Below are 57671 nucleotides of genomic sequence, written 5' to 3'. Positions count from 1 at the left end.
CCAGTATTAGATTTATATAGTTGAACATTGATTAGGTTTAACGGTTTGTAAACTTTACGTACGGAATAAGTAATAGGCATTATGATCCTCCATCTGATAACATATTATTGCATAATATTACATGATTTACCTCGATTATTTAATGGGTAAAATGGATCATTGTATTGTTTTTTGAAATCTAACAAAACAATACAAACCACATAAAATAGTCATAAAGTTTTATTTAAATCACGATAACATTCTTAAAAAGATGTTATAATGCCTATATTTTAGCGTAAAAAGAACATATCTCATTTTACTCATTTAACGCCCTAAAATACAATTAAATCGACTATTTAAAGAAATAGGTCTTTATGGACTTTTTCTTTGTACAAGAATCATGACAGTTCGTAGTTTATTTAAGTTTTAAGACAGATTATTTACTGAAATTAAGTCAATATTATCTGTTATTAAAACTGCTGAACAGATTACGCATTAGTTACCAGCTACAAAAGAACTGTTTCCAATCGCAAATAAACCAACTATACGTTATTGAAGAAGCCCTTGAATATGATATTAAAGACATTATTATAGCCTCTGGTAAAGAAAAATGTACAATTGAGAATTACTTTGTTATATACTGATAGTCGGAAATAACTTATTATCAAAAGGAAAGTTTGATATTTTAGAAAAACCAAATTAATTTTCTAACGTAGATGTTCCTATATTCTTCAAGAAAAGCCAAAAGGTTTGGTGCACACTTAAGTTCATCGATAATGAACCATTTGCTATGTTATTAGGTGACGGTATTGTCAAAGCAGAAAAGCCATGTCTTAGTCAGTTTACAAAGGCATTAAAATTTGAATTAATTCTGTTACAAAGATACTTATTAATTGCATTAATTTTCTCCATAAAGGTCCTCTCTATCCCTAATCTTAGACATTAGTAGCATTCCTTTATATACTTTCATAATCAGCGCTTAAATTTGAAATACAGAGCCTGAAAATTAATTATGGTACAATACTTCTAACCAAAACCTATCTTCTATTTATTGAAGAGAATGGCTCCCTTTTTACACATATTCACCGATAAAATACATGTCGTTTTTTTGATCCATTAACAAGTGATAACAATACGCAAACTCCGGTTTTCGGATAAACATGATTTGCGATTTGATATCCTGATTATGATCAATTACTCTATTTTCCATCTGGATATGCTGACTATCAAAATACTCCTGTATGTGCATATATTCTTGAAAGTCCGAGTCATTAGTGTAAACACGTAAAACCGTATACATTTCATACGAGGTATCTTTCTGCCTGTGCTTTGTAAGTTTTTTCAAGGAGAATACTGAACTCTCACTCTTAAATTTCAGAGCAAACATTACAACAATCCACCCCGAAACAAACATAAGAGGATAAAAGAATCCACTATGAGTTAAATTAAACAGCTGACACGATACAATCAACACAACGAATGCCGTAATAGGTAGCCAATAATCGCTCCAAACGCCTTTGACATTCCTAATTACAATGGCTTTTATGCTTTCCACTTGTTCTTTTTCCATGCTCTCATCCTCTCTTTTTATTAAGCTACACGTCGCACATTTCCATTAAATCGGTCTTTCCAATACTTTGTATTTAAATCTCCCACTGACACACCTTGTGAACTGCTGTCATTAAGAAACTTACCATCTCCCAGGTATATTCCAACGTGTCCATTTATCTTATACGTATCAAAGAAAATGACGTCTCCGCGCTTCATTTCACTTGCCTTCACGACTTTACCAAGTTTGACTAAGGTATCGGTTGTCGTAGCACTGACCGGCCCTAAATCAACACCGGCTGAACTATAGGCCCACCTCACATATGAGCTACAATCAAATTTACGTGCGTTGATATCCCCTTGATTTCGTCCACCGCCCCATACATAAGGGCTTTTTCCGACAATAGATGACCCTACTTTAATCGCTTTTTCAATAGCCTCTGAACCTTTTGCAGAACCACCTTTAATGGAAACAGCTTCAACAGAACCACTTGTGTACTCTTTCATAAATCCCATGACTCGCGAAACGTACCAACTGGCATGATTGTATGCAAACACAGCCTTTTGATAGTTTCCGGAAGCTCCACCATTTGCGGCCAGATAATTTGCTGTTGAATACATGGCATCCGTCACATTATAAGGATCAGCTTTTCCGTCCCCATCGCCATCAACCCCGAAACCACCGTATTTTGATATAGCAGCTGGACTCATTAGAGTTTCTTTGGGAATAGAGGCGTCACCGAGCCTAGTTCCTCCTGGAAAAGACCATCCCACCCATGTTTTTACCATGAATTGCGTATGGCCAATGGCCCCAACTGAAGAGGTATTTAAGTCCTGTCCAAAGTTCGTTTCGACACGATGAATCGCAGCAATGAGTGTCCAGGGGATATTGTATTTCTCACCTGCTGCTTTATAAATAGGAATATACTCTTTCGGTATCTGACCTTCCCCGACCTTGGATATTTGAATATCTCCGAAATCTACAGCTGTACCGTCCAATTCTGCTACGTCTTCCTGATCTGGTAAAAGGATACCAAACACACTTACCATAGCCATCGCACTTACGACGACACCTAATGCTAGTAAAGCTGCCATAATAGCTAGTAAAATTTTAGACCTTCGTTTGGTAGAATGATTTAATTTATGGATGGGCTTAATTCGGTACGTTGACACGAACACCCACCACCTTATATCCGGCCTCTTGCTTTTCAAGTGTGACTAAATACCAATCTTCCTCTTGTTCAGAGTTTCCGTCTACGTCGTACACTTCCCCTTGCATAATGACATTCCATTGAATCACATCGGTATTATCATTTGAGACCTCTGTCGTTTCAAGGTTTTTGGGGACAACCTTATCATAAGTAAGCGTACCTCGCTCTTTTTGTTCTTTATAATTTTCATACATGTCCTCTGACATATAAGGCTTAGCTTTTTCAATATGTTCTGAAGGGTTTTTAGCATTAAAACTAGCAAAAGCTTTGACAAACTCTTTTGCGATTTCTTTCGTACTCTGTAAGTCTTCGTTTGTATTTCGTTGTGTCTGATCATAGGGATTTTTATTGCCTTCTGTAGACTCTTCTTTCTCTTGTTGAACAGATTCAGAAGAAGGATCCTGCTTCTCCCCTTGCGAAGAAGCAGGCTTTTCTTTTGAAAAAAAAGAACTAATCATAATGCCCAAAAAGACAACGACACTTAGAAATACAAGCATTTTCTTTTGTTGAACACTCATGAAAAGCCCTCCCTTTTAATCTTGTTGAGACTGTCGTCTCATTTGTTCAATCTCTTTAGAACGGTCTATATGACTTCCATTTGATTCATTCGCAACAGAAGCTTCTTCTTTCCCTTGCTGAATCTCTTGTCGTGCCTGTTGTTGCCTCATTTGTTTATGAAGTTGCTGATTGGTTTTGTCTGTTTGTGGTGGTTTAGGTTGTGCTTTTAACGGTGCATGCTCTTGGTTGAATTGTTTCGTTGAGACGTCTCCACTAGCTGGAACTAAACGGCGAGAACTTTGAATGGGTGCTTGCTGATTTCCTGAACGAGCTTCTTGGCGTCTCATTTGCTCTACAACTTTACTTGATTGAGAAGAACTTGATGTTTGCTGCGGCTGTGCTTTTAATGGTGAGTTTTCTTGTGTTTCTTGTTGTCTTATTTTTTTCATGACTTGTTCATTTTGTTTCCCCGAAGTAGGTCCATGTTCTTTTATACTCTCTTGTTGAGGTCCTTTAGGCTGTGCCTTTAATGGTGCATGCTCTTGTTTTTTCTGTTGCCTATCAATCTGATTAGACACAGCTTGATTATAATTTGATGCCTGATCCTTTTTGTGAGGATTAGGAATTACACCATTTTCAGACGATAAATTATTTTTCCGTTCTTTATCTTGTCGTTTTTTAAACGGCATTACATTTCGTTTTGGTGTATCTTCAATTACGTTCCCATTGCTATCGATAGGCTTATTTCTTCGTAAAGTAGGTTTATTACTTTGTCGTTCCATTGCTTTTTCCATCTGTTCTCTAGCTCTAACGTCTGTTGTTCCCCTTTGGACAGATCTCGAACGTGAATGTACATTGTCCCCTGTATAAAATGGCTCTACGTGTGCATATTGACGTTGTGCATCTCGAAATTTAATGGCATCCACTTTTTGTCTCCAAGCTTGTTGGATTTGTTGCTTCTTTTCTGAATAAATCTTATATCCAAAAAGCTGTTTTTGAAGAGCAAATATGGCTGCAACCACAATTAGAACGGCTACAATGGTTTGAGCATAGGCCCAATTATTCTCACTCGCGACTTTATAAGTGATGTTAACAAAACTAAATAATAAAATGAGTAAAACCGTCAGTCCGATACACATGGCCAAGAACCCTACTAACTTACCAACAAATTGTTTAGCGAACCGTTGAAACGTTGGAAAGATGCTAAGAAATAAAACAAATACCCCTGTAATGGCTGTTAGTAAGAAACCTACTCCATATATCTGAATGAATGTGGCTAAATAGCCTACCATTGCTAATATGACAAGTGCCGGAACCCAAATTAAGAGAGATAGAACAATCCGTTTATTTGTATGTTCTGGAGCAAAAAGAGAGTTTTCAGCATTCTTCTTAACTATTTTTTTTCGCTCGTCACTTCCTGGCTTTTTATTTAATAATTTTTTGACTGCTTCTTTCCCCTCATTTATTTGTGCTGGTGAAGCATTATCACCTTTTCCCCCACCAATAACACCGTAATTTGTTGTACCAAACTCTAGTAACAAGTACGGTTTTACAATCAATAAATCGTGCATTAAGTTCCGTATTCTTGATACACCATACCTTACGGATGATGTGTCCTTATAGCTTTGTGTAGCTTGATCTCGTTGTCTATCTTCGATCATTTCTTCTCTTATGGCTTCCTCATTCCCATCACCTAATGAGTAAGTAGAAGAAGTTAAAACAGCACCTGATATATAGTTACGAGCTTGATTTAACTGACCTAGTAGCTGATCACTATTTTGTACATAAACAGTGAAAACCGCAGATAAGAGCGCTGCCATAAAGAGCCCTGAAACGGTAGCGCGATATTTCTTTTGAGCAAAAGAATAGACCAGCCATCCAGCCACCATAATCATCATAAAGCCCATAAATTGACCGATTCCATATGTTCCACCCGTTTCTGAAATAAATCCAGTAATGTATGAAAGCATGCTGTCGATGATGTCAAAAGTGAACGCTTGCTCCATTAAGAAAATCCCAAAATTGACAACTACTAAGTATCCGTACCAAATGCCACTTAAGATTTGTTGTTGAAAGGCTGCGATGTTGTTATAAACTTTTTCATCTACTTTAAAAATATTAATAGAATCAAACCAACCTTTATCGTCATCATCCTTTACATACACATCAATGTCGTAGTTTTCCAGAGGTACTTCATTGTATCGAAGTAAAGGTGCATTTGTTTGTGGTAAATCACTTTTGGGCATTAATTCATCCATGACATTCGGTGCAGCTGCTGAGACTGATGAGAAAGGACATAAAAAACATAATATAAACAGTGCCATCATTATTTTTATATGAAGACTGTTTTTCACTTCTTGTTCCTCCTTTTTTCTCAATATTGCTCAATTAAGTCTGGAGTAAAGTCTTCTTTCATTTGCTTATCTATACCTATTGAATAGTATCTTTTATGTTTTGCTATCTCCCCATTTACTGTTACATCTTGTTTAGTTGCTCCACTGTAGTATTCATTTGCAAAATACTGATTTTGTTTTTTAGTAATACCTACTGTTATGTTTTTTGTTTCTTCAGTACGGAAATCTTTATATTTGAATTTATAGATATATTTTTCATCTGGATTAAGGACATACTCCACTACTCCATAATGCTTAATTTTTTGATTTTGATATTGTTTATAATCGTCATTAATATCTGCTTTAGCTTCTTCCAAACTGTCATAACTTTTGTGCTCTCCCATTTGGTCTTCCATTTCATAAACTTTATCTTCTGCGCCTTGCTCTACGTATGTGGCGTACTGTAAAGCTGTTTTACAAGGCTCAATTTGTTCGCATGTTTTTGGTTTTGGCTCTGTAGTAGCTTCATCATTCCCACAACTTGCAAGCATACCAACGATCGCAATAGTCGAAATAAAGGCAAGTACCTTTTTCATATTTAGTCTCCCTCTCTCTAAACCTCTTAAAAGGATTAACCTTCTATACTTGGTTTGCAAGTTCTCTCACGTCTACCGATGTGTCAAAGGCATCAAATAAATGTTCTTGCAAAATACGAACTTGCATGACACCCGTTCGTTGATGCAAGTCACGATATAGGCAATAACCCGACTGCATTTTAGGCATCATATCTTCTAACCCAGCACTATCTTCTAGTTTCATAAACTCTTGAATCGTTTCGATTTCCTCTGGTATATCGGTACGGAAACAGTAGGCCGTACCAATTTGGCCACGCATACTACTTGGAATATCCATTAGATTTTGGGTCATTAGATAAATGGGTGAAAACAAAGAACGGCCTTCACGGAATAAACGATCAATTAAACGTTCTCCGGCTGGGTTTTGGAAGAAGTTCCATGCTTCATCAATCGCCACAACCGTTAATTCATTCTGGAACATCCGTAAGAACTTCATCATGTAGGCCGTTAGACTAAACAAAATGGCGACGGATACAATGTTTGCTTCTGTGTATTCTTCTGCAGATGTGCTCTTTTTGGGTAGCTGTAAATTATCAACTTGCAGCACATTAAATTGGTTCGCATAATTCAAGACGTTTTCATCATTCATACGCTCCCCGAAAATCAAACGAGCCAGGGACACATCTTCAAATTCTTCTAAAATGGAAGCTAACTCTAATGCCATTGGACGATGATCTTCTGGTAACGTGTCATGTTCTTGTACTAAGTTTCGCAACTCGTCTTTGACAAATCGGATAGATGGATCTGCCAATTGACCAACACGCTTAACGGCTTTGGTGACAATTGAGCTTTTGACGCTATCATTTCGAATATTGATATTTAACAAGTAATAAATAATCTCTCTTGAAACCTCCACGGCTTCGGCCCGATTATCAAATAAAAGAAATGGGTCTAACTTTCCGGCATCTTCATCCTTGGTAGAAAAGGAGATAAAGTTGAGCTCGCTTCCCAATTCCGTTAATTTTTCATCCCATTTACAGATGTCCTTCCGTTCGGATTTTGGATCCAACAGCAAGACCTTGCCCCCACTCAATGCGGTCTCATAAATATCTCGATTAGCAGCCATGGATTTACCAGAACCCGTTTTTCCTGTATATACCGTGACAAGCGACTGCGTAAGGGCTGCACCTGATGCAGCAAGACCAGGTAAGACATAAACAGCCGTGCCACTTAAGGTTCTTCCTGCATAATAGCCGTATTCATCGCCCAGTTCTTGTCGGTTTCCAAAGAAGCTAGCCGTCACAGCATTAATGTCTACGTCTTGGATAAACTCCGTTACATAGCGTCTGGAACCTGGTAAACATTCAAGCAAACTGCGTAATTGAAGGCCATATGTGTTTTGCAAGGTAATGCCCATTCCGGCATATTCATCAATAAGATCATTCACTCGTTGCATTAATTCATCTTTATCAGAGGAACTGACCGAGAAGATCGCACTCATTAAGTAGCCACCCTCTCGTTCCTTTTCTACATTGGAGATAATACTTTCAGCATGTGAGATCCCTTGATACACATTTGATCCTGCATCTTCTCCAAAGGTATTTAAATGGTTGGCTTGATCTTCTAAATTGGATTTCTTGCGACGTAACTTGCGCAATCGTTGATCCGCATCTTGATAACTCATTTTTAAATTAACGCCTACCGCAAAAGGTAAGGACCGTAAGGCTTCTAGCCATCGAGTTTCAGGGAAATGAATTTCTTCTGGCATGCCGACCATATGCAAGAACGCCACGTGGGTCTGATGATTGTAGCCTTTCGCATCAGTTTGATGCAGCGTTAAATATCGACGTGACCGAGGGTTTTCAATCCCCGTTAATTGAAGGTTAAGTACATCTTCTTCTGTCTGGATACGAGCAATAAGCTCTCCTCTTTTATTAAAAATAGGCGTAAACCGATCTTCCCAGTTCTGCCAATTAGGTGGAAACCGCAGTCCTATGTTAAAGATCCATGGAATTAATTTCGTCATCCCTTCTGGTGTAACAGGCATAAAGGTAAAGGGTAATCCTTCAAGCAACCGTGTGACCTCTCGATTAGCACGATAAATTCTTCGTAAGCGATCTTCGGTTAAATGAACATGACTATCTCCACGGATCTTGGCAAATTTCGAAGACACCCAATCTTTTAAGGCTTGATACATTTCCTTGTACGTCATATCCTCTGCCTCGTCATCTAGTGTGCTCTTACCTAGCTCAACACCAATATAAAAGTCATAGCGACGCTCTTCTGCGCCTAATTCATCACTTGTCTTAAGATAATTAAAAACAGATTGGATATGAGAGCTTGCTACGACTCGCAAGTTGCCACGAATCATCGATGCATATTTTTCTTGAACATCATCAATGGATTGACGTGTTGGCACAACGATACATTGAATTTCTCGCTTAATTTCTTTAAATAAGCGCTTCAACTCTGAGAAGTGAGCCATCAACTGGGCTTCTGAATCAAAACTCGTATGGAATCCACTAAATTTAAACCAGCCTTGATCTCGTGCATCCCTTGTTATGACTGTGTTTTGCCAAACAGCTATAATGTCGTTTTGGATATCCATTTCCATCACCACTCCTTACATCATTTTCGGTAAATAGGAATCTTGCGCTTATACGTGATTTTTTTTGCTTGCTCCACTTCTTCAAATCGAAAGAGCTCCTTTGGCTCCATGAACGTTTTGAACTTCACTTGCCAATAACGAATAATATTCATGTTTTCTTTCGTCTGAGAGCCAACGAGATAACCAAAGAACATGGGCGCCGCCATACACACAACAATGACTCGTGCAATTTTATTAGGGATCAGAGGGGTTAAAGGAACAACGAGAAGAAGACTGAGAAGAAAGAATATAAATATCACAATGATTTGAGTAACCGTAACAGAAAAGGGAAGCGAAATGCTTTCCCTTCCCCCAGCTAGTCCTCTTACGATATTTGGAATGGCAAAAATCTTGTTTGTACAATATCCCGTAACACGTCTCATGTATAGACCTCCTTAAGTTGAAAGACCAAAGAATTTTAAAAGGGAATCACCTAACGAAACGATGTTACTTGGACCATAGATGAAAACACCAATCACCCCGCCGAAGACCACAACCATAAGGGCACCACGATATTTTTTCATGACCAACGAACCGATAATGGCAAATAGCACCACCCAGATAAACACGGTTTGTAAAACCCCCATTACGTTTGTGTCCCCTTGACTACTAACACCTTGCAAATTAATGTCGCCTAGCATAAATGTGTGTAAGAAGCTTGTAAGCATACTGAATCCCTCCAATGGTTTACTTATTGAATGTCATATGAGACAGGTTTCATGTGTAAAATTTCAAACTTATCTTGACCATCGTTTTGAACATCAAATTCGTAGCTATGGTTGCTTTGAATGCCTGTATCTGGCTGTTCAAACTTGACTGAACATCTGACAATATACCTTCCTTTGGAAGACGGATCTTCATAAACCGATACGTTATTCAGAGATTTATAGTTCATTAATCCATTCAACGACTGCGCTTTTTTCGAGTCTTTAAAGAAGAACTTGGTTTCATCACTTCGATCTTTTGCTGTATAGGTTTTGAAGAACGATTCTAGAAAGCTTTGAACCTCATGATTGACAACTGAATCCATATTTTTGTTTTGTTCATTCTCAGAAACCGTGACGCGTTGATTTTCTTTTGGCATATACGGTTGTGGCAGATCAATGACACTATAACCGTTTTTGCCTTCGTAGACTCTCAATAGATAGTAAACGGTAGCCGGCTTCTCTTCTTTCGTTTTCTCTACTTTCTCTTTTCCATCTTTATCTTTCGATTTCTTCTCCACTTCTTTTGTTGCTGTGACCTGAACTTTTATGGATACATCTGAGATGTGGGCATCTTTTTGTTTAATAGAAACGACGTCACTACTTTCATAACGCTGGCTTCCAGGGAGATTGGCATAATCAATTCCAGCGTCTTTATCTAGACCGGTTGCTAAAAAGCTCTGCAAAGCCTCTTCCCTTGCTTTCTGTTTATCCTCACCTGGCTCAATGCTTGTGTACTGACGCATAAATTGGGTAGTAAAGTATTCGACAGCTTTAATATTTTGATTATTTTGACTTTTTTCTTCACTCGTACCTTGTTGTTGAGCTGATACTTTGTCTTCTAGATCACTAATAGCCAAGTTGTGGCGAAAGGCACTAAAGACTCCTAAAGCTATAATCACTAGACTTAGAACCATGACAGCTCTTCCTATAATGGCTGCTGTTGAGCGTTTCATCGTTGCTCGCTTAATCATCCGTTGTTCTTGTTGCTTTTCTTTTTCATCCCTCTTTAGTAAGTTCGGCATATACTTCTTGGATGAACCGACTTTTTCTTTTCCATTTTCTTTTGGCGCCTGTGAAGGGTCAGTAGAAGCAGGCTTCTTTTTCTTCTGCCATTTCTTCATCGTCATTCCTCCTTACTTTTTACCAAAGAACAAGAAGGCTACAATCGCTATGATGATGAGTGTACCTGTCACGCCATAACTTGCTACACTTTGGTTATAGAAAACCGAAAACTGTTCTTTCCCTGTCTCCCAAAGTACGTTCGCTTCTGGGAATGTCCGTAGGATGAAACTTCCTACGAGACAAATTCCAGCGATGTATAGAAGGGTTTTAAATAAACTACGAACCACTAGACGTCCCCTCCTTACAACCCTCTTTTTACCTCTATTGATTCACTGAATATATAGTGATAAATATCTCCAAAGGCATCTTTTTGTACATCTTCAATGTTTGCTGTCAAAACAGGGATTTTGATATGTGACCGTTCTTGACTTGGAATGCTTAAGATATCACGCATGGTCTTTTTCGTGTTTGTTTGATTTCCAGCGACAAACAAGACTCGCCAATCTAAAACAGGTTCTTCAAAGCCCACATAAAGATCATACTTTTCGAGCGTTTCTTTTCCACGTTTCAAAAAGTCGTTATACCTTTGGATCTTTTGAATGGTATTTTGTCGTTTGGCTACACTACGTTCTAGTTCAATAAACAAGCCAATATTTTGCTCGCTATCTGCTTCTCCAACAACCAATACGCCGTCCGGTTTGATTACCTCTGACTTGCTCTTTCCATATTGGAAGGTCCCTCTTGCTTCTGGAATCCATTCCTTAACAGCTAGACCTACTTCTTCTGCCTGCTTCCTGTAGGATAAAACCAAACGGTTTAACATCAATTGATGCTGATACCAGGCAGGTACGTCTGTTGACCATTTTTTCTGCCATTTCGAGAACCCTTGCAATTCCTGTACGTTCTCAACACCAAATGCATCGAGTGTATATAGATTGCCTGGCTTTTCATAGCCTGGCATGGGAACGGTAAAGCTCTTAAGATACTTTGATTCCTCTAGCAATCGCAAACGCTGCATCACATATTTTCGGTCTGCGTAATTCGTTAAAATGTGATCCACAATAAAATTTGAATCAATGTAGATAAAGTCATGTAGCTTAATAAGTAAATCGGTGTCTTGTTCATTCAGTGTGATATATTTTTTCATGTTGTTTCCCCTCTCTCCTTTGTCTATAAGAGAAACGTTACGTTCGTGAGCCATTAACCTATTTTTCTATCTCTGTTTATAGTAAAACGCTTACTCCACTCTTTTCCTGCCATCTCTACTCATTCTTTTCTGAAGGTTTTTTCTTTCGTAGTGACACAATAGGCTGTGGCTCCATTGGTAAATCTTCTATCTTTGTCTTGGAAAGCTCCACAGCAGGTTCCAACGATGTAGAATCCATTTCTGGAATTTGTTCTTTCTCCTCTGAAACAGGCTCGACAGCTGCCGCCGTTTCCTTCGTGCCTTGGGTTTCTTCTTTCATGGTAGAGTTCCCCCACGAAAGGGTAAGCATAGGTTTGAAAGGCCTATGGACTATTGGTTGTTCCTGTTCTGGCTGTTTTCTCTGTTTCTTTGAAAGGGTAATCGTCGCAAAAGAACTTTTTTCATGTTTATTCTCTTGCTTCACACTTTCTTTTTGACTTGTTTCAACTTCACCAGCAGATGCTGCAGCAATGCTCTTTGATGGCTCAATAGTTGAATCCGTTTTCTTTTCTAAGGAAATCGGCGCCTCTGGCTGCGCTTGTAACGGGGCCTTTGGTTTCTTAGGCTGTAATTTCTTCACTTGTTTTGGTTCATAGGTTTCACCTTGTAAATAAGCCCGAATCATGACGTCAACTTCAGATTGATGATGGCCATTTTTAGATGACAACTCTTTTACTTTGGCCTTTGTCCACGCATCTGCCTTCGCTTCTTCCGTTGCATGTTTGTATCGTGCTTTTTTTCCATTCGGCATATATCGATCTAATGGAGGTAACTTGGCCACACATTGCACAATTTCATCCACACCATTTACATTATCCTGTGTACGAATGACGGTTACTAAGTCAGGCAAGTTTCGAAAATACGATTCTGAAAAAAGAGGTTGATCTTTTTTGGTGCCTTGAACACTGAACATTTTACTGGCTGCAGCTGCACCTTCAGCCCCTTGTCGGCAAACAAAGAAATTTCCCTGAACTTCTGTTAGGGCATTTTTGAGTTCTTGGTCTAGTTGATGCATAGACTGTGTACCAATTCCCAGCGACAATCCTTTTTGACGTTGTTCCGCAATGATACGAGGCAGAATCGTCATTTTCTCTAGTCTGGCAGCTTCATCAAACACGAACTGATGCATTAAAGGATTAGGCGTTCTGGTATCAGCCACTCGGTAATACAAGTAGGTGAGAAACCCACCAATTAATCCTGTTTCTTCTTCACTTAATCCACTAAAGTCATAAAAGATAATATGTCCTTCATCCATCCATTCGCGAATAGGAAGAGTGAATTCTTTTTGGCCAAACATCCGACGTAATAATGGATTAGCTGAAAAGGTATCTAAACGATTAAATAATGCAATGCGACTAGCATCAATTAGATCTTCTGCTTCATTCTCCCAAAAATCTAATACGTCATACGCTTCAACATTATCCTCTAGACGGTTCAAAATCCGTTTTCTGAACGTAAAATCATTCACTAATGGTTTTACACCCAAAATCGTATGTTGACCTTCTACGTCCAATACGAGCGTTTTAATACAATTCACCAAAAGACGTTCCGTTTGTTTCGCCACTTGGAAGTTTTCACCGATAATCCGCATGACAATTTGTGTGACTCGTTCAGGTGATTCACCTGGAAAACGATGAAGCAAGTTTAAAGCCGGTGGATATTCTGTATCTTTAAAAGAGATCCAATGAACTTTATCCCAGTTAATGGTGGCCCCATCATATTCAGCCTTCAACATTTGATTCAATAAAATCATGGCCGTATTTCTGGCAGGGTCACCAAACGAGAAACCAGGTGATGGTTTGTTTTCCATGCCTTGCTTAATAAATTGATGAACATAACTCATCAATACATTATTGAGTAGAGTGGATTTCCCAGAACCCGTCACACCCAGCAAGGACCAATGCTTTTGGAGAACACTCATTAAAATTCTGATCGTACGATCTTTTACAAACGGATGATATTGTACACCGAAATCAACAGACCCTTCTTCATAACTCAAAAGATGGTCTGGAAGAAGCTCTTCACCACGTTTCGAATGGGGAACCTCTTTCGCAAGCTTTTGCATAATGGTTCGTTCATCAAAGTGAGGTAAATGAAGGAGGTTCGCAAGCTCTCCCCCCGTCCATGTCATACGATACGGACTCATAGTCGGATACCATTGAACAGCCTTTTTCCACTTCTTGTACTTCAATTCATTCACATGATGCAAAACGGAATTAATCGCGTTGGCCATACTTTTTACGACAGGTACACCAGGGTAGTACTCGGAAGCCATGGACACTGTACAGTCAAAAGCTACTTCATTGCCTGAGTAACGATGTTTTAAGCCTACTAATTCCTCTTTATCAAATGCAGACTGATCTCTGAGAGGTCTATCCCCTTTTAAGTCCTTTTCAAGCTTCTGGATGGCTTTTCGGAGCTTCCACCCATCATTAGGGGTAAAGCCTACTTGTAACCATGTACCAGGCTTCATATGCGAAATGATACCGGGTAGTTGATCTGACTTATACCGTGAAAGAGGAAGTGACTTTTTCAAATTATTGCTTTTTAATTTCAAACGTCCACCCACGGCCTTTTTTTCTGGAAATTCTAAGTCATCCGCCGGAAAGAACGTTAAATTCGGATAGACACTCTGAAAATTGGACTTAATGGCTTCTAACTGATTCTTTTCGGCTCCCATATAGAAACGGTATTGGATCCCTGCAGATTCATCTACTACGTGGTGAATGAGAAATGAAAAGCGTTCCTTCCCAAGAAAGATCCTTTCCATCCACCTACGCTTTGTTCCATGGATCCGTCTCATTAATTGTCCTAACATTTCTTTCGACACGCCATCATCTGCGTGTGGCAGCATTTGAACATACTCAAACTGTCGTTGAATGCGAAAGACAGCGCATATCCACCGGATCACAAGAAATAGCAGCAGCAATGCCAGTAGTAATTGAATGCCGTGAATAAAAAGTGTGAGCCCATGCTGAATAATTTCTGGGCGGTATGACAGAAGAGATAAAAGCAGTTCTTTCTTCCAAATGCCAACGCCAGCCAAACCAAGAACAGCAATCGCTCCCCCCTGCCGTGGATGTTCAACCAGTTGATCCAGTATATCGTCAAAGATGGTCGATTGTTTTTTAGATCGTTTTTGGTTCATTTTGTTTCCCCTCCTTGCGAAGAGAGGAAGGAAAAGAGCTATGAAGTTTTCGAGGAACGAGGTTCATAGGGTGTTAGGTTCCGAGTTGTAGTGAAGTACGTTTCTAGGGTGATGTGCATCGGTTCGTATGGTTTCCAGCATGTGTAAGGCCATGTTGGGTTGACGCTAGGTGCGCCCGCCGCCGATACGAATGAATGATACAACTAAAAATAGGAGTACTAGTAGGACTTCTCCCATCGGTACATGATTACTAACGTAATCAATGTTACCTCAGGAAAAGTATCTTGAAAAAAGTAGGATGTTTAGTGCTTACTTCCATGATATTCCTTCCCTACACGTGCTTCAAGGGATTTCCAGAGAAAACAACCTAATACCTAGTAGAAGTTTTACTACATAGCCCTTTAAGGTCACATTTTTTAACAAAACTGTAATAAAACCTCCTATTTTTATTACTTTCATCCTAATGCATATTTGTCACGAAACATATGCACATTTAGTCAATTATGTATGAGCTATCCTATTGAGTCATATACCAATTCAAGCTTTAATCAGACATTGACAAAAACGAGGTTGCGATTGCCTTTTGTCCATCATTTTTATACAATGACAGTGATTATTCTGTAAGGAGAATAGTTACGTTTGTGAATCGCATCAAGAAAGGATTTTGGATCTTTTCTTGATGCTTTTTTTATGAACGTTAATCATCTGTTTTCATGAAAAGTTTGAACTGATTCAAGCTTGAAGTAAGATCAAAAACAGCATGATTTGTATAATGCTTGCGTCTTTGGCGAGCCGATTCTTCACGTTCTATCTCTCTTAATTTAGCAACCTGCAGCTCTCGATCCACTACATGCTTTTTCTCCAATATCTCTTCTAACTCCATACCTACATGAGACAACATGACGTCACTTAAACGCTCCATCTCTTCCACAAATTGAGTTAGTTGAGCAGATCGATGCTTCTTGAACAGCCCTTTCATCACCCCAAAGAGATACTTAAAGAAGACATCTTCTCCTTGGAAATCTCCTGCAATCACAGAACCCTTTTTCTGAACCGTTAAGCCAACGGCCTCCACGGATAAGCGTACATAATCCGGAGTAGACGAAATAGAACAATAAGAAATAGCAAACTCTTTAAAGGCTAACTGAACTTTCCCCCAGGCCCTAAAGATAAAACGACCATCTGTAAAACCCCTGTTAAACAACGCACTAGTAAAGGAGGAAGGAACATTCCCCGGAATAGGTGCCGTCTGTAGACTAGTAGAATACGTGGACGGTAAATTTAAGATACTATGTTCAGAAGAACGAGCAAACTCTGTACCCTGAGAAAGCGATAGAGCCGTCCCACCCACCACCGTATCTTTAATTGTATTTGAATTGAGCCCATTATTTTTAGGAGCAGTGTATGGCTCTTTTTTTGAGGCTTCAGATTGCGTTCTACGGGCTTTTACTTCGTTAATGATACATAACTCTGTTGAGGCCCCTCTTCCTTTACCAGAGACCTTTTTCAAAAGGATTTCTTGCTCTTCCAATCTAGCAATTACTTTTTTAAACGTGGCATAAGGGATTTTCTTCTCAGCATTCACACTAGACGTAATTTGCTCAGCAAGATCACGTTGTGCCCCTGATACACGTCCTCCCTGCGCACGAACAAATGCTAAGACGTCGCCTTCCCACTCTTGGATATGGCTATATATACGTTCTTCACGTGGTTTTGCTTCTTCCCAAATGACATAGCTAAATAGCATGCCCGATAACTCGCGAATTTTTTTCGCAGATGGAGCATGGAAACGGCCTTTATATGCACTCTTTACTTTTCGTTTAACCTCAATTTGGCGCATTTGAGGCATATTTTTTTGATTCCAGTTATGTAAGTATGCTTCTGCTGTTTTTTCATCGTATCCAGCTGCCTTATAAGCTAAGGCAAGCGTGTAGCAAGCCGTATCACGTTGACCTTTATTTACACCTTCTAGGATCTTTTGAACAGCAGGATGTTTTAAAAGAGATTCATAGCCTTTGCAGAATCCTTTTTTGTATGTATGTACGTCTTGTTGATCTTGTTCCTGAATCAGTTGGAACCATTCACATAGGTCATCAAACGATACGCGCTCTTGTGAATGAAAGACCGTATTTTCATCCGTTGGTAAACGGAAGAGTCGCTCTGGACCAATCGCATTTGCGTCCCCTTTTAACATCTCCGCGATGCATATTTGAATACGGCTATAATGAGCATTTAACTTGTCCGAAGCCCGTTTTGACTGGTCTAAAAACCAGTGAACATGAAACCCTTTAGAAGGCGTTTGAACGATTAAAGAAGGCATTGGAAGTCCTGCTTCTGTAATCAACTCTTGCACATCTGGAAGAGTCATCCCCTCGTTCTCACCGTTTTTTGCATCAATATCAATCGACATCGCATTGATCCAACGTAGCGTACTTAAACGACGTAGATCATTTCGATAAAACGTATTAGGCGTAAAGTATGTATAGTCTTTGCTGACATTAAATAACGAACCATAGGTACGAACAGCTTTTGTCTTCTCTTTCGTAAAGTCTTTTGATACGAATACCCACCCTAAATGGCTACTGTAACCGTTTTTTTGCTTTTGTGTTTGTTTTTTTGAATATTCCGTCAACTGGTTCCCGTAGATTTGTTGCGCAAGGTTTCTCATTACATGTGTCCCTCCATTTATTCGGAAACACAAAAAGCGTCGTTTACCGTTAAGTGGTAAACGACGCTTTTACATAGAGAGAAACTCTATAAATTTAGCGTTACCTGTTCAAATTAATCACTCATATTATCTTGATTATATTTTCTACTTGTAGTAAAATTCCAAGTAGGAAAATACATTATGTACGTTGAATACGTACATTGAGTGAAAAGCTTGAGCAGCAGTTTACCGTAGTGACGTTACGGTGAACGATTAGATAGGATTGCCGTCCGATTCTAATCGCTTGAGCTTTTTGCTTTTTTCCGTTCATTTAGTTGTACTTCTATGATACTGCTAAACTTAACCACTTTACAAGTATAAAATAAAAAAAAATAACCATTTTATTCTAAATAATCTGATAACTTATTACACAAACTATTATCTCCTATGATGATTCTTAATGACTTATTTCTTTACCATATGTTATAACACTGGCGTATTATTTATCGAGTATTATGTTACAGAAATAGACCTTTAATGCTGTAGTCTATGTTCAAAACGCGTAGAATCTTAAAAGATTCTACGCGTTTTGTCGTTTTTAAAGCACGATACTTTATTTTTAAATATATTAAGTTTTATTATACCTTAAAGAACTAGGTTATAATTAGCATAAGATTATTTTAGTTAAACTAAAGTCAAACTAAAGATCATGTAATTCCCTATGTACATAGGTTTATATCTTTTAAGTTGAACTTACGAATCTCTAGGATAACATATATAACACAACAATCATCTTTCAAGTTCAACTAATTGATTAAATTACCAAGAAAGATCAAAATTCTAATTATTTAGTTCAACTAAAGTTTAACTGGTATATCTTTTTCATCTATCAAACCCTATTCCAAAAGTGTATTATAGGCACTTTCAACCTTTTAACATATGTAGTAACATTTAAAGTAACTATCTCCGCAAAGAAACAAATGAAAAGATTTTGAATTTAAAAAGAGGATATATTATCCTGGTTACATAATAGTTCTCTATAAGTTTCAAATTGGGTTCCAACTATTAGAGTGCTGATAATCAAGTTTACATAAGTTTAATAGTTATATTGATAGGAAGAGAGGTAAAAACATGGGTACTGATGATAATCAAGTTAAAAACCAAGCTGTTGAAGAGCAAACAGAAGAACGTGAATACATTATAAAAGATATAGCAGAGATTTTAGAAGAAGAGCCACATACCATACGTAACTGGTTAAAAGAACTTGAAGGCTATATTCCTTTCACAAAAAAGAAAAATGGATATCGTATTTTTAAAAAAGATGGATTAGAAAGATTTCAATTAATTAAACAGCTAAACCGAGATCAAGATTATACACTTAAAGAGATAGCTTTATACCTTGATACTGGAGGAGAAGCATTCAAGCCAGTTCCAGAAATAAGGGCTGATTCCATATTAGCTGATGAAATGAGAAGGATGAGAGAACGTCTTGATCAATTAGAGGAACGTGATAAAAAACGGGACGAAGTACTTATCAACTTAGCAGAGCAACTAACTAAGCAAAATGCTTATATTGAACATACCTTACAAGAAAGAAATGAAAACCTCACTGCTGCTATGCGTGAGATGCTAGAGGGTAAAAAGCTCACCGCAGTAAGTCAGCATGAAGAACAACCTACTAAGAAAGGTTGGTTACAACGATTATTAGGTAAGTAAAGTTGTAAAAGTGATTATTCATAAACATACAATTGCTTTTCGGTAACCTTTACTTTTAAATTAATAAAGAATTTTTATAATTAGTAAAAAATAACACATTAGAGTAATTTCATTCCATTCTGTGCAACAAAAAACCTTGTTCTACTAAGGACAAGGGTTTTTTTCTATAAAAATATGAATACCTTGAACAAAGACCGCCCATTATCCATAGTGTATAAGGCGGTCTTAACTATATTCATGCTATATGTTTATGGTCAAAATATCGACATTATTCTAAGAAGACGTCAGATAAAAAAGGCAATGGCCAAAATCGTTGCTAAACAAGCTAAATAGATATTTCCACTCCAATCTCTCTTTACTTTTTCATCCACCAAATAGCTATTATAAGAACCTTGAATTGGTTCTATTTTAAGCTTACGTTGTTGCTGAACCTCTTCATCTAAGATCAAGTCGTATTCCTCCATTGTTTGATAATTGTACGGCAGGAAACGTCCTTGTTCGTCTCTCAATCGATTGCTGACGTCTCTTTGACTCTGTTTGTTCTTCATTGATAAAGAGCGGCTGTTTGGGTTGAATAATTGTTTCTGATATTGTTCTGCTATTTGTTGATGTTCCAAATAGTGTAAGAGCATTTGGAGACGCTCCTTTTCGTTCACTGTTATCACATTTCCTTCCTCCTTTCTCTTCAATAATAGGCTCTTGCTCCATCCATAACTGGTGGGAAGATTGTTTCCACGGAGAGGAGGGAAGAGGGACGTCACTCATTTTATACTTTTTCATTAGTTCTAAGAAAACAGGGTTGTGGGCTGCTGTAAAAAGCGCACACCTCATAATTTGATTTCGGTCTAACTCGGTGGCCTGAAAAAGATGATTTACATATGTACGATAAATAGCATGATACCGAACCGTTGGTCGATAAGTACCTACTTGATTTTTCGACGTCTTATTTCCCTTCATACGTGTGTTTTCCTTTTAATATAACCTCTAACATCTGTTTACCCTCTAGCGTTAAATAGACGACGTCTTTTCGACTTAATAACGAGATCGCTAATTCTTTTGTCATTTAATTCGCTCCATTCGTGTTAGTTTACAATGACGTCTTGCTCTGACGTCTTAATAAATGTTATGAGCCAATACTTGTCCACTATGCCTACTTAAATAATCATTTATGTATATTTTTGTAGGCAGTTTGGAAATACTGCTAATACATAAAAACTAAAATGAAGGAGCTAGTTGATTACTAATGAATTTTTTCGGTTTAGGAAAACCCTATAAAACCAAATTGGGAAAGTACCTTGAATCTAAAGGAATTAGTGTTACATGGTTAGCGAAAAAGACTGGTTTAAATAGAAACACAATAAACAAGTTAGTTAACGAAAGTAAAGATTATTCGCCAAAGTTAGTGACAATAAAGAAAGTTATGAAGGTAATAAACAGCGAAATTGATAAAAATAAGAAAATACATGATTTTTTTGATATTTGACATTTAAATACTAAGAATATGCATCATCATTTATATTAAAGTTTTTTAATTGACGCTTCATCAAAGTTTCGTTTAGGTTAATATAAAGTTTTTCAGGGTATATAAACAAATCCTTAAACTTTTATATAATCTCTTTAAAGCTTAGTAAATACATGAATTTATATATCATTGAAAATGCTTATGAGTACATAATATAAAACCTACATGCCTTTTTTATAAAATAGCTGTATAGTCGACGTCTAATCGATAAATTTCAACTTACAAAAAACACCTAATTTTAAGATTAGGTGTTTTTTGTTTAACTTTTAATTCTCACTTCTTTTTAACTTATCCATTAAACACATCAAATGGAGCTCCATTTTCTTTTTGGCGTATTTCAATGGCTAGCACCCATTTATATATATGAGTAGGTGTAAAACCTGCTTTCTCCAAACCCTTTGGAAAATAGTCTGGATGATCGCGAAGCCAATAAAGACGTTCAAGAGCTTCTGGCATGGCCCCTAAACTATACAACGATTTACTCTTCACTTTTTTTCCTTCACGATAGGTTTTTTTTATAAATAAATACGTTTTTCCTTTTGCTTTTTGTTTTGCAAGATACCCAGGCTCTGTTTTTTTCCCTTTCACAAAACCAGCTCCTTCTTGGTTTTACTACACATTTAAAATTTAAAAGTGTAGTAAAAATCCCTAATTCTTCACACGTGAAAATTTTCACTCCAACCAACATTACTAAAAACTATTCGTATTCTTCTTCAAAATCATCATTATTCATAAATCATAGTCTTCAACATTTCGTTAGGACACTTCAGAAAATGGCGTAAAACTAAGCGTTAGCAACTTTCTTTCACCTGCTTTTTGAAACATACTAAAATTAACCTTTTACTTTAATACATTATACGATAGTGGATTAAGGATTGTAAATCAGTTTAACAAAATTAATTCACTATTGTATAATGTATTTAAATTAAGGTGGAGGAATGAACATGGTAACTATAAAGCCCAGATTGCGAGAGCTACTAAAAGAAAGAGGTCTTACACAAGGACAATTGTCAGAAATGACAGGAATCCCACAGGCAAGCATTTCTCGTTTTGACAAAAACGAACAACATTTAGATTGGCATTTGTTTAGTATTGCTAAAGCTCTAGGAATATCAGTAGAGAAATTATTTGAAATAGAAGAATGACGTTTCACTTTTTCAGTTGAGTAGAAAGCTAAGAAAGTTAATTTATAATTACGCTAGGATGCTGTTTTACGTATAGACTAGTAACAATATAAGGGCAGGAAGTGTTTTTTATTCATTAGTCTAGTCTAGCTAATACTTAATATATTGTTAGATCGATTAGAAAGAAGGGAAAACTTTTGTCAAAAGGTATCAGTAAAAAAGAAATAAGGGAATTTTATAAATATAAAGCTGGAATTAATATAACTGAAGATATTAGAAAAAATTGTGCCAAATGTTGTTTTTTCAATAACATTTCAAAGTATTGTGGAGAACATAAAATTAAAGTGAAAACCAATGAAGGTTGCGATAAATTTAAAACACAAAGATTGCATAAAATATTTTCTGGAGGGTCTATTTCTCCAAAGTAATAAAACACTCTCTTTTAACATTTAATACTAGAATAATAAAGACATTTTCGTACTTTTAATTAAATGAGAATTAAGAGTATGTAAGTGTCTTTTTTTGGCTACGTTGCATGCAGTTTTAATTCTTTTAAGCTCTTCACTAAATTCCAATTTAAGTATTAAGAAAGTTAATAATATTAACACTATAAGCAAATATAAAGCATTTAAAAATATATTGATTGTTATATTTATAAAATAAAGAGATTAATTAACTACTCTTAGGCCTTCTCTACTACATATAGTTTAAAGAAAGTATCACTCACTATTCTTTTAAGGATGCTTTCATTAAAGTTGTCCCTTTACCTTTCGTACCTATATTCCTGCTTTTCACTTCTATTATCAAGCATTATATGAGAATAATTGTAATTTTTTTAGGTAAGAGGTTGAATATCCTACGTACGTACATTATAATGAAAAAGTTGTAAAAAAATATCAAAATAAGGGGAATTTGATATGCCAGTAACTCAAAGAATTGTAATAGATGCTGATCCTTCTATAAAAAAAATGTTATCTGAAATATCAGAAGAGTACGATAAAACCATGAAAGATATAGTTTGTAGCTTAATAGAAAACAAGTATAAAGAAATGTATCTAAAGAAACAAGAAGAAAAAAGTGTCCGTCTGCTTAATTTAAGTCTAGAGGATTTAAAAGCTAGACTAAATTAACAAATTAGCACAGCTACTGTTCACATTCTAGTCCTGTCGGCTTGAATAATGGGAATTTCAACGCTCTTCTTTTGAATGAACATTAAAATAATTTTATTCATTTCAAAAAAAATTCTGTTTTATCTTAGTCTTAACTAATTCATAAAATTGTTCAGGGAAGTAACTATTTTACCTATGTAGGAGTGCCATATGCAAAAAAACAGGTTTATGATGGGATGTTTATGGGGATTAGCCTTCGCTATTCCTATTTGGATACTTATTATAGTTTTAATATATCATTTTATAAAATAGTAACCTCTGAAGAATTTATTTTAGATTACTATCTTAAACTCGAATGATGATCAAAACGATTAACAATTCTAATACCTTATGAGTGAGATGGGGGAGTATATTTTTCATTTACTAATTAATCTTTTTTAAATATAAGGAAATAAATTTATTGGAGGCTATCATGAAAGAACCACTAAACTTGAAAGAAGCGTTTCAACTATTAAAGAAACGCCTCTTATTTATCATCGTTATTACAGCAATTTTCACTACCATAACTGGCATAGCTAGTTACTTTATTTTAACGCCAATATATCAATCCTCAACACAGATTCTTGTAAATCATGCAAAAAGTAAAGATGCAGTTTATAGTCCTAATGAAGTACAGACTAATATTCAATTAATTACTACTTACAATGCTATCATTAAAAGTCCAGCAATTTTAGATAAGGTCATTAAAAAGGAAAATTTAAAGATGACTTCTGGACAGTTAAATAAATTAATTTCTGTTTCAAACGAACAAGAATCACAACTTGTTAATATTACAGTACAAAATGAAAATCCACAAAAATCTAAAGATATTGCCAATGCAATTGCAACAACATTTCAGAGTGAAATTAAAACTATTATGAATATTGATAATGTAAGCATTCTAGCAAAAGCCGAATTAGGCTCGCGGATTAAACCTAACCCTGTATTAAATATGACCATTGCTTTAGTAATTGGACTAATGGCCAGTGTAGGTGTAGCATTCTTACTTGAATATTTAGATAACACACTTAAAGAAGACAGAGATATTGAAGACCAACTTGGCCTTCCTGTCCTAGGAACGATAAATATTATGAACTTAGATCAAGCCACTAAGGAAAACAAAAGCAAAATGAGAATTAACGAAACAAGAGGTGATTCAATTGGCTCGCAAAGATAAAGGTAAAATTTTACAGTTACGTAATAGGAGTTTAATTTCCTTAACGAATCCAAAATCGTCAATAGCTGAAAGATTTCGAACAATACGTACAAGTATTCAATTTTCAAACGTTGATATGGATTTAAAAGCCCTAGTGGTTACGTCTCCCCAACCTGGTGAAGGTAAATCAACGATAACTTCTAATCTTGCTGTTGTATTTGCTCAGCAAGGAAAGCGTGTTTTGTTAATAGATGCTGACTTACGTAAACCTACTGTTCATTATACATTCAATACGGAGAACCATGTTGGATTATCAAATGTTCTAAGTAGACAAGCAACATTGCAGAAAGCTGTGAAAGCATCTAGCCAAGAGAATTTATGGATTTTAACAAGTGGACCAATCCCACCCAATCCTTCAGAACTTCTTGGTTCAAAAAGCATGAATGCTTTATTAGACGAGGTAAAGAACAAATATGATTTTGTCCTCCTTGATTCACCACCAGTGTTGGCTGTGACAGACGCACAAGTATTAGGGAATTTAACTGACGGAGTGGTTCTCGTTATCAGTAGCGGAAATACAAAGATCGATTCTGCAAGAAAAGCAAAGGAACTACTTGAAAATGCAAAAGCAAAAATCCTTGGAGTTGTAAATAACAATAAAAAAGAACAAAATATTCTTTACTATTATAACGAAAAATAAAAATAATCTAAAAAAAGCTCGTTAGTGGTAATTAGCCCATTTTACATTTTTAGGAATTTTATAGATACCATGATAGTACGTTGGTCATGGTAGATGCAGTTAATACGATAAGGCTAGCATCGCATAAAGGGGTTACCAAGATAATTGCTACTCAAAAACATCGGCCAAGAATTTATTAATTGTTGTTAGATGTTTTTGAGCGGGGGGATATTCTAGCGCTTCATCTCAGAAACTACCTATATGTTAGGTTGTCTTTTAGATATATTTCAAACTATACGAAAAATCTTTTGTTTGAGATGTAATTAAAGGCGTGACACAGATTCTTGTACATTGAGAGAGAATAATTGAGTTGGAAAACACCCTAAGAAAATACCTTAACTTGTAAAAAAATAGAATACTAAGCTTCTAAAACAAAGTCAACCTATGCACAAGCAAGTACCAAATAGGATTAAGTGTGAAAATCCCCTTAAATTTCCCATACTTAATTTGCAGTTAGGAGACACCTATGAGTAATTTTAATGAATTTCCAAAAACAATAAAAAAAACAGTTCGCTATATCTATCAAGAGGCACCGTTAGACAAACTGGTAGATATTCAGAAAGTAATAAATGATGCAATTGCTAAGAGAAAAATAGATAGTACTAAATAGACATTTTCAGATGTCTATTTAGTAAGTACATATATTATTTAACAAAATATTTTTTATAACAAAATTTCATGTAAAGAAGGGGTCAAGTTGGTTTACTCAAAAAGAGTGTCACTACTCATGGGGATGGATTCACTTATTGTCTTATTTTCAATATTTAGTGGATATTATATTTTAAATCCTTATGTTAATACTTATAGTTTAGAAATGATAACAATTAGTTCTTTGACTTTACTTATAAGTCATCATGTGTTTGCATTCATTTATCGTTTGTATCATAAGGCCTGGGAGTATGCAAGTGTAGGAGAGCTTGTTACGATTGTTAAAGCCATTACATTATCTCTTGGAACCGCAGCTCTTGTTCAGTTGCTTGTGAGTGGGCATGTATATGTTCGAGTTTTATTCATCACATGGCTTTTACACATGTGTCTTATTGGGGGATCTCGATTCTCCTGGAGGATAGTCAGATATCGATTTATTAAATCAAATGTGACAAAAAAGAATGCACTTATTATTGGAGCAGGTTCAGCAGGTACGATGCTTGTTCGCCAATTATTAAAAAATAATGATAGCGAACTAAAACCAGTTGCTTTCGTAGATGACGATATGTCAAAGCAAAAACTTCAAATTTACGGTGTAACAGTACTTGGAAAAACGGAAAATATTCCTGAGATTGTAGATAGTAATGGAATTGAACATATTATTATTGCAATTCCATCACTTAATAAGCATGAAATTCAAAAGATATATCAAGAGTGTAGCAAAACTAAAGCACAAACAAAAATTATGCCTATGCTAGAGGACATAGTTACAGGTAAAGTATCTGTGAATCAATTTCGAGACGTACAGGTTGAAGATTTATTAGGACGTGACCCAGTAGAGCTAGATATTCAAAGTATATCAAAAAATATAACTGGAAAAACAATCCTTGTAACTGGTGCAGGAGGGTCTATCGGTTCAGAGATTTGCCGACAAGTAAGTAAATTTAAACCAGATAAAATATTACTACTTGGTCATGGAGAAAATTCAATTTATTCTATTGATATGGAACTAAATAACAAATATAAAGGTGAATTCGAAATTATACCTATAATTGCCGACGTACAGGATCGTAACCGAATTTTTGATGTGATGGAAAAGTATAAACCAGATGTTATTTATCATGCTGCTGCTCATAAACATGTTCCTTTAATGGAATATAATCCAACAGAAGCCGTAAAAAATAATGTGATTGGAACCAAAAACGTGGCGGAAGCGGCAGATACATTTTTGGTTAGCACTTTCGTGCTTGTTTCATCCGATAAAGCTGTTAACCCAACAAATGTTATGGGGTCTACGAAGAGAATTGCAGAGATGGTGATTCAAGAATTAGATAAACATAGCCAGACAAAGTTTGTAGCTGTCCGTTTTGGAAATGTTCTTGGTAGTCGTGGTAGTGTAATTCCGTTATTTAAGAAACAAATTCAAACTGGTGGTCCGGTTACCGTAACGCATCCTGATATGACGCGTTATTTTATGACGATTCCGGAAGCTTCAAGACTTGTAATGCAGGCAGGAACACTTGCTCACGGTGGAGAAATTTTTGTCCTTGATATGGGTGAGCCTGTTAAGATTGTTGATTTAGCGAAGAACCTAATTAAACTTTCCGGTTATACAGAAGAAGAAATTGGGATCAAGTATGCAGGAATTAGACCTGGAGAGAAAATGTATGAAGAGCTTTTAGGAAAAGATGAAGTACATGACGAGGCGATTTTCCCCAAAATTTTTGTTGGAAAATCGGTAGAAGTAGATTTTTCTCAGGTTACAACGTTAATTAGTAATTATGAAGTTTATGACACAGAGTATACCAGAAATTATGTATTAAACTTGGCTAATAATCATAAAAGAATACTTGCACAAAGTATGAATTAGTTTGTTTCTTCATTATAGAAGAGAGTAATACCATCTTTCATAAAATAAGGAGTAAAATATTGTGGATAAACTATTAATTTTAGGTGCAGGTGGTCATGGAAAAGTAGTATCTGAAATTGCCCAACTCATGAATCAGTGGGAAGAGATAGCTTTTCTAGATGACAGGGAAGATATTTCAGAAGTATTAGAAATTCCTATAGTAGGTAGACTAGCTGACTTACCTACATTAACAGACGAATTTAAATATGCATTTGTAGCTGTAGGTAACAACGCTGCTCGGCTTAAATGGACAGAAAGATTAAGTAATCATGGTTTCAAAATCCCCACTCTCATTCATCCTTCGAGTATAGTAAGCGCAAAAAGCTCTATAGAAGAAGGTACTGTAATTATGGCAGGAGCAGTTGTAAACCCAGACACAACAATTGGTAGAAGCTGTATCATTAATACAGCTTCTACCATTGACCATGACTGTACATTAAAAGATGGTGTTCATATATCTCCTGGTACTCATATCGGTGGCACTGTGAAAATTGAGAAGCAAACATGGATTTGTATTGGGGCCACTATTATAAATAATATTAATATTGGTCAAAATTCAGTCATAGCAGCTGGAGCAGTTGTTACTAAAAATGTACCAAGCAATGTTATAGTCGCAGGTGTACCAGCAACTATAAAAAGAGAATTCACAGCATTTAAATAAAATAGAACGCACCTGAAAATGAAAGGAAGTCCTTGATATGCAAAATAGAATTTTTCTTTCCTCTCCTCATATGAGTGAGGAAGGATATGAGAAAGAATATGTAAAAGAAGCTTTTGACACAAACTGGATTGCTCCTCTCGGAGAAAACGTAAACAAGTTTGAAGAAGAGTTAGCAAATAAAATAGGTTCAAAATCTGCAGCAGCTTTATCATCTGGAACAGCTGCCATTCATCTCGCTTTAAAAGCAGCTGGAGTAGAAACTGGAGATATTGTTTTTTGCCCGACACTTACTTTTTCAGCTACGGCAAATCCAATAATCTATCAAAATGCTACCCCTGTTTTTATTGATAGTAATGAAGAAACTTGGAATATGTGCCCTGAAGCACTAGAAAAGGCTTTTATAAAGTATCCTAAGGTAAAAGCTGTTATTGTTGTCCACCTTTATGGCCTATCAGCTGATATGGACAAAATTACAGAGCTTTGTAGAAAACATAACGTTCCCTTAATTGAAGATGCAGCTGAAAGTCTAGGGACTTATTATAAGGGAAAGCATACAGGTACTTTTGGAGACTATGGTATCTTCTCATTTAATGGTAATAAAATTATTACAACTTCTGGTGGAGGGATGCTTGTCTCAAACAATATAGAAAAAGTTGCCAAAGCTCGTTTTTGGGCTACACAAAGTCGTGATCTGGCAAAGCATTATCAACACAGTGAATTAGGTTTTAACTATCGTATGAGTAATGTTGTTGCAGGTATTGGTCGAGGTCAGTTAAAGGTCTTAAATCAGAGAGTAGAGAAAAAAAGAGAAATCTTCTCTTTTTATAAAGAGCACTTAGAAAATCTTGATGGACTAGAATTTATGCCTAGCAACGAATGGGATGAACCAAACTATTGGTTAAGTAGCATAACTTTAAACGGTCAAGTAAGACCCCTTGATATTATGGAGGCACTAGAAAAAGAGAATATTGAGTCAAGACCTGTATGGAAGCCTATGCATATGCAACCTTTCTTTGCAAATTATGATTGTGTTCTTAATGGAACGTCAGAGAAACTATTTAAAAACGGTGTATGCTTACCAAGTGATACGAAGATGACATCAAACGATTTGATAAGGGTTGTAAATGCTATTAAAAAGTTGTGGTATCAATAATGCAAGGGTCTAGCAATGGTATTTATAAAAAGTACATAAAAAGGCTTCTAGATATTACATTATCATTAACTGCAATTATTTTTTTAAGCTTTTTAATTTTAATCATAGCACTATTCGTTCGATTAAAATTAGGGAGCCCTGTGCTGTTTAAACAAAAGCGACCTGGTATGAATGAAAAGGTATTTCTCATGTATAAATTTCGGACAATGACAGATGAGCGTGGGCAAGATGGAAAACTACTTTCTGATGATATAAGGCTTACTAAGTTTGGAAAGTTTTTAAGATCTACCTCCCTGGATGAATTACCTGAATTATTTAATATTCTAAAAGGTGATATGTCATTAGTGGGTCCCCGACCTTTATTAGTGCAATATTTGCCTTTATATAATGAGCACCAAAAGCGCCGTCACGAAGTAAGACCAGGTTTGTCTGGATTGGCACAAGTAAATGGAAGAAATACTCTTAGTTGGAAAGATAAATTTGATTTAGATGTGAAATATGTGGAAAACGTAAATTTCATTCTGGATATTAAGGTTATATTTCTTACAATTAAAAAAGTTTTTATCCGTGAAGGTATTAATTCAGAAACTGCTGCAACAGTAGAGGCTTTTGAGGGAAATAAGGACAACTCTTAAAGAGGTTTTGTCTTATTAAGTTCGATAAGACATTTAACAGCAGTAATGCAGGAATCTACAAATTTATATTAACAATTTAGATAAAGTATCAATTACTATCAATAAAGATTAATACTTGGTTATCCCAGGAGGAAATATATGATTTATTTATATAGTATTCTACTTTTCGCAAGCGCATTTATCATAGTATGGGCCATGATTGGTTATCCATTTTCTCTGAAAATGATTAATAAGGTAGTTAAAGAGAGAAATTTAGAAAAGGACTATACTCACCAACCTACAGTTACGGTTATGGTAGTCGCTCATAATGAGGAAAAGGTTATACTAGACAAGTTGAAAAATATTATAGAATTAGATTATCCAAAAGATAAAATAGAATTCTTAATCTCATCAGACAACAGCACTGATAATACTAATAAGATAGTTCAAACCTTTATAAATGACAATAAAGAACATAAGATTCGTCTTTTTGAAGTAAAAGATCGCAAAGGAAAAACAAATGCTCAGAATGAAGCTCAGAAAACAGTAACAAGCAATTATCTAGTTATGACCGATGCTAATTCTATATTAGAAAAAAATGCAGTTAAAGAACTTATGGCTACTTTTACTTCAGATAAGATTGCTTATGTTTCTGGGCGACTTTCAATTATAAATCAGAACTCGAGCGATGTTAGCGGAGCTGAGGCAAGTTATTGGGACAGTGATTTAGCTATTCGGGAAATTGAAGGAAAAATACAGACTATAACAGCTGGTAATGGAGCTTTATATGCATGTAGAACTAATGATTATCATGATTTTAATCCCATTGAATGTCACGATAGTGCAATGCCTCCTTATTATGCTCTACAAGGAAAAAGAGCTATTGCAAACCATGATGCAATAGCCTATGAGAAGGCTGGGGAAGTAATAGAAGATGAATTTGGAAGAAAAGTAAGAATGAATAGAATTATCTTAAAACACATACTACCGGATTTAAGAATACTTAACATATTCAAGTATAAGTGGTTTTCTTATTTTTATTTTGGACATAGAACATGTAGATATTTATTATGGATCTCTCATTTAGTCCTATTAATAACTAGCGCCTTGCTCTTGGAAGAATCTAAATTTTATTTTGCACTGTTTACAGGACAAGTTTTATTTTATTTATTAGCAGTAATTAGGGTTTTCACTAAATCAGACAACAAATATTTAACTCTAATTTATTACTATTGTGTAACAGTCATGGCTCAATGGGTGGGTGTATTTAATATACTTACAGGCAAAGCAAAACCTTTCTGGGAAAAAGCAGAAAGTACGAGATAAAATATTTTAATAATAGGTAGAATATATCTAAGGTTCTAACGAGGTGCATAGTGAAAAGTATTATAAGTAACATATATATAAATTCTCCTTACATAGTAAAAAGGCTTTTTGCAAATCTAGAAGCAATAAGACGAGACAAATATAGAAAGAGCGAAGATATAGATTACTCTAATTTTCGCACTTTCAAAACAGTCAGTCAGTCATATTATAATGTAAGCCTAGTAGAAAATTTCATTCAAGAAGCAGCAAATAATGTCCCCTACTATGAATTTCTAAAAGAATATACGACTCATTCTGAGAAAGAGTTTGAAAATATTCCTTTATTAACAAAAGAAATAGTAAGAGGAAATCTTGAAAATCTCTTTTCCAAAAATGTAGTAAATATTAATCAACAGCTTTGGAAAGGTTCTTCAAGTGGATCAACTGGTATGCCATTAAAATATTACCGCGATAAACAAAGTGTAACCATAGAAAGAAAACAATATAACGATTTTTATACTTATTGTGGATGTGATATAAACGATAAGTCTGTCAGAATTTCAGGTGTTAAGGTGGCATCTTTTAATAAAAAACGCCCTCCCTACTGGGTCTATATAGATAGATACAAGCAACTACAGTGTAGTGCTTACCATATATCAAAAGAGACTTATAAAGATTACATTAGAGCTTTTAAAAAGGTTAAGCCTACTTATGCAACTGGTTTTCCTTCAGGTTGGGCAGCATTAGCTGAAGCAATGATTGAAGATGGAATAGTATATAAGGGGCTAAACGCAATTATTACTGATAGCGAAGGCCTATCGTTAGAAAAAAAAGAGAAGATTCAAAAAGCATTTGCATGTCCTGTATATCAGACTTACGGATTAGGAGAAGTAGGAATGTGTTCAGTGCAATGTGAGAACGGAAACTACCATATATTACCTTCACACTATGTAGAAGTGGTTAACGAAAATGGTAATGGAGTAGAAGATGGCAACATTGGAGAAATAGTAGTAACAGATTTTAATAGTAGTAAAGCACCCTTTATTAGATATGCCACGGGTGATATGGGGATAATGTATAGAACTCCTTGTGGCTGCAAAATCGAGACTCCTTATCTATCTAATATAGTAGGTAGAATAGAAGATTATATTCTCACAAAAGATAACAGGAAAGTAACTAGAGTTACTCAGCTTCTTAAACCTGCTATTGGTATAAACGAAAGCCAAATTATTCAGGTTTCACGTGAGGAAATTGTTATTAACGTCATTCCAAATGAGAATTTTGATAAGGAATCTATGAAATTAGTGGTGAAGAACGCTAAAGAATTTGTAGGAGATATGAACGTTTCCTGGAGAGTAGTAGATAATTTAGAAAGAATGCCTAGTGGAAAGCTGAAATTTTTAATAAGAAAATTTTAATATGCTAAGTTAGAGTATTCCTAAATTAGAAAGTTAGGTGTGTAATTTTGAATATCCAAGTACTTGTGTCAGCTATGCATCGCACGAATCATGAAATTTTAAAAGAGATGAACCTACAAACTGATGCAATAATTATTAATCAATGTGACCAAGACAAAAGTGAAACTTTAGATTTCCGCGGAAAATCTGTACATTTCTACCATTTGAATGAGAGAGGGGTAGGAAGAAGTAGAAATACTGCATTGATAAAAGCATCAGCAGATATTTGTCTTTTTGCAGATGAGGATATGATATATGTTGATGGTTATAGTGAAATGATTATTGAAGAATTCAATAACTATCCAGACGCTGACGTTCTCATTTTCAGTTTAGAAAGTCTTAACAAGGATAAACCTTTAAGCACTATTAGAAAGAGTGGTAGCGTGGGTCGAAAGCAAGCAATGAGATATGGTTGCGCAAGAATTGCTTTTAGAAGAAATAGTATTTTAAAACAAAATATATGGTTTTCTCTTTTGTTTGGTGGAGGGGCAAAATATAGTAGTGGTGAGGATACGATATTTCTTCAAGATTGTTTAAAGAGGGGCCTTAAAATATACAGTAGTACTAAAAAAATAGCCTATGTAAAGCAAGAAGAATCCACATGGTTTAGGGGGTATAATGAGAAACTTTTTTATGATAAGGGAGTACTTTTATCAACTGTTATGCCTAGATTGGCGGAAATTTATGCATTAGGCCTTTCTTATAAATACTCTAAGAATAAATCGGTGACGATGCCGTTCAAAGATATATACTCCAGCATGAAGAAAGGCATAAAAAATAAAAAACGAAATTAAATAAAAAACTTTTGTAATAGTTTAGCTTAATTAAATTTCGAATAATGAGGTAATGAGGTAAGGATAATGAGTAAAAAGATCAAAAATATTTGTATCATAACTGATGCATATCCAACACCAGACGATCCAAAAAATCCATTCATTGATCAGTTAGTTGTTGCTTTTGCTGAGAAGAACATTAACTGCACAGTAATAAACCCAGTATCAGTAACAAAGAAAATAATAAGAAAATCAGTGCTACGCCCTAAGCAATGGAGTAAAAAAACATTAAATAATAAAATTCAAATATATTCACCAAGATATGTAACTTTCTCATCAAAAAAATTTGGTTTTATTAACACAAATACTCTTAATCTAAAGTTTTTCGAGTACAGCTGTATAAAAATGTTAAAAAAATTAAATATTAAATTTGATGCTATCTATGGACATTTTATTTTCCCTTCAGGAATATCAGCCAGTACTATATCTAAGAAATTTAATATACCTGCATTCTTTGCGTATGGTGAAAATACTAATTATACTATTGATTATTTAGGAAAAAAACGTACAAGAGAGCTGTTAAAAGATATAAGTGGAGTAGTCTCTGTTTCAACTGCTAATAAAGAGATACTAGTGGAACAGAACATTGTACCGGAACAGAAGATAAAAGTGTTTCCAAATTCAATTAACAATAAGTTATTTTATAAGCGAGATAAGGATAAGATGCGAGAAAAGTATGGTCTACCTAAGGATGCTTTTATAGTTGCTTTTGTTGGCAGGTTTGTAGAGGTAAAAGGAGCTAACCGATTAGCTAAGGCCATAGAAAAAGTAGGGGCTAACAAAATAAAATCTGTATTTATAGGTTTTGGAAATGTCAGACCTAACTGTGATGGAATTTTATTTGAAGGCAAGCAGCCTCATGACAAAATTCCTGAGTTATTATCTGCAGCAGACGTTTTTGTATTGCCAACGTTAGCAGAAGGTTGCTGTAATTCAATAATTGAAGCTATGGCTTGTGGTTTACCAATAATATCATCTAATAGATCTTTTAATGATGACATATTAGATGAAACCTGTTCAATAAGAATTGACCCTACTAATATAGATGAAATTGCAAAGGCTATTGAAAAGGTATATGAAGATGATGAATTACGTGTAAGACTATCTAAAGGTTCACTAGAGAAGTCTAAATCCTTAAATATTGAAGAGAGAGCTGAAAATATTCTAGGTTTTATTAAGGGGAATTTACAGTAAGTTACTTAAATTAGAATCTATAAACGATTTTAGAAAAACACCCATTTTCTAGTTGTTATTACGATTTTTAAAAATAAAAGTAAGAGGTGGGTGAGCACATTATGTTAATAAAAATTAGCAAAATATTCTATATTTTATTAGTCTTGTACTATGGTTGGTTTCAAGTCGTATTTTTAAAAATTCCAAATGCTTTACCAATACTTGGAGCAGGGGTTATGGGATTTATAATTCTGCATGCATTTACAACTAGAACCAGACTAATTACTTCTTTTACCATAGAATTAATGTTTTGGGCTTTATTTGTATTGACATCCTATATATTTGGATTATTAATAGCAACAAGTTATGGTTTTCTTTCTAGCGCACTTTTTATATTCATTGAATTCTTACTCTTAATGTTTGGGATAATATATATATCAAAACACGATAATAATATAGATTTTTTTATCAATGTTTTTATTCTGTTCTCCTTAATTTGTGCAATCACTACAACCTTCAAAGGGGTAGAGTACGGCCAAGGTAGAATTTCAATGGGTCCTGACAATAATCCTAACTCGCTAGGGATTACAATGGCTTTGGGTGTTTGTTGTATTCTATTCAAACATAATTTTAAGAAACTAGTATTTTCTATTATCTCTTTTAGTGCTATCTTATTGCTACTTTATGTATGCCTGTTAACGGGTTCTAGGAAATCTTTTATTAGTGTAATTGCCATATTCGTTTATTGGTTTGCCTTTGTGATATTTAGAGATATCAAAAGTTTAAAATTTCCTGATAAAATAAAGGGTCTCCTCTCTATACTTTTGGTTATATTTTTAGGTTATCAATTATTAGTCCCTTTATTCGAGGGATCAGTTTTAATTCAGAGATTAACCTTGTTATTTGAAAACGGATCAGATACAAGAGAAGGGATGTACAATGAAGCATTTACATTCTTTAAACAGAGCCCTTTAGTAGGATTAGGGTTTAATAATTTTAGAGCTGTTTCTATGTTTGGAACTTATTCTCATTCAACTTATTCGGAAGCTTTAGCATGTACGGGTATTATTGGCTGTATATTATACTTTATTCCTTACCTTAAATTGCTATTTAATTATTTTGGACTAATACTAAGTAGAAGGTTGGACACAGAACTCTTAAAACAATCTAAAATCATGATGGGTTTCTTAGGCATACTATTATTCCTCGGTATAGGAGTAATACACTTCTATGAGCTAACATCAAGTATAGCGTTTGGAATGGTCATAGCTTTCTTATATACGACTAGAAAAAAATTAAACTATAAAAATGACAAGAAATTTATTACAGGGAGGCAAAAGCCTTGAGAATTATTAATATGTGTAAGCGTTACTTACATTCACCGAATAAGCTAGTGCTTGCATTTGGAAAAAAGGGCCTTTTTAACTGGATACCAGATTCTCTATACTTAAAATTACTCTATTGGAGTGAAACAAAGAAGACTTTAAGTTTAGATAATCCATCTACATACAATGAAAAGCTACAATGGTTAAAATTATATAATAGGAATCCTGATTATAGTAACTATGTGGATAAATATAATGTAAGATCTTACATTGAGAAAACCATTGGAGAAGAATATTTGATTCCTCTCATAGATGTATATGAAAGTGTTGAGGATATAGAATGGGATAAGCTTCCTGAAAAATTTGTATTAAAGTGTACACATGGATCTGGTTCCAACATTATTTGTCAATCAAAAAAAACGTTAGATAAACAAAAAGCTATAAAAAAATTAAAAAGATGGATGAAAAAAAATTGGTATTGGTTTGGAAGAGAGTGGCCATATAAAAATGTCAAACCACGTATAATTTGTGAAAAATTTATGATTGATAAGTCTGATGAAGATTTAAAAGATTATAAAATATTTTACTTCCACGGTGAACCTAAGATTATACAAGTTGATTATAATCGATTTAAAGGACACATGAGGAACTTATATGATATCAATTGGAATTATATAGATGCATCTATTGAATACCCAAATAATCCTGAGGTAATTATACAAAAACCTAAAAAGTTAGATGAGATGCTTAGGTTAGGGAAAATTCTTGCAAAAGACTATCCTCATGTAAGAATAGATTTTTATTTTATAAATGGTGATATCTACTTTGGGGAAATGACTTTTTATCATGGAGCAGGTTTGGAAAACTTTTCACCAGCAGAATTTGGAGAAAAAATGGGCAGTTGGATAGATTTGAAAAGGGAAAATAATCTTCATACCTAAAAGATCTATACATGTTATATAGTGTCGATATTAAAAATATATGATGAGAATACCAGTAATTGAGTATTCTCATTCGTAAGAGGAGATTCTTTTGGAGAAAACCGAATTAAAAGGTAAGATGATAAATGCTACAAGATGGTCTGCTTTTTCTCAAATAGCTGCAAAGGTTATAACACCTGTTACTAATATGATTCTAGCAAGAATATTATCACCAGATGCTTTTGGGGTAATAGCGATTGTTACCATGATAGTTAGTTTTACAGATATGTTTACAGATGCGGGTTTTCAAAAGTATTTAGTTCAGCGTGAATTTAAAGATAAGGAAGAAAAATTTAAATACACTAATGTAGCCTTTTGGACTAACTTAGCTCTTTCTATTATCCTTTTGGGTATAATAGCAATTTTTGATGATAGTATTGCAAAATTAGTCGGTAGTCCTGAAATGGGTTTTGTTATAACTATTTCGTGCATACAGCTACCGTTAACAGCATTCTCTAGTATTCAGATGGCCTTATATAGAAGAGACTTTGACTATAAAACCTTATTCTTTGTAAGGATGATATCTATATTCCTCCCCTTAGTAATTACTATTCCTCTAGCATTAGCAGGATTGGGTTATTGGTCTTTGGTTATTGGGATGATAAGTGGTCGTTTAGCTGATGCACTAATATTAACTGTTAAATCAACATGGAAACCTCAGTTGTTTTATAACGTAAGTATTTTAAAAAATATGTTGTCATTTAGTATATGGTCCTTATTAGAGGCTATTTCAATTTGGTTAACAATATGGATTGACACATTAATCATTGGTAGTTTTCTAAATGAATATTATGTAGGTTTATATAAGACTTCAACTACCATGGTAAATTCTCTTTTGGCATTAATTACAGGAGCTACCACTCCTATACTTTTTACAGCCTTGTCTCGTTTACAAGATAATAATAAAGAATTTAATTCTACTTTTTTCAAAATGCAAAGATTTATCGCCATACTTGTCTTTCCAATGGGAGTAGGTATATATCTTTATAGTGATTTAGCAACTCAAATACTTTTAGGTAGTAAGTGGAGCCAAGCCAGCGAAATTGTTGGAATATGGGCATTATCTAGCTCAATTACAATAATTTTTGGGCACTATTGCAGTGAGGTATATAGAGCAAAAGGAAGACCTAAGTTATCATTCTTAGCTCAACTTTTGCATCTGGTAGTTCTGGTACCAACGTGTTTAATAAGCGGAAAATATGGATTCATAATCCTAATTTACGCTCGTACTTGGATTCGGTTACAGGGGATAGTGGTCCATTTATTACTTATGAAATTTGTAGTTAAATTTCCCGTAAAAGAAATGTTTAGAAATGTGTTACCTTCCTTAATCGCTTCTTGTTCTATGGGGATTATAGGTTATTTTTTAAAAAGAAGTTTTAATACTGGAATTGCTTGGAGCATAATCTCCATTTCTACCTGTATCATTGTTTATTTTGCAATCCTTCTATTATTTAGAGGGATAAGAGTAGATCTGATTAAGATTATAGGCAAAAGATTCAAACAAAAATCCCAGAGTCCAGATTCTAAGTTTAATAGCATAAAAGGAAAATAAATTACAGTAAAGGAAGATAAAATTATGTTTAAAATAGCTGTAGCAGGTACCGGGTATGTTGGGTTAGTAGCAGGCGTATGCTTTGCCGAAATGGGCCATCAAGTAACTTGTGTAGATATTGATCAAAAAAAAGTAGAATTAATGAAGTCTGGTATTTCACCAATCTATGAAGCAAATTTACAAGACCTAATGATAAAAAACTACGAATTAGGAAATCTTAACTATACAACAGATTATCAAACTGCTTACAAGGACGCAGATGCTATTTTTATTGGCGTAGGAACTCCAGAACAACCAGACGGTTCAGCAAACCTCTCTTATATTGCAACTGTGGCACGACAAATTGCTGAATCGGTAGAAAAAGATTGCTTAGTAGTAGTAAAATCAACAGTTCCAGTCGGAACAAACGATAAAGTAGAACAATTTATCCAAGACTTCTTAATTAATGATGTTAGAGTAGAAGTTGCATCAAACCCAGAATTCTTAGCCCAAGGTTCTGCAGTGCATGATACATTGCATGCAGAAAGAATTATCATCGGAACAGAAAGCAAATGGGCTGAAGAACTTTTACAAGATATTTATAAACCATTTAACCTTCCTGTTGTCTCAGTAAACCGTAGATCTGCAGAAATGATTAAATATGCTTCAAATGACTTTCTAGCTTTGAAGATTTCTTATATGAACGATATTGCCAACCTTTGTGAGTTAGTAGGCGCAGACATTCAGGATGTTGCTAAAGGAATGAGCTTTGATAAGCGTATTGGAAGTAAGTTTTTAAACGCAGGTATTGGATTTGGTGGATCATGCTTCCCTAAAGATACAAAAGCATTAGATTACCTTGCAAAACAAAATGGTTACGAGCTAAAAACAGTACAAGCTGCTATTGATATAAATAAAGAGCAAAAGATAATGCTTTATAAAAAAGCAAGTCGCCGTCTTATTACATTTAATGGGCTAAAAGTTGCTGTACTAGGTTTAACTTTTAAACCAGGAACAGACGATTTACGCGAAGCTGCTTCTCTTGAAAATATACCTTTATTATTAGAACAAGGTGCTGATATTTATGCATTTGATCCCGTTGGAGCAAATAACTTTGCTAAAGTACATCCTGAAGGTCGCCATGGAAGAGGAAGTATTACTTACGTGTCTAATGTTGAACAGGCAATCAAAGATGCAAATGTTTGCTTTATCTTTACAGAGTGGGGTGAAGTAAAAGAAATTACGCCAAGTATGTATAAGGAACTAATGAGAACACCATTAGTTTACGATGGACGAAATATCTATAGTGTAGATGAAATGAAACAAGCACAAGTAGAGTATCATTCGATTGGAAGAAAAACAGTAGAAAGACAAAACATCAAGGAGTCGAACGAACGTGAGCTACAGTCAACTAGATCTTAATAAAACATATCTTATTACAGGAGCAGTAGGGTTTATAGGCTACTTTTTATCTAAAAAGTTACTAGAACAAGGATGCACAGTTATAGGAATTGACAATATTAATGACTACTATGATATAAGGCTTAAACATACTCGCTTAGAACAATTGGAGCCATATGAGAAGTTTACGTTCCTGAAAGTAGACATTTCTAATAAAGAAGCTCTTACAAATGTGTTTAAAGAATATACGCCAAACATTGTTGTAAACTTAGCTGCTCAAGCAGGGGTACGATACTCAATTGAAAATCCTGATGTGTATATACAAAGTAATATTATTGGATTCTATAACATTCTTGAGGCATGCAGACATTACCCAGTAGATCATCTAATCTATGCTTCTTCAAGCTCTGTTTATGGTGCTAATAAAAAAGTTCCATTTGAAGAAACAGATTTTGTTGATCATCCAGTCTCGCTTTATGCATCAACTAAGAAATCCAATGAACTAATGGCTCATACTTATAGCCATTTATATAAAATTCCAGCTACAGGTCTCCGATTCTTCACAGTATATGGTCCACTAGGACGCCCAGATATGGCTTACTTTGGATTTGCTAATAAGTATTTTGCGGATGAGTCAATTAATATATTTAATAACGGTGATTTCGAGAGAGATTTATATAGAGATTTCACATATATTGATGATATTGTAGAAGGAATTGAGCGCCTTCTTCCAAACCCTTCGGTTGGAGAAAATAATGTGCCTCATAAAGTGTTTAATATCGGAAACAACAATCCGGAAAAATTAATGGTTTTTATTGAAACTCTGGAAAAATGCTTGAGTAAGACTCTAGGTAGAGAAGTATTATTTAAGAAGATATTTGAACCTATTAAACCGGGTGATGTACCAGCCACCTATGCATCTACAGATTTGTTACAAAAGGCTGTAGGGTTTAAACCGGAGACATCGATAGAAGACGGTTTACAAAAGTTTTCTGATTGGTATGTGGATTATTACAAGATAAAATAGGATTTTTCAGGTAAACATGCTATTACTTAAGCACCACAGTTATAGTTTATTTTACAAGGCTAGTTCATTCCAATGTTAATAGAATGAGCTAGTCTTGTAATTTTATTAAAATAGGCTATTCTAGTGTGCAGAATTAATAGAAAACCATACTAGTTATGATAAGGAATATATAGGGAACTATGTTGTCGAATTAACGAATAAGAATGAAGAATTATTAGTAAAAAGTGCGAATTAAACTTTGAGGTGATATATATGAAAAAAGTAAAAAAGGCTATTATTCCAGCTGCTGGGTTGGGTACTCGTTTTTTACCAGCCACAAAAGCAATGCCAAAAGAAATGCTGCCAATCGTAGATAAACCGACTATCCAATATATTGTTGAAGAAGCGATTGAATCAGGTATTGAAGACATTATTATTGTTACTGGTAAAGGGAAACGTGCAATCGAAGATCACTTCGACTATGCTCCAGAGCTTGAGAACAATCTAGTATCAAAGGAAAAGTTTGATATTTTAGAAAAAGTACGTCAATCTTCCAATGTAGACATTCATTATATTCGTCAAAAAGAGCCAAAAGGTTTGGGTCACGCGGTCTGGTGTGCACGTAAGTTCATTGGTGATGAGCCATTTGCTGTGTTATTAGGTGATGATATTGTCCAAGCAGAAACTCCATGTCTTCGTCAGCTTATGAATCAATATGAACAAACATTATCCTCAGTTATCGGTGTACAAACCGTACCAGATAATCAAACACACAGGTACGGAATTGTTGATCCTACTTCAAATGATGGACGCCGTCACCAAGTCAATACTTTTGTTGAAAAACCAGTAGCAGGTACAGCGCCTTCGAATTTAGCGATTATGGGCCGATACGTGTTTACTCCCGAAATCTTTAAATTTTTAGAAGAACAAGAAATTGGTGCTGGTGGTGAAATTCAGTTGACAGATGCGATTCAAAAGTTAAACCAAATTCAACGTGTATTTGCTTATGATTTTGAAGGTACAAGATATGATGTAGGTGAGAAGATTGGATTTATAAAGACACAGGTTAAATTCGCAATTCAGGATCAGGAATTACGATCAGAATTGCTTTCATACTTTAAGTCATTAATTGAGTCCAATAAAGTAACAATATAAATTTTATTTGAATTTAAATTTGGAGGTTATTTCAAAAGCCTTTTACTACATTATATTGATAACCATTAGGAAAAATTTTATATTTTAGTCATACTTATACTATCCGTTAAGATATTTTACAAATGAGAATTTTAATTATTTAAAAACTTTCTGATTGATATGTGAATTATTACAAGATAAAATTGGTTATTCTCATTCATCTAATCTTTGAGATTATAAGATTTTTGGATCTTTTTTGTCAAAAACGTATTAATTCTGGATGCTTATTTGTTAGTTTTCAGAACTTTACAAAACTCTGTATAGTAAAGGAATAGGAGAGTCAATTATTCTATGATTAACGTTGGCTTTCCTATTTATGAAGAATTTTGTTGTCTCCACAATACGTACAGACAGGCAAAGGATTATCTGGACTGCATATAGTTGGATCTAGGTATTCCCTCAGGATAAAGAAAGGCTACTTTTATCTTACAACGTACGTAACCAACCTTTTTTACATTTAGAATTAGTTTACCCCTCCTATATTATTATGACTACTTAATTTCTGTTATATAAGATAGACATTGTGTAGGTGACTTAATCTTTCTCAACAGAAGGAATGGGTCGCCTATTGTTGTTTCTTCTAAATATTCCCTGCCGTTGGAAAACTACTATTTTTACTTCTTATCATCTACTATTATATCTTTTACTTCCCTTTCAAGAAATTATTAAAGAGATAATTATCAAATATAAATTTTATAACATTTTCTTCGTTAAATGCATGTATAAATGGTTTTCTTTGATGATTGTAATCAGCGACTGTAAAATACTCAATAACAGCGATTCAAAATTCCCCAATAATAACAGATAATCGTTTCAAGACAACATCATGGATGGAGTGGAGAAACGGTGCTGAAGATTGGGGAGTTTTTTATGATTAGAGAATTGTTTCAAAAAGGTTGGACGAAAACAGCTATTGCAGAAGCAACGGGTTTCGATCGCAAAACAGTCAGTAAATACCTAAAAGATAACCAGTTACCTAAGCGTAAAGGAAGTAAACAGAAAAAAGAAAGCAAATTAACCCCTTACAAACCGTATATACTTGGACGGCTTAAAGAGGGTACCACTAATTGCGTAGTCTTATTAGAAGAAATACAAGCAATGGGTTATGAAGGTCAGCTCACAATCTTAAGAGATTTTGTTCGTCCTCTTCGCCAACAACCAAAGAAACAAGCAACCTTACGGTTTGAAACGCCACCTGGAAAGCAAGCTCAAATGGACTGGGCGTATGTCGGGAAGTACTTAGTAAATGATGTGCTGCAAGATGTATATGGATTTATCATGATTTTGGGTTATTCCCGGATGAAATATGTAGAATTCACAACGAATATGAACCTAGAAACTTTAATGAAATGCCATATGAATGCTTTCTCTTATTTTAATGGGATACCAGACCAAATCCTTTACGATAACATGAAAACAGTGGTGATCAAGCACAGCCCAGTGGAAGTTCGTTTTAATCGGAAATTCGAAGATTTCTTGGCTTACTATGGAATTGTGCCAAAGGCCTGCCGTCCAAGGAGGCCTCAAACAAAAGGGAAAGTAGAAAGAACGGTAAAGTATTTAAAAGATAACTTTTTTCAAAGAAAACATGAACCAACACTGAATGCGTTAAACGAGGATATAAAAGAATGGTTAAATCAGGTGGCTAATAAAAAGGAAAATCAGACAACAAATGAAGCACCCTTTAAGAGGTTTGAGCAGGAACAGAAGTTCCTGAAGGCCTGGGGGGGAAAACCTTTATTTCCTACTTCCCATTGGGAGCATAGAGAGGTTAGTCGAGATTGTTTTATATCATACGGGGGAAAACAATACTCCGTTCCTTATCGTTATGTTGGACAGACCGTTAAAGTAAAGGAAACATTAAATCATCATATAGAAATATACGATGAACATGAATGTATAGCAAAACATCCTATTCTTACTGGAAACGCAACGACACATATCCGGATGGAACATTATCAAGGTTTACAGAAGACAGAGATGGGTCAGAAAGAGAAACACATTGAAGGTTTGGCGACCGATGTTTCTCAATCACAAGACCCATCCCCTAAAGTAGAGAAACGTCCTCTCGCTGCTTACGCAGCATTAGAAGAAGGTGAACATGTATGATGAACGAGCTCTTAATTGACCGGCTAAGGAAGCTTGGTTGGCACCATACAGCTAACCAACTAGATAGTGTATTAGAAGACGTATCTAAAGATAATGTATCATATTCTGAATTTCTTCACACCATCGTTTTACAGGAAATAGAGAAGCAAGAGTCGGGACAATTGGAAAAACGAATGAAACAGGCAAAACTCCCTTATAACAAAACGATTCACGACTTTGATTTTACATTTCAACCAAGTCTTAGTGAGAAACAAGTAAAAGAGACACTTACGTGCCGATTTATCTCGAATGGAGAAAATCGAATTTTACTTGGTCCACCTGGTGTAGGGAAAACGCATTTAGCTATTTCTTTCGCGGTAGAGGCCATTACCAAAGGATATACAGCTCTCTTCTTAACCTCAGATGACTTAGTAGAACAATGCCGAAAGGCAAATGAGAAAGGTACCCTCCATCGGCTTGTCAATCGATGGAGCCGGCCAGATATTTTAATTATAGATGAAGTAGGATATTTTCCATTTGACGAACTCACAGCAAATGTTTTCTTTCAAGTTGTATCTAAACGGTATGAGAAAGGAGCAATGGTTTTAACATCAAATAAATCCTATCTTGATTGGGGAAACGTCTTTGGAGATGAAGTGTTGGCAACAGCTGTATTAGATCGGCTTCTTCATCATGCGATTACATTTAATATAAAGGGAGATTCATATCGTCTACGCGAAAAGAAAAAGGCAGGAATTTATCCTGCCAAGTTGACTACTTAACCGTTTATAACGGGGAATTTGTTTTCGCTGATATTGGGTAAATTTAAAACGTTGTTGACAATGATATAGCTAATGTGTCTATAACATCTTCAATGGCAATGATTTTACTAAGATTATCTATTGTAGACGTCAAGTCGAATTTTACACTTTTTGCTTATTTGCTTTTTACACTTCTGCTGAAAATACACTTTTTCGATGTTTCATTCGATAACTATCTCCATCCATATGAATGACTTCTACACGATGAAGTAAACGATCTAAAATTGCAGTGGTAATTCCTTGATCTCCCATTAATTCACCCCACTGTTCAGGGCTTTTATTGGATGTGAGAATGATGGAACTTCGTTCATACAAATGATTAATTAAATGAAAAAACAAATTTGCTTCTCGCTGATCCATTGCCATATACATTAAATCATCAATAATGACCAGATCGGCGCCTCTTAATCGCTTTAGCTGCACGTTTGATTTATTTAGAAATTCTTCCGTTTTTAAAAGATGAATAAGCTCACCCATAGTTACGAAATAGACGTTGAAACCTCTGTGAATAGACTCAATTCCCAAACCGATTGCTAAAAATGTTTTACCAACGCCTGGCGGTCCCAATAAAATTAAATTATACTGCTGCTCAAGCCAGTTTAGCTCTGCGAGCTGGGTCAATTGGCGCCCCGTTAAAGCTCTTTGCTCTTCTAAATTAAATTCACTTAATGACTTCACGTAAGGGAAGTGCGCCCACTTCATTCTTCTTTCTAAACTCTTTACTTCACGTTTTCTCAGTTCATAACGTGTGATAGATTCAAGAAATTCTAAATACGTCCAAGAAGATTTTTCAGCCTCACGTAGGAGCTTTGGTAGCTCCTCAGCTGTTTCCGATAACCTTAATTGGCGAAAGTGCTCCTGCAAGTCATTTACAGTCTTATTCACTGTGGTTCACCCCCTAAAATACTTGTGTAAGCAGTAAGGGAGCGAGTTGTCACTATGATGTTGTCTTTACCTGAATGTTTTATAAAGGGAGGCTTCACCTTTTGGGTGCATTCAGTTTGTAATGCATCTTGATGGTTTGCGATATCCCGAAAGTCATTGGCGCTGTAAAGTTTATCTATGATGCATTTAGTCAAAGTGTCTTCAATCCACATTGGGTATTTCTCAATGACGTTTTGAATAATTATGAGCTGATCACGCCGATACCGTGGGTATCTTAAACAAATTTCATTTAAATAAAAAGTTGCACGTTCCTGATCTTCAAAATGTGAAACCAGTTGTTTCTTAAATTCTTCAATACCTTTTGAGCGATCCCGGATATGATGTAGATGTTGAATAAGCTTTCCCTTTTCATTACTAATGCTATGTTCAGCAATTACTTCTCCCTCTAACTGTTTACGGATAATCAGCGTTGGCGGTTGGCTCGAAGTGACTTCAATAAAAACCTCATTATCAGAGGCTGCACTATACGTTCCGAGAGGAACGGAATAACGGTTTGATTTGAACCGTATTGTATTGTCCTTACTAATATTCCTTGTTATACTTGGGGTAATGACGCTTTCATATGAAAGTGGTGAAGAGACGGGCTGTAAGTGTTGCTTTTCGACGGGGAACACTTCAGCTGGTCTTTTTTTCGTTGTCTGATGAACATGTTGATTTCCAGTGCGATGTAGCCACTGTAACGCACGGTTATTCCAATCTTCAATATTGCTAAATACTCGGCTATCTGCGAAATTTCCCTTTATGTACTTTACAACATTCTCAATCATTCCTTTTGATTCTGGGTCTGCCTTACGACATAAATGAACTTTAAACTTACGCTCATTTACATAGCTTTGAAACTCAGAAGTTAAAAGTAGCTGACCTGAATTTTCGCTTACTGTAATTAAACGATCCTGATCATACACAATTTCTTCTGTACGTCCTCCGTAAAATTGAAATGCATTTTCATGACATCGAATGGCATCATTTGTTGTAAAAGGCCGGTCCTGCCACTCCATGTATTTGTATCGAGAGTGAGCTAAGACAAAAGCGATGAAATATAGTTTGATTTCATTCTTTTCAGTTGTCTTCTGTTTCGTTTCTCCCCAATCCACCTGGATTTGCTTACCCATAGGTTGTTCAGGGATTGCTTCATATTGCCGAATTATTACTTTTTTCTCAATCTGATAAATCTCCCGCATCTCTTTCACATATGCTCTTACTGTACTCTCGCCCACAACTAAATCGGGATAACGCTCTAAGAGCCAATCGTGGATTTGTGCTGCACTGAGATGAGGGTATTCTTCAAGCCAAGCGATAATCCAATCCCTGTAGGGATCCAACTTCTTACCTTTACCTTGAAGCTGTTCCATGTATGCTTTTGTCTCTTCAAATGTCATTTTTAAATATTTATAAACGGTTGGTCTTGATACTTTGAGCTCCTGTGCAATTTGAGATACTTTAAACTTCCGTTGATGTAGTTGTTGAATATTTAAATAAAGCATTAACTTCTCCTCCAAGACGCTGTCCCCCCAGTAAAATAACACATTCTATTATTTTACTAGAGTTCTAGCTTATTGAAGCAAAAGTGTAAAATTACATTGAGCAAAAACTGTCAATTATATTCTAGCGTTTACATCTATTATACAACATACTCATTTTACTTATGTTACCTAATGATTTGTTATATTACATTCATACAAAGTTACAGATTAAAAGTTTTTATAGTATATGTGTAAAAGATATAACTAACTTATAAAAAGTTAGGTTATATCTTTTACTCTTATTGATGACAAATAGGCAATTTTTCTACAATATGTGTAATGCCTAACACTATTTTTAATAAAATACGTTTAACATTATCTAAAAGATAAAGAGCAACATCATTAAAGATTGTAATCATCTAATGATGTTGCTCTTATCTACATTTTTATTTCTATACGAATATGTATTTTAGGAGAATTTAATAAAAATGTATTATAAACTCTTTATAATGAAAAACCTCGTAAAACTAGTTTAATTACAGAAATTTCATCGTCTATCTAAAAGATGAAATTCAATTTTTTAGTTTATTCTTTATTTCTTTTCCATAAAATGAATTCAATGTAGTCTTTTAAGTCCCTAAGTTGCTCGTCATCCATATTAATCAAATACCTTTTTACATATGAAAAGGAATCATCCAGACTTGATATCTCATTTTCATCTTTTCTCCAACCTAATAATAATTCTGGTTCAGTATTAAGAGCGAAGGCTATCTTCTCTACAAACTCAATCGTTGGATTTTTACTAATACTACGCTCAATATTGCTTAAATATGATTTAGTAACCTTCGCTTTTTCTGCAAGCATTGAAAGTGTCATTCTCTTTTGAACTCTAATTGTATGAATGCGGTCTCCAATCATTAATTATTCTCCTTAGTATGAATATATAATTTTATAACATTCATTATATAGAACATTTTATATTTTGGGAGGAATTCTCCAAAAATATAATTAAATAAATTTAACAAGATCATTTATAGGTAATTTCTTTCTTTTCCATTCAATAATCTCAACATAGCCTTTTAGTTCAATAAGTTGCTCATCATTCATTGTGTTTATTGTATTCTTTATATCGTTTGAATAGTTATTAGCACTCTGTTGTAACTCTTTCCTATTTTCTTTCCACTTTAAAAGGGCTGCAGGGTGAACGCCAAATCCATTTGCTATTTTCTGAACAATATCGATTGTTGGATTAGTACAAATGTTACGTTCTATATTACTTAAATAGGACTTAGTAATTTTAGTACGTCTTGAAAGTTCTGAAATTGATAACTTTTTCTCCAGTCTTATTTCTCTCATACGTTGACCAAACATTAAGTACCCTCCCTATTAAAAAACACTAATAATTAATTTACTATAAAAGAAATAAAGATTCGTTTATGCCATTCAAGAAATCAATATAATTAAAAAAGTTGTTATATCTGCTAATTGAGAGCTATATTCTCTTTATCTTTATCTTTTTCTTCTTCTTCTTCTTTTCAATTCACCTTTTCAAAATATGATTAGAGTGTAAATTAATAAAAATAAGGGTAGATACAAAGAATAAGAGAATATAGTAAACAAGTCAAAGATGTGGATTATTTTATGAGATGCAAAGTTCCTTCCCACAAATTAGTGTAGTATCTTTGCATAATATAATATATGTTTCTTAGTCTAATCTTCTTACCACTTACGTATTACTTCTAACATGCTTTTATAAGCGCACAATATTACTATCCTCTTTAAGACTTTTTATTCTTAAAAAAGCTCAGTTTTCCTTATTTTTCTTAAAATAAATAAAAACGGTCGTAACGGGAAATATAAAAAATTAATACATTTAGGTAACTTGAGTGTTCTCTCATCTGCTACACTTGGATAAAACATAATTGTAATATATTCTATTTTTTTTCGTTTGGACTTTAAAGAAAATAAATACCTTTTAAAGGATTTATCTAACTGACTAGGTCTAGATTGTACATTTGAATGTAGTTGTACCATCTCTCTAATATAAGGAAGAGCTTTTTCTGCCAAAATTTTCGCTTGTCTTGTTTCCACAAATTCTTTAACATGACTATTTATCGGTGTATTTAGGAGTAAGTTAGCTAGCTGAAAAGCTTGTCCTACTAGACGTTCCTGTTTATATCTTCTAGTTAGTAAACTAAAATGTTCATAATTAATATCATCATTTATAACTATTTGATCTATATCCTTTAACCAACGCAGGCGAAACCATCCATGACGGGACCCATGAGAAATAAGATATAATAGTAAGTCTTCTCTACCCATAAAGGGTAACGGATGATTAGTTAGTAAACTTTCCCTTTTTCTGTGCCATAGCTCCTCAAAGTTTGCTCCTTCAATTGAACGATGATGTAATCTCCAATGCATTTCAATTTGAACCCTCTTTTGTGGATGATAATAAGCAATATGATGGCGTCTTAACTTTATTTCATTGAACACAACTGGTATTTCCTCTTTTTCATACCCCAGATTTAAAAGTATTTTTTCAGTTTTCTCTATGTCCTTTTCCAGAACTAAAATATCTAAATCCTTAGACATTCTAAGCGAAATATCCCCAAAAAGTTCATATGCAAGTGCAGGACCTTTTAAAAAAAGAAGAGGAATATTATTCTGATTAAAAACCTTATCCACTTGTTCCATCTCTCCACTTAATTGAAGCATCTTAATAGTATTTTTCTTGTATTCGCGATTAAGGGTTTGCATCACATAAGGAGGGATCAATCTCCCATCAAACCCTTTTAATTTCTTATAAATTAACGGATAACACCGATGATGCTCCACTAATTGAAGAAAAATTCTCCAATCAATATCTTTTAAGTGGTCATGTTCATTTTGGTTTATAGTTAATCCTTTTTTTTCCTTCAATAATTCCAATAAAAAATTCAATTCATGTGATAGGGGTTTTAAATCAGGTTTAAATTTCTTATTCATTATTTTCCACTTCACTTCCTCGTTACTTATTTCTTTAGAAAGGTTCCCAACAATTGTGAATGACCTTCATTTCTTCCTATATCGTTATGTAGAAGAAACCACTATGTAACCAAACGTAAGTAATTATTTTTCCATCCTTATTTTTAAGCGTTGTAATAAAGTGGACTTCCAGTTTTATAGCTTTTAGCAATTTTCATTTTGACTATTGTTTTACTCATACGCTCACTATAATTTTTAAGATACCTTTACATATTTTAATCTAAAGATTTAACTACATAATTTATTTTTTAAAAAGCAGTAGCAGAAAATTTGTTCAAGCAAAAAACCTACTTTTATTTTTATTTGCTTTCTGGATAAAACCTTCTAATATTAAGACAAAACACCTAATTAATATTACTGACTTAACTCTTTTTGTATATCTAGCAAGTTACTGAAGATTCCCTTTTTTTCTTTTTTTAACTGATTATATTCACCAACTTGAACAATTTCCCCATCTTCCATGACCAACACTTGATCTGCATTACGTATGGTAGATAGTCGGTGAGCAATGACCACAATGGTCATGGTTCCTTTTAATTTTTCTATAGCACCTTGAATTTTTGCTTCATTCTCCGTATCTAATGCACTCGTTGCTTCATCTAAAACAAGAATCGATGGTTTTCTCAAAATTGCTCGCGCAAGTACCAGACGTTGCCTCTCTCCCCCTGACAATCGAATACCCCTGTCACCTATTAGTGTATCTAAACCTTTAGGAAGCTTTTTTACAAAATCAGCGGCTGCAGCAAAATTTAGGGCTTCCCAAATTTTTTCTTGACTAGTACCAGGATCAATTATAGTTAAATTCTCTCTTATTGTTGCGTTAAAAAGAAATGGATCCTGTGGAATATAGCTAATAGATTTCCTTAGTGATAATAAATGATCATTAGTAAGAGGCAAATGATCTATAGTGACTTCTCCTCGATCTGGTTGATTTAAGCCCATTAAAATATCAATTAAAGTACTCTTTCCAGCTCCGGATCTCCCCACTATAGCTGTCATGCGGTTCGATGGTATATTTACATTTATTTTTTTAAGTGCATATATATCCCCATTTTGATTGTACCTAAAATATACATCATGACAATCTAACCCATGTTTGATATTAATCGGCTGAACATTTTTATAATCTTGACTATTTAACTCTTTTGCTTCTAAGCATTCATCTTGTAATTCCATTAGTGCTTTAAGAGATGGAACAGTGGCTCCAAGTTGCTCTAAATTAGATTGGATACTTGTAAATCTTGGCCATAGCCTCGTAAAGATAATCATAATTAGCATTAATTGTGTTGGTTGTGCCTTAAAAAGCTTTATGGAAAGAAACACAAAAATGGCAATTAGGAATGCAGAAACTAACTTAAAAATCATTTGAGAGGTAGTGCTTACAGCAGTTAATTCCACTCTATTTTTCTCCATTTTCTTACTTAGGGAAAGAAACCAACTCAAATGCAGTTCTTCTAAGGAGTTACTTTTAATATCCTTAATTCCATTAAAATGATCAGTTATACCTGCTAAGTACGTTTGTGTTAATTTAAAGGTTTCTTTTCCCAATGAACGGGAATTGTGAATAAATTTCCTAGAAAAAAACATAAGTACTAATCCAAAAAATAAAATACAACTAGTCATCTTAACAGATAAATAAAACGCTATAACAATTTGTATCAATGTAAAAATAATAGAAGATAATAGCTGTAAAAATAAATTAATTCCAGCACTCACATGAAATGTTTCATTTGTCATGATGTTAATAATGTCAGATTTTCTTTTTTTTAAATAAAATGCCCAATTTGCTTGTAGCAAATCTTTGTAGGTTTCTTCTCTTAAATATCTAATAAAACGTTGTTGGATTTTCACACCTAAGATTGTTTGATGGCGCTTAAAAACTCCTTGTCCAGTCATTAATAGAACATAGACTCCTAATATGATCAAAAGGCTGATTGTTTCAGAAAAACCTGAAAATAACTGAGTAACCCAACTTAAAAAGGAAGTTTCTTCTCTATTAATATTAAATATTCCTATCAATCCAATTAGTGGAACTAACAAAAAAACTCCCACACTCTCTAGTAAACTTATTAATATTACACAAATTAGATTAATATAAAGAATTTTCCCTGAATAATTATGTATTTGTTTAATAAAGTGCAAGAGATGCTTCAAAATCATTTCCTCCAATCACAGGGCTTATTCTAAGTCTTACTCCATTTTTGTCTCATCTGCCGTAAATCTTGTAATAATAGCATTAGATATTTAGAAATTAGTTATACAATATACATTGGCTTTTTAAGAAAGAATGATGGATGGACATTCGAGGACACAAGTGCCTTTGGTTTATGAGTAGTTATATTAAGAGGCTCCAAGTATGGTTAACTATTTTTCCAAATATGAAAACCGTTCTTTCGATGAAGTACATTATGCCGTATAATTTCCTCTATTATTAATTAGCAATCTTAGAACTAAATCTTTAATTTTATACAACAATGTCATGTCCTTAAAAATGTCAGAGAGATATTCTCTCTATCCTTACAAAATATAAATAAAATCACATTCTATTATTTTCAATTCATATTTTAGTAATAATAATTTGGTTTATTTAATTAAAATAAACCGTAAATTACATCTAAAAAGATTTAATTCTAAAAATTCAAATAATTTATCTATCTAGCTTATTAGTTTTAATTTCTTTGGCAAACTTAGCCACGACAGTGAACTGGTGCATTACTTCAGCACCTGATATATATGAAGATCCACTACGGAGCCATGCATGTGCAACTAACTCTCCATTTTTATCTTTAGCCGTACCTAAATAAAGAGTACTCTCTATTCCCCTTTTTTCGAGCATCTTCATGCCAGCAATTGCTTTTACAAGACATTGACTTTCCCAAAGAGTATAGCGACTCATAATATGAATGGCCTTAGATATATTGGCTAGCTCTTCTTTATTTGATGTTATAGGGGAAAGAGGCGTCTCTTTCATTTGTTCTCCTAAAGAAGGAGCAACTTTCGAAAATGCGATGCTCTTGAGATAACGCGCCTTTCCTAAATTAATAAAGGCTTCTATAAAAAGCAATTTAGTTTTACTATTCAAACTAAAAAAAGCCAGAATTCTCCTTATAATGTTCATTTTTTCCTCCTAAAGGCTAGAAAATTATAAACTGTCATTTTTTTTATTTTCCTCTACTATAATTATTCCTTCCTCACTTAATTGCTTCAAAAACATGGTAACTTGTCGTTCACACTCATCTTGACTGACATCATATAGTGAGCATACGGTTGTAACTAAATTGTGAACAGAAGTAGGCTCTTGTATTAATTCCCATATTTCGCCTCCTACTGCACCTAAATTAAAATACTTGCCAGATTGAATACTTAGCATCACTTTTTCTCCATCCATATCACTTACTATATTCCCCTGTTTTTGGCTAACTAAAGTATTTTGTGTAATCTTTATTTTAGTCATTATACTTTTCCCTCCACTTTTATTGTGTTTAAGATTAATTCTGTTAGATCGTGAGCCGTAAAGCGAGTTGTTGGTCGCCGTAATTGATAAAAATCAATTTTATTAATTATTTTTGAACATGTATTAAAATGCCATTCCATTAAACCAGAACCTTCAATAAAGAAATTACGATAGGTGTGATAATATAACTTGTAAAATCGTTTTAAGTTTTGAATGGGTTGAAGTTCAATCTCCTCTTTATCTCCTTTAACTAATTCAAATATGCCAGCCAAAGGTAATGCCTCTGTAGCAAACTGAGAATGAACAGGGACAGCATATTTTGTTTCCCTAACAAAGAGGGGTTGGTACTTATTTGATTCCATTCCAAAATGATTTAAGCTTTCTAACCATAATTTTTGCTGTGGATAAGAAGGTTTTATAATTGGAATATTCTCATTATCAAGTGTTACTGGTATGACATCATCACTCAAAAGTTGAAATCCTCTTGTTAGAAAGGCCGACGCTAGAGTAGATTTCCCTGCACCAGAATCTCCTACAATTGCGTATGCCTTTCCGTTTATAGCTATTGCACTCCCGTGCAAGGGAAGGATTTTTCTTTGCAATAATATTGCTCCCATGCAGGTTCCCAGAATATAAAGGCGAATTTCGTTTTCGTGGGCTACATTCATTGGTGAAACCAATATTCTACGACCGTTTTGAACTAAAAAAATAGCTGTTTCCGGCATACGAAACATGACCCAATCTTTTTTTATGACGAAATCCTCGTCAGAACTTGCATGCTGTAACCATAATCTAGAGAGATCAGCTCTTTCTATAACAATATCTATTTCATCACTTACTACATTAGTTTGAATTAATTCTAGTAAGGGAATTTCGCTTAAAATAGTTAAACCAAACGCTTTGTATACATTTTTTTTAAAAGTATTAATCATATATTTTTTCCCATTTATTATACCTTTCTGTAATTTGAACATTCTGTTAATTTAGATATTATATTCTAATTATTTTTATACTTAATTAATTAGCACATAGGTAAAACTAATATAGTTACTTTTTTAAATAAAGACCCCTATTATCTAAAAATAGGGGGCTAATACCTGTTAACTAACTATTCGAATAGTCTCCTATGTACGAAATCTAATAAGATACTATTAAATAAGATATAACTAATGATTCATTTCCCTTTAACTTCCATATGTTATATCACCTTTAGGAGTGTGCGTTGGAAAAGCAGCATCAGTATAATCTCCATGACTTCCAAGCATTGTCTTATTAACATCGAGAACTTCTAGCTCGGGTTTCTTCCATTCCTTTTTCATAGTTATCACCTCCTTTTAATTAATTTTTTGTAAAAATCGACTAACTATTAAACAACGCATTAAAAATTTAAGATTAGGATCAGTAGCAAATTCTGCTCTAGGTACCTGCTCAACCTTTGATAAGGATGCCTGTATAGCTTCACCATTTAAAAATTCTAAAGCTCTTTTATTTGTACTAAGGTGTTGTATTTCATTTTTAAATTCATCCCATTTGGGAATCATTCGATGAACCCAATCAGCGCCCTGGACACCCCGAATGCGTTGATTTAATCTAACATTATCCGGTAAATAATTTTCTGTAGATTTTCGTATTAGGGCACGATCTAATCCGTTTTGTACGTATTGACCCTCTGGAAGAGATAAACAAAATTGAACTACGCGTATATCGTTGGTTGGATCCCTCTTCCATAATGAGTGACGTAAAGAAAGCTTGGCAGCTAGCGTATTACCTGCATTCCACTGAAAGATGTCCTCAAAATGCTTTTTTCTCTCGTTAAATAAATTAGAATTGGAGTACCAACCCGTACGATCAATTCCATATTCTTTAAACTTGTTATAAACGTCCATTTTTTCTGCAAAATCAGGATTAATTAAAGAAGGAATTGTATATGGTGTGCCTTCTGGAAACATTCTATTAATAATTGGAAAACCAATTCTCGCCATAATTTTCAAGTTACGTAATCTAGATCCTCCCACTTTATTCCTGTAATGTATTAATTCCTGATATAGGCGAAACCATCTTAACCTCTTTAAAAGTAGTGTGTAATACTCTAAGGCAAATCCCCACGAAATAGAAAAATTCCCTCTATCACCATTAAGCAGCACACCGATGTCTTCTTTACGAGCTTGTTCAAACATACCCTTTAACCAAAAAGAATTTTCAAAAAATTTATAAGGCATTTCTAATGTCTCAAGAAAGTCATCAATTTCAGAGAAGGAGTCTTTTCCTTTAAAGTCACAGTAATGATCAGTAATTCCACCTATATGATCTACTGTAGATTGAATATAAATTCTTTCGTCTGCTAATAAATATTTAGGTGTAAAATCTCTAAAATCCTTAGGAGGAATATAACTAAAGGTGTGCAGCGGTCTTTTCTCCATTTGTAGCTTCTTTACGGCAAATCCAACGACTGCGCCTGAATCTAAGCCTCCACTCAGTTGTGCCCCAACATTTTTATGTGTCCTTAACCGAGAGGTAACCGCCTCTTGAAAGACGCTTTGGAATGCTTCTATGTATTCTTCATTCGATTTTAGTTGTAATCTTTTTCCTTGAGTTAAATAAGAATATCTTTTGACAATAACGTTATTTTCCTCAATTAGAATGCTATGAGATGGTGGCAACTGTTCTATATTTTGATAAGGCGTTATCGATGAATCAACGGCGTCAATCATGCCTGATATCGCCAAAAATTCCGCCAACCACTGTTCATTTAATTTTTTTTCTATAAACGGTAATGATAATAGAGGCTCTATTGTTGTACAAAAAGCAAATTTTTCTTGACTTTTGTGGTAATAAAGCGTCCTGCTCCCTGAAAAATCTCTTGCCCCAAACAGCCTTTGTTGTTTTTCATCCCAAATCATAAAGGCAAAATCACCGACTAAAAATTTCGGAACATCTTCTTTCCACTTATAGTAAGAAAGAAGAATTATTTCACTATCAGTAATATACTTCTGTCGTGATGGTTCAACTTCTAGCTTTTCAAGCAATTCCTTTCGGTTATCAATAATTGCATCTGAAGTAATTGCACACTGCCTTTCATAATCGTAAAATGGAAGCTTTTCCCCCACAGATTCTGGAGTAATCCATTGTGCATGACATCCAAGAAACACCTTTTCTAAGTACCATGTTTGAATATTGTCAGCAGGATATTTCTGTAAATTCATCATCAAGTCACGACAATGCTGGATATTTATAGGTTCTTTATTTAAATGATAAATACCGGTTATAGCACTCATATTTTTCACCTGCTTATTTGGGCAATTATATAAGATATTGTAGGATTCTAATCTATAAAGAAATTACCTAGAACCCTCATCTTAATAGACTATTTTACTTTTTGAGCAACAAAGTCATCGCTCTCTTCCGTAGCTTATAGACTATGGGAATTCGTCTCTGTCTAATTTTGAAATATTCCATATGTAATCATTTTTGCTCTTTATTTGACTTTCCATGTCGAAGATAAAAATTCTTAATAAAGAACAATAAGATAAAAGTATCATTTTATGAATATTTATGTCAATACTATCAACTTGCAAAAATCCCTTAAATTGTAATTTTTTATCTTTTTATTTATAAGATCATGAAAAACGGACCATTAAAATTCAGGAAACAAGTAATAAAATTCTTAATAAAGAACAATAAGATAAAAGTATCATTTTATGAATATTTATGTCAACACTTATTCACCTGCAATA

General features: G+C 34.5%; 52 protein-coding genes. 24 read left to right on the top strand and 28 right to left on the bottom strand.

Translation table 11 applies throughout. The features are described from left to right. Positions 1–1051 precede the first annotated feature (1051 nt). From WKH56_RS32585 to WKH56_RS32520, 14 genes are all read right to left on the bottom strand, one after another. Positions 1052–1549, bottom strand: coding sequence for a hypothetical protein (locus WKH56_RS32585; RefSeq protein WP_342837573.1), 498 nt, complete (start codon positions 1547–1549; stop codon positions 1052–1054). A 20-nt stretch (positions 1550–1569) separates the two neighbouring features. Continuing rightward, positions 1570–2700, bottom strand: coding sequence for a bifunctional lytic transglycosylase/C40 family peptidase (locus tag WKH56_RS32580; protein ID WP_272816270.1), 1131 nt, complete (start codon positions 2698–2700; stop codon positions 1570–1572). Beyond that, entirely contained in the window at positions 2681–3256 is a 576-nt protein-coding gene (locus WKH56_RS32575; protein ID WP_342837572.1) for a Tim44 domain-containing protein, read from the bottom strand. Before WKH56_RS32575 ends, WKH56_RS32580 begins: the two co-directional genes overlap by 20 nt. A gap of 15 nt (positions 3257–3271) precedes the next feature. After that, positions 3272–5590, bottom strand: coding sequence for a CD3337/EF1877 family mobilome membrane protein (locus WKH56_RS32570; RefSeq protein ID WP_342837571.1), 2319 nt, complete (start codon positions 5588–5590; stop codon positions 3272–3274). Positions 5591–5610: 20 nt separating this feature from the next. Further along, on the bottom strand, positions 5611–6165 hold the full coding sequence (locus WKH56_RS32565; protein WP_342837570.1) for a hypothetical protein: 555 nt from the start codon (positions 6163–6165) through the stop codon (positions 5611–5613). 43 nt (positions 6166–6208) lie between these two features. Further along, positions 6209–8629, bottom strand: coding sequence for an ATP-binding protein (locus tag WKH56_RS32560; protein WP_342837568.1), 2421 nt, complete (start codon positions 8627–8629; stop codon positions 6209–6211). 143 nt (positions 8630–8772) lie between these two features. Then, the gene (locus WKH56_RS32555) at positions 8773–9174 is read right to left on the bottom strand and encodes a hypothetical protein (RefSeq protein WP_025753476.1); all 402 of its coding nucleotides are present in this window, start codon (positions 9172–9174) and stop codon (positions 8773–8775) included. A gap of 12 nt (positions 9175–9186) precedes the next feature. After that, positions 9187–9378 carry a hypothetical protein gene (locus tag WKH56_RS32550; protein WP_217599852.1) on the bottom strand — a complete coding sequence of 64 codons (192 nt, stop codon included), beginning with the start codon at positions 9376–9378 and terminating at the stop codon, positions 9187–9189. 104 nt (positions 9379–9482) lie between these two features. Then, positions 9483–10619 carry a conjugal transfer protein gene (locus tag WKH56_RS32545; protein WP_342837567.1) on the bottom strand — a complete coding sequence of 379 codons (1137 nt, stop codon included), beginning with the start codon at positions 10617–10619 and terminating at the stop codon, positions 9483–9485. Positions 10620–10631: 12 nt separating this feature from the next. Then, positions 10632–10847: a hypothetical protein gene (locus WKH56_RS32540; RefSeq protein ID WP_025753473.1), complete on the bottom strand. Its 216-nt coding sequence runs from the start codon at positions 10845–10847 to the stop codon at positions 10632–10634. A gap of 14 nt (positions 10848–10861) precedes the next feature. Beyond that, the gene (locus tag WKH56_RS32535) at positions 10862–11707 is read right to left on the bottom strand and encodes a replication-relaxation family protein (RefSeq protein ID WP_048407643.1); all 846 of its coding nucleotides are present in this window, start codon (positions 11705–11707) and stop codon (positions 10862–10864) included. Between the two features lie 115 nt (positions 11708–11822). Next, a complete protein-coding gene (locus WKH56_RS32530) occupies positions 11823–14894 on the bottom strand; it encodes a TraM recognition domain-containing protein (RefSeq protein WP_342837562.1) in 3072 nt (1023 codons plus the stop codon). A gap of 697 nt (positions 14895–15591) precedes the next feature. Beyond that, on the bottom strand, positions 15592–17562 hold the full coding sequence (locus WKH56_RS32525) for a primase C-terminal domain-containing protein (RefSeq protein ID WP_342837561.1): 1971 nt from the start codon (positions 17560–17562) through the stop codon (positions 15592–15594). A 178-nt stretch (positions 17563–17740) separates the two neighbouring features. Beyond that, positions 17741–17872 carry a hypothetical protein gene (locus WKH56_RS32520; RefSeq protein WP_342837559.1) on the bottom strand — a complete coding sequence of 44 codons (132 nt, stop codon included), beginning with the start codon at positions 17870–17872 and terminating at the stop codon, positions 17741–17743. An 800-nt stretch (positions 17873–18672) separates the two neighbouring features. Here WKH56_RS32520 and WKH56_RS32515 point away from each other — a divergent pair. Continuing rightward, the gene (locus WKH56_RS32515; protein ID WP_342837557.1) at positions 18673–19257 is read left to right on the top strand and encodes a MerR family transcriptional regulator; all 585 of its coding nucleotides are present in this window, start codon (positions 18673–18675) and stop codon (positions 19255–19257) included. Between the two features lie 284 nt (positions 19258–19541). Here the strand turns inward: WKH56_RS32515 and WKH56_RS32510 are convergent, their stop codons facing one another. Together WKH56_RS32510 and WKH56_RS32505 are read right to left on the bottom strand one after the other, a co-directional pair. Next, positions 19542–19706 carry a hypothetical protein gene (locus tag WKH56_RS32510; protein WP_342837555.1) on the bottom strand — a complete coding sequence of 55 codons (165 nt, stop codon included), beginning with the start codon at positions 19704–19706 and terminating at the stop codon, positions 19542–19544. Then, positions 19693–20214 carry a hypothetical protein gene (locus WKH56_RS32505; protein WP_342837553.1) on the bottom strand — a complete coding sequence of 174 codons (522 nt, stop codon included), beginning with the start codon at positions 20212–20214 and terminating at the stop codon, positions 19693–19695. Before WKH56_RS32505 ends, WKH56_RS32510 begins: the two co-directional genes overlap by 14 nt. A 286-nt stretch (positions 20215–20500) precedes the next feature. Between WKH56_RS32505 and WKH56_RS32500 the strand changes: the two genes are divergently transcribed. Then, positions 20501–20740, top strand: a complete 240-nt coding sequence (locus tag WKH56_RS32500) for a helix-turn-helix domain-containing protein (RefSeq protein WP_342837551.1) — start codon at positions 20501–20503, stop codon at positions 20738–20740. Positions 20741–21067: 327 nt separating this feature from the next. Here the strand turns inward: WKH56_RS32500 and WKH56_RS32495 are convergent, their stop codons facing one another. Further along, entirely contained in the window at positions 21068–21367 is a 300-nt protein-coding gene (locus WKH56_RS32495) for a hypothetical protein (protein ID WP_342837549.1), read from the bottom strand. Between the two features lie 356 nt (positions 21368–21723). Between WKH56_RS32495 and WKH56_RS32490 the strand changes: the two genes are divergently transcribed. The 22 genes from WKH56_RS32490 (at position 21724) to istB (WKH56_RS32385) (ending at position 45009) form a co-directional block, all read left to right on the top strand. Continuing rightward, the gene (locus WKH56_RS32490) at positions 21724–21924 is read left to right on the top strand and encodes a helix-turn-helix domain-containing protein (protein ID WP_342837547.1); all 201 of its coding nucleotides are present in this window, start codon (positions 21724–21726) and stop codon (positions 21922–21924) included. A gap of 176 nt (positions 21925–22100) precedes the next feature. After that, positions 22101–22331: a hypothetical protein gene (locus WKH56_RS32485; RefSeq protein ID WP_342837545.1), complete on the top strand. Its 231-nt coding sequence runs from the start codon at positions 22101–22103 to the stop codon at positions 22329–22331. 489 nt (positions 22332–22820) lie between these two features. Continuing rightward, complete coding sequence (locus tag WKH56_RS32480; protein ID WP_342837543.1) at positions 22821–23033, top strand: hypothetical protein; 213 nt, start codon at positions 22821–22823, stop codon at positions 23031–23033. Between the two features lie 451 nt (positions 23034–23484). After that, positions 23485–24228, top strand: coding sequence for a YveK family protein (locus WKH56_RS32475; protein ID WP_342837542.1), 744 nt, complete (start codon positions 23485–23487; stop codon positions 24226–24228). Continuing rightward, positions 24212–24907, top strand: coding sequence for a CpsD/CapB family tyrosine-protein kinase (locus tag WKH56_RS32470; protein ID WP_342837541.1), 696 nt, complete (start codon positions 24212–24214; stop codon positions 24905–24907). The genes WKH56_RS32475 and WKH56_RS32470 overlap by 17 nt, the downstream gene beginning before the upstream one ends. Before the next feature lie 505 nt (positions 24908–25412). After that, positions 25413–25556 carry a hypothetical protein gene (locus WKH56_RS32465; protein ID WP_342837540.1) on the top strand — a complete coding sequence of 48 codons (144 nt, stop codon included), beginning with the start codon at positions 25413–25415 and terminating at the stop codon, positions 25554–25556. Positions 25557–25643: 87 nt separating this feature from the next. Further along, the gene (locus WKH56_RS32460; RefSeq protein ID WP_342837539.1) at positions 25644–27464 is read left to right on the top strand and encodes a polysaccharide biosynthesis protein; all 1821 of its coding nucleotides are present in this window, start codon (positions 25644–25646) and stop codon (positions 27462–27464) included. 61 nt (positions 27465–27525) lie between these two features. After that, positions 27526–28164 carry an acetyltransferase gene (locus tag WKH56_RS32455; RefSeq protein ID WP_342837538.1) on the top strand — a complete coding sequence of 213 codons (639 nt, stop codon included), beginning with the start codon at positions 27526–27528 and terminating at the stop codon, positions 28162–28164. A gap of 37 nt (positions 28165–28201) precedes the next feature. Next, complete coding sequence (locus WKH56_RS32450; RefSeq protein WP_342837537.1) at positions 28202–29317, top strand: DegT/DnrJ/EryC1/StrS family aminotransferase; 1116 nt, start codon at positions 28202–28204, stop codon at positions 29315–29317. After that, positions 29317–29952 (top strand): sugar transferase, encoded by a 636-nt coding sequence (locus WKH56_RS32445; protein WP_342837536.1) that lies wholly within the window; start codon positions 29317–29319, stop codon positions 29950–29952. Before WKH56_RS32450 ends, WKH56_RS32445 begins: the two co-directional genes overlap by 1 nt. Positions 29953–30090: 138 nt before the next feature. Then, positions 30091–31257, top strand: coding sequence for a glycosyltransferase family 2 protein (locus WKH56_RS32440; RefSeq protein ID WP_342837534.1), 1167 nt, complete (start codon positions 30091–30093; stop codon positions 31255–31257). Positions 31258–31307: 50 nt separating this feature from the next. After that, positions 31308–32654, top strand: a complete 1347-nt coding sequence (locus WKH56_RS32435) for an AMP-binding protein (RefSeq protein ID WP_342837532.1) — start codon at positions 31308–31310, stop codon at positions 32652–32654. 47 nt (positions 32655–32701) lie between these two features. Next, entirely contained in the window at positions 32702–33487 is a 786-nt protein-coding gene (locus WKH56_RS32430) for a glycosyltransferase family A protein (protein ID WP_342837530.1), read from the top strand. A gap of 66 nt (positions 33488–33553) precedes the next feature. Next, positions 33554–34720: a glycosyltransferase family 4 protein gene (locus WKH56_RS32425; RefSeq protein ID WP_342837528.1), complete on the top strand. Its 1167-nt coding sequence runs from the start codon at positions 33554–33556 to the stop codon at positions 34718–34720. A gap of 101 nt (positions 34721–34821) precedes the next feature. Then, positions 34822–36045 carry an O-antigen ligase family protein gene (locus WKH56_RS32420; protein ID WP_342837526.1) on the top strand — a complete coding sequence of 408 codons (1224 nt, stop codon included), beginning with the start codon at positions 34822–34824 and terminating at the stop codon, positions 36043–36045. Further along, the gene (locus tag WKH56_RS32415) at positions 36042–36965 is read left to right on the top strand and encodes an ATP-grasp fold amidoligase family protein (protein WP_342837524.1); all 924 of its coding nucleotides are present in this window, start codon (positions 36042–36044) and stop codon (positions 36963–36965) included. The genes WKH56_RS32420 and WKH56_RS32415 overlap by 4 nt, the downstream gene beginning before the upstream one ends. Positions 36966–37056: 91 nt before the next feature. Beyond that, a complete protein-coding gene (locus WKH56_RS32410) occupies positions 37057–38559 on the top strand; it encodes a lipopolysaccharide biosynthesis protein (protein ID WP_342837522.1) in 1503 nt (500 codons plus the stop codon). 24 nt (positions 38560–38583) lie between these two features. Further along, the gene (locus WKH56_RS32405) at positions 38584–39960 is read left to right on the top strand and encodes a UDP-glucose dehydrogenase family protein (protein WP_342837520.1); all 1377 of its coding nucleotides are present in this window, start codon (positions 38584–38586) and stop codon (positions 39958–39960) included. Beyond that, complete coding sequence (locus WKH56_RS32400) at positions 39935–40966, top strand: GDP-mannose 4,6-dehydratase (RefSeq protein WP_342837518.1); 1032 nt, start codon at positions 39935–39937, stop codon at positions 40964–40966. Before WKH56_RS32405 ends, WKH56_RS32400 begins: the two co-directional genes overlap by 26 nt. A 252-nt stretch (positions 40967–41218) precedes the next feature. Next, positions 41219–42100, top strand: coding sequence for a UTP--glucose-1-phosphate uridylyltransferase GalU (galU, locus tag WKH56_RS32395; RefSeq protein ID WP_342837516.1), 882 nt, complete (start codon positions 41219–41221; stop codon positions 42098–42100). A gap of 885 nt (positions 42101–42985) precedes the next feature. Next, positions 42986–44248 (top strand): IS21 family transposase, encoded by a 1263-nt coding sequence (istA, locus tag WKH56_RS32390; RefSeq protein ID WP_081214011.1) that lies wholly within the window; start codon positions 42986–42988, stop codon positions 44246–44248. Continuing rightward, entirely contained in the window at positions 44245–45009 is a 765-nt protein-coding gene (gene istB, locus WKH56_RS32385; RefSeq protein ID WP_047932902.1) for an IS21-like element helper ATPase IstB, read from the top strand. Before istA (WKH56_RS32390) ends, istB (WKH56_RS32385) begins: the two co-directional genes overlap by 4 nt. 165 nt (positions 45010–45174) lie before the next feature. Here the strand turns inward: istB (WKH56_RS32385) and istB (WKH56_RS32380) are convergent, their stop codons facing one another. From istB (WKH56_RS32380) to WKH56_RS32330, 11 genes are all read right to left on the bottom strand, one after another. Continuing rightward, positions 45175–45933 (bottom strand): IS21-like element helper ATPase IstB, encoded by a 759-nt coding sequence (istB, locus tag WKH56_RS32380; protein WP_342837513.1) that lies wholly within the window; start codon positions 45931–45933, stop codon positions 45175–45177. Next, complete coding sequence (gene istA / locus WKH56_RS32375) at positions 45930–47477, bottom strand: IS21 family transposase (RefSeq protein WP_205663343.1); 1548 nt, start codon at positions 47475–47477, stop codon at positions 45930–45932. The genes istB (WKH56_RS32380) and istA (WKH56_RS32375) overlap by 4 nt, the downstream gene beginning before the upstream one ends. Positions 47478–48041: 564 nt before the next feature. Continuing rightward, positions 48042–48374 (bottom strand): helix-turn-helix domain-containing protein, encoded by a 333-nt coding sequence (locus WKH56_RS32370; protein WP_342837512.1) that lies wholly within the window; start codon positions 48372–48374, stop codon positions 48042–48044. 90 nt (positions 48375–48464) lie between these two features. Next, positions 48465–48827 carry a helix-turn-helix domain-containing protein gene (locus WKH56_RS32365; protein ID WP_342837511.1) on the bottom strand — a complete coding sequence of 121 codons (363 nt, stop codon included), beginning with the start codon at positions 48825–48827 and terminating at the stop codon, positions 48465–48467. Between the two features lie 423 nt (positions 48828–49250). Further along, positions 49251–50444: a nucleotidyltransferase domain-containing protein gene (locus WKH56_RS32360; RefSeq protein WP_342837510.1), complete on the bottom strand. Its 1194-nt coding sequence runs from the start codon at positions 50442–50444 to the stop codon at positions 49251–49253. 393 nt (positions 50445–50837) lie between these two features. Continuing rightward, complete coding sequence (locus WKH56_RS32355) at positions 50838–52637, bottom strand: ABC transporter ATP-binding protein (RefSeq protein WP_342837509.1); 1800 nt, start codon at positions 52635–52637, stop codon at positions 50838–50840. Between the two features lie 493 nt (positions 52638–53130). Further along, entirely contained in the window at positions 53131–53601 is a 471-nt protein-coding gene (locus WKH56_RS32350) for a lasso peptide biosynthesis B2 protein (RefSeq protein ID WP_342837507.1), read from the bottom strand. Positions 53602–53625: 24 nt separating this feature from the next. Next, positions 53626–53937 (bottom strand): lasso peptide biosynthesis PqqD family chaperone, encoded by a 312-nt coding sequence (locus WKH56_RS32345; RefSeq protein ID WP_342837506.1) that lies wholly within the window; start codon positions 53935–53937, stop codon positions 53626–53628. After that, positions 53937–54869, bottom strand: a complete 933-nt coding sequence (locus WKH56_RS32340; protein WP_342837505.1) for an aldolase — start codon at positions 54867–54869, stop codon at positions 53937–53939. The genes WKH56_RS32345 and WKH56_RS32340 overlap by 1 nt, the downstream gene beginning before the upstream one ends. A 252-nt stretch (positions 54870–55121) precedes the next feature. Next, entirely contained in the window at positions 55122–55256 is a 135-nt protein-coding gene (locus WKH56_RS32335) for a paeninodin family lasso peptide (protein WP_342837504.1), read from the bottom strand. A gap of 15 nt (positions 55257–55271) precedes the next feature. After that, entirely contained in the window at positions 55272–57212 is a 1941-nt protein-coding gene (locus WKH56_RS32330) for a lasso peptide isopeptide bond-forming cyclase (protein WP_342837502.1), read from the bottom strand. Positions 57213–57671 lie beyond the last annotated feature (459 nt).

The organism is Priestia sp. SB1, from assembly GCF_038898415.1.
Note: the sequence above shows the minus strand (reverse complement) of the source record. Positions and strands in the feature narration are given on the sequence as shown.

Coding starts and splice junctions, on each gene's coding strand:
- WKH56_RS32445 (WP_342837536.1), top strand. CDS start 29,317: ATGCAAGGGTCTAGCAATGGTATTTATAAAAAGTACATAAAAAGGCTT.
- WKH56_RS32550 (WP_217599852.1), bottom strand. CDS start 9,378: ATGGGGGTTTTACAAACCGTGTTTATCTGGGTGGTGCTATTTGCCATT.
- WKH56_RS32555 (WP_025753476.1), bottom strand. CDS start 9,174: ATGAGACGTGTTACGGGATATTGTACAAACAAGATTTTTGCCATTCCA.
- WKH56_RS32560 (WP_342837568.1), bottom strand. CDS start 8,629: ATGGCTCACTTCTCAGAGTTGAAGCGCTTATTTAAAGAAATTAAGCGA.
- istA (WP_205663343.1), bottom strand. CDS start 47,477: ATGCTTTATTTAAATATTCAACAACTACATCAACGGAAGTTTAAAGTA.
- WKH56_RS32575 (WP_342837572.1), bottom strand. CDS start 3,256: ATGAGTGTTCAACAAAAGAAAATGCTTGTATTTCTAAGTGTCGTTGTC.
- WKH56_RS32425 (WP_342837528.1), top strand. CDS start 33,554: ATGAGTAAAAAGATCAAAAATATTTGTATCATAACTGATGCATATCCA.
- WKH56_RS32440 (WP_342837534.1), top strand. CDS start 30,091: ATGATTTATTTATATAGTATTCTACTTTTCGCAAGCGCATTTATCATA.
- WKH56_RS32500 (WP_342837551.1), top strand. CDS start 20,501: ATGAATTTTTTCGGTTTAGGAAAACCCTATAAAACCAAATTGGGAAAG.
- istB (WP_047932902.1), top strand. CDS start 44,245: ATGATGAACGAGCTCTTAATTGACCGGCTAAGGAAGCTTGGTTGGCAC.
- WKH56_RS32330 (WP_342837502.1), bottom strand. CDS start 57,212: ATGAGTGCTATAACCGGTATTTATCATTTAAATAAAGAACCTATAAAT.
- WKH56_RS32335 (WP_342837504.1), bottom strand. CDS start 55,256: ATGAAAAAGGAATGGAAGAAACCCGAGCTAGAAGTTCTCGATGTTAAT.
- WKH56_RS32475 (WP_342837542.1), top strand. CDS start 23,485: ATGAAAGAACCACTAAACTTGAAAGAAGCGTTTCAACTATTAAAGAAA.
- WKH56_RS32490 (WP_342837547.1), top strand. CDS start 21,724: ATGGTAACTATAAAGCCCAGATTGCGAGAGCTACTAAAAGAAAGAGGT.
- WKH56_RS32405 (WP_342837520.1), top strand. CDS start 38,584: ATGTTTAAAATAGCTGTAGCAGGTACCGGGTATGTTGGGTTAGTAGCA.
- WKH56_RS32530 (WP_342837562.1), bottom strand. CDS start 14,894: ATGAACCAAAAACGATCTAAAAAACAATCGACCATCTTTGACGATATA.
- WKH56_RS32535 (WP_048407643.1), bottom strand. CDS start 11,707: ATGAAAAAATATATCACACTGAATGAACAAGACACCGATTTACTTATT.
- WKH56_RS32350 (WP_342837507.1), bottom strand. CDS start 53,601: ATGAACATTATAAGGAGAATTCTGGCTTTTTTTAGTTTGAATAGTAAA.
- WKH56_RS32465 (WP_342837540.1), top strand. CDS start 25,413: ATGAGTAATTTTAATGAATTTCCAAAAACAATAAAAAAAACAGTTCGC.
- WKH56_RS32525 (WP_342837561.1), bottom strand. CDS start 17,562: ATGAGAAACCTTGCGCAACAAATCTACGGGAACCAGTTGACGGAATAT.
- WKH56_RS32450 (WP_342837537.1), top strand. CDS start 28,202: ATGCAAAATAGAATTTTTCTTTCCTCTCCTCATATGAGTGAGGAAGGA.
- WKH56_RS32340 (WP_342837505.1), bottom strand. CDS start 54,869: ATGATTAATACTTTTAAAAAAAATGTATACAAAGCGTTTGGTTTAACT.
- WKH56_RS32420 (WP_342837526.1), top strand. CDS start 34,822: ATGTTAATAAAAATTAGCAAAATATTCTATATTTTATTAGTCTTGTAC.
- WKH56_RS32345 (WP_342837506.1), bottom strand. CDS start 53,937: ATGACTAAAATAAAGATTACACAAAATACTTTAGTTAGCCAAAAACAG.
- WKH56_RS32370 (WP_342837512.1), bottom strand. CDS start 48,374: ATGATTGGAGACCGCATTCATACAATTAGAGTTCAAAAGAGAATGACA.
- WKH56_RS32480 (WP_342837543.1), top strand. CDS start 22,821: ATGCCAGTAACTCAAAGAATTGTAATAGATGCTGATCCTTCTATAAAA.
- WKH56_RS32565 (WP_342837570.1), bottom strand. CDS start 6,165: ATGAAAAAGGTACTTGCCTTTATTTCGACTATTGCGATCGTTGGTATG.
- WKH56_RS32545 (WP_342837567.1), bottom strand. CDS start 10,619: ATGAAGAAATGGCAGAAGAAAAAGAAGCCTGCTTCTACTGACCCTTCA.
- WKH56_RS32585 (WP_342837573.1), bottom strand. CDS start 1,549: ATGGAAAAAGAACAAGTGGAAAGCATAAAAGCCATTGTAATTAGGAAT.
- WKH56_RS32505 (WP_342837553.1), bottom strand. CDS start 20,214: ATGAAGGGAAATAAGACGTCGAAAAATCAAGTAGGTACTTATCGACCA.
- WKH56_RS32515 (WP_342837557.1), top strand. CDS start 18,673: ATGGGTACTGATGATAATCAAGTTAAAAACCAAGCTGTTGAAGAGCAA.
- WKH56_RS32365 (WP_342837511.1), bottom strand. CDS start 48,827: ATGTTTGGTCAACGTATGAGAGAAATAAGACTGGAGAAAAAGTTATCA.
- WKH56_RS32360 (WP_342837510.1), bottom strand. CDS start 50,444: ATGAATAAGAAATTTAAACCTGATTTAAAACCCCTATCACATGAATTG.
- WKH56_RS32520 (WP_342837559.1), bottom strand. CDS start 17,872: ATGAACGGAAAAAAGCAAAAAGCTCAAGCGATTAGAATCGGACGGCAA.
- galU (WP_342837516.1), top strand. CDS start 41,219: ATGAAAAAAGTAAAAAAGGCTATTATTCCAGCTGCTGGGTTGGGTACT.